At 62.0% G+C, this 57671-nt stretch carries 51 protein-coding genes and 1 pseudogene (1 of these 52 running past the window's edge); 36 read left to right on the top strand and 16 right to left on the bottom strand.

All coding sequences use genetic code 11. From position 1 onward, the window contains the following. From ACREP4_RS15590 to ACREP4_RS15570, 5 genes are all read left to right on the top strand, one after another. Window positions 1–603, top strand: partial view of a GH36-type glycosyl hydrolase domain-containing protein gene (locus tag ACREP4_RS15590; protein ID WP_431597107.1) — the 3' end only. Its footprint begins 8100 nt before the window's first position; only the last 603 of its 8703 coding nucleotides appear in the window; its start codon lies off the left edge, out of view; it ends in the stop codon at window positions 601–603. Continuing rightward, window positions 600–824, top strand: coding sequence for a hypothetical protein (locus ACREP4_RS15585; RefSeq protein WP_431597106.1), 225 nt, complete (start codon window positions 600–602; stop codon window positions 822–824). The genes ACREP4_RS15590 and ACREP4_RS15585 overlap by 4 nt, the downstream gene beginning before the upstream one ends. 326 nt (window positions 825–1150) lie before the next feature. Further along, a complete protein-coding gene (locus ACREP4_RS15580) occupies window positions 1151–2719 on the top strand; it encodes a recombinase family protein (protein ID WP_431597105.1) in 1569 nt (522 codons plus the stop codon). Then, on the top strand, window positions 2716–3612 hold the full coding sequence (locus ACREP4_RS15575) for a plasmid partitioning protein RepB C-terminal domain-containing protein (protein WP_431597104.1): 897 nt from the start codon (window positions 2716–2718) through the stop codon (window positions 3610–3612). Before ACREP4_RS15580 ends, ACREP4_RS15575 begins: the two co-directional genes overlap by 4 nt. Further along, entirely contained in the window at window positions 3609–4514 is a 906-nt protein-coding gene (locus tag ACREP4_RS15570; RefSeq protein ID WP_431597103.1) for a plasmid partitioning protein RepB C-terminal domain-containing protein, read from the top strand. Before ACREP4_RS15575 ends, ACREP4_RS15570 begins: the two co-directional genes overlap by 4 nt. Before the next feature lie 263 nt (window positions 4515–4777). Here the strand turns inward: ACREP4_RS15570 and ACREP4_RS15565 are convergent, their stop codons facing one another. Continuing rightward, entirely contained in the window at window positions 4778–5782 is a 1005-nt protein-coding gene (locus ACREP4_RS15565) for a hypothetical protein (protein WP_431597102.1), read from the bottom strand. 857 nt (window positions 5783–6639) lie between these two features. Between ACREP4_RS15565 and ACREP4_RS15560 the strand changes: the two genes are divergently transcribed. The 4 genes from ACREP4_RS15560 (at window position 6640) to ACREP4_RS15545 (ending at window position 12580) form a co-directional block, all read left to right on the top strand. Continuing rightward, the gene (locus ACREP4_RS15560) at window positions 6640–8412 is read left to right on the top strand and encodes a Mu transposase C-terminal domain-containing protein (protein ID WP_431597101.1); all 1773 of its coding nucleotides are present in this window, start codon (window positions 6640–6642) and stop codon (window positions 8410–8412) included. Between the two features lie 10 nt (window positions 8413–8422). After that, the gene (locus ACREP4_RS15555) at window positions 8423–9337 is read left to right on the top strand and encodes a TniB family NTP-binding protein (RefSeq protein ID WP_431597100.1); all 915 of its coding nucleotides are present in this window, start codon (window positions 8423–8425) and stop codon (window positions 9335–9337) included. Window positions 9338–9378: 41 nt separating this feature from the next. Beyond that, window positions 9379–10203, top strand: a complete 825-nt coding sequence (locus ACREP4_RS15550; RefSeq protein WP_431597155.1) for a TniQ family protein — start codon at window positions 9379–9381, stop codon at window positions 10201–10203. Window positions 10204–11005: 802 nt separating this feature from the next. Then, window positions 11006–12580 carry an SDR family NAD(P)-dependent oxidoreductase gene (locus ACREP4_RS15545; protein ID WP_431597099.1) on the top strand — a complete coding sequence of 525 codons (1575 nt, stop codon included), beginning with the start codon at window positions 11006–11008 and terminating at the stop codon, window positions 12578–12580. A 407-nt stretch (window positions 12581–12987) separates the two neighbouring features. Here the strand turns inward: ACREP4_RS15545 and ACREP4_RS15540 are convergent, their stop codons facing one another. Continuing rightward, a complete protein-coding gene (locus tag ACREP4_RS15540; protein WP_431597098.1) occupies window positions 12988–14088 on the bottom strand; it encodes an oxygenase MpaB family protein in 1101 nt (366 codons plus the stop codon). Between the two features lie 302 nt (window positions 14089–14390). On the opposite strand from ACREP4_RS15540, the gene ACREP4_RS15535 reads away from it, so the two are divergent. Then, window positions 14391–14972, top strand: coding sequence for a hypothetical protein (locus tag ACREP4_RS15535; protein ID WP_431597097.1), 582 nt, complete (start codon window positions 14391–14393; stop codon window positions 14970–14972). Window positions 14973–14985: 13 nt separating this feature from the next. Here the strand turns inward: ACREP4_RS15535 and ACREP4_RS15530 are convergent, their stop codons facing one another. The 7 genes from ACREP4_RS15530 to ACREP4_RS15500 all read right to left on the bottom strand — a co-directional run bounded on the left by ACREP4_RS15530 (window position 14986) and on the right by ACREP4_RS15500 (window position 22890). Then, the gene (locus tag ACREP4_RS15530) at window positions 14986–15723 is read right to left on the bottom strand and encodes a copper homeostasis protein CutC (protein ID WP_431597096.1); all 738 of its coding nucleotides are present in this window, start codon (window positions 15721–15723) and stop codon (window positions 14986–14988) included. Then, window positions 15720–16724 (bottom strand): N(4)-(beta-N-acetylglucosaminyl)-L-asparaginase, encoded by a 1005-nt coding sequence (locus tag ACREP4_RS15525; RefSeq protein ID WP_431597095.1) that lies wholly within the window; start codon window positions 16722–16724, stop codon window positions 15720–15722. The genes ACREP4_RS15530 and ACREP4_RS15525 overlap by 4 nt, the downstream gene beginning before the upstream one ends. Before the next feature lie 3 nt (window positions 16725–16727). Further along, the gene (locus ACREP4_RS15520; RefSeq protein ID WP_431597094.1) at window positions 16728–17774 is read right to left on the bottom strand and encodes a glucokinase; all 1047 of its coding nucleotides are present in this window, start codon (window positions 17772–17774) and stop codon (window positions 16728–16730) included. A gap of 109 nt (window positions 17775–17883) precedes the next feature. Further along, window positions 17884–18270 carry a fluoride efflux transporter CrcB gene (crcB, locus tag ACREP4_RS15515; protein ID WP_431597093.1) on the bottom strand — a complete coding sequence of 129 codons (387 nt, stop codon included), beginning with the start codon at window positions 18268–18270 and terminating at the stop codon, window positions 17884–17886. A 36-nt stretch (window positions 18271–18306) separates the two neighbouring features. Continuing rightward, the gene (locus ACREP4_RS15510; protein WP_431597154.1) at window positions 18307–19611 is read right to left on the bottom strand and encodes a replication-associated recombination protein A; all 1305 of its coding nucleotides are present in this window, start codon (window positions 19609–19611) and stop codon (window positions 18307–18309) included. Window positions 19612–19796: 185 nt separating this feature from the next. Beyond that, entirely contained in the window at window positions 19797–20435 is a 639-nt protein-coding gene (gene lolA / locus ACREP4_RS15505) for an outer membrane lipoprotein chaperone LolA (protein WP_431597092.1), read from the bottom strand. A gap of 94 nt (window positions 20436–20529) precedes the next feature. Further along, a complete protein-coding gene (locus tag ACREP4_RS15500; RefSeq protein ID WP_431597091.1) occupies window positions 20530–22890 on the bottom strand; it encodes a DNA translocase FtsK in 2361 nt (786 codons plus the stop codon). A gap of 289 nt (window positions 22891–23179) precedes the next feature. On the opposite strand from ACREP4_RS15500, the gene trxB reads away from it, so the two are divergent. The 5 genes from trxB to infA all read left to right on the top strand — a co-directional run bounded on the left by trxB (window position 23180) and on the right by infA (window position 26524). Then, window positions 23180–24157 carry a thioredoxin-disulfide reductase gene (gene trxB, locus ACREP4_RS15495; protein ID WP_431597090.1) on the top strand — a complete coding sequence of 326 codons (978 nt, stop codon included), beginning with the start codon at window positions 23180–23182 and terminating at the stop codon, window positions 24155–24157. A 24-nt stretch (window positions 24158–24181) separates the two neighbouring features. After that, window positions 24182–24343, top strand: a complete 162-nt coding sequence (locus tag ACREP4_RS15490; RefSeq protein WP_431597089.1) for a hypothetical protein — start codon at window positions 24182–24184, stop codon at window positions 24341–24343. After that, complete coding sequence (locus ACREP4_RS15485) at window positions 24340–25473, top strand: GNAT family N-acetyltransferase (RefSeq protein WP_431597088.1); 1134 nt, start codon at window positions 24340–24342, stop codon at window positions 25471–25473. Before ACREP4_RS15490 ends, ACREP4_RS15485 begins: the two co-directional genes overlap by 4 nt. Further along, window positions 25470–26219 carry a leucyl/phenylalanyl-tRNA--protein transferase gene (gene aat / locus ACREP4_RS15480; protein WP_431597087.1) on the top strand — a complete coding sequence of 250 codons (750 nt, stop codon included), beginning with the start codon at window positions 25470–25472 and terminating at the stop codon, window positions 26217–26219. Before ACREP4_RS15485 ends, aat begins: the two co-directional genes overlap by 4 nt. A gap of 86 nt (window positions 26220–26305) precedes the next feature. Then, entirely contained in the window at window positions 26306–26524 is a 219-nt protein-coding gene (gene infA / locus ACREP4_RS15475) for a translation initiation factor IF-1 (protein WP_005409596.1), read from the top strand. A gap of 200 nt (window positions 26525–26724) precedes the next feature. Here infA and clpA read toward each other — a convergent pair whose 3' ends face one another. Both clpA and clpS read right to left on the bottom strand, forming a co-directional pair. Continuing rightward, entirely contained in the window at window positions 26725–29004 is a 2280-nt protein-coding gene (gene clpA / locus ACREP4_RS15470; protein WP_431597086.1) for an ATP-dependent Clp protease ATP-binding subunit ClpA, read from the bottom strand. A 319-nt stretch (window positions 29005–29323) separates the two neighbouring features. Further along, window positions 29324–29644, bottom strand: coding sequence for an ATP-dependent Clp protease adapter ClpS (gene clpS, locus ACREP4_RS15465; protein WP_431597085.1), 321 nt, complete (start codon window positions 29642–29644; stop codon window positions 29324–29326). 143 nt (window positions 29645–29787) lie between these two features. Between clpS and ACREP4_RS15460 the strand changes: the two genes are divergently transcribed. The 6 genes from ACREP4_RS15460 (at window position 29788) to ACREP4_RS15435 (ending at window position 34057) form a co-directional block, all read left to right on the top strand. Continuing rightward, the gene (locus tag ACREP4_RS15460) at window positions 29788–30225 is read left to right on the top strand and encodes a YbjN domain-containing protein (protein WP_431597153.1); all 438 of its coding nucleotides are present in this window, start codon (window positions 29788–29790) and stop codon (window positions 30223–30225) included. 2 nt (window positions 30226–30227) lie between these two features. Further along, the gene (locus ACREP4_RS15455; protein WP_431597084.1) at window positions 30228–30689 is read left to right on the top strand and encodes an NUDIX hydrolase; all 462 of its coding nucleotides are present in this window, start codon (window positions 30228–30230) and stop codon (window positions 30687–30689) included. Continuing rightward, entirely contained in the window at window positions 30686–31807 is a 1122-nt protein-coding gene (gene mnmA, locus ACREP4_RS15450) for a tRNA 2-thiouridine(34) synthase MnmA (RefSeq protein ID WP_431597083.1), read from the top strand. Before ACREP4_RS15455 ends, mnmA begins: the two co-directional genes overlap by 4 nt. A 10-nt stretch (window positions 31808–31817) precedes the next feature. Next, on the top strand, window positions 31818–32432 hold the full coding sequence (hflD, locus tag ACREP4_RS15445) for a high frequency lysogenization protein HflD (protein WP_431597082.1): 615 nt from the start codon (window positions 31818–31820) through the stop codon (window positions 32430–32432). Between the two features lie 125 nt (window positions 32433–32557). Beyond that, window positions 32558–33748: a methyl-accepting chemotaxis protein gene (locus ACREP4_RS15440; protein WP_431597081.1), complete on the top strand. Its 1191-nt coding sequence runs from the start codon at window positions 32558–32560 to the stop codon at window positions 33746–33748. Between the two features lie 75 nt (window positions 33749–33823). After that, complete coding sequence (locus ACREP4_RS15435; RefSeq protein WP_431597080.1) at window positions 33824–34057, top strand: hypothetical protein; 234 nt, start codon at window positions 33824–33826, stop codon at window positions 34055–34057. A 712-nt stretch (window positions 34058–34769) separates the two neighbouring features. Here ACREP4_RS15435 and ACREP4_RS15430 read toward each other — a convergent pair. After that, the gene (locus ACREP4_RS15430; RefSeq protein WP_431597152.1) at window positions 34770–37541 is read right to left on the bottom strand and encodes a bifunctional diguanylate cyclase/phosphodiesterase; all 2772 of its coding nucleotides are present in this window, start codon (window positions 37539–37541) and stop codon (window positions 34770–34772) included. Between the two features lie 424 nt (window positions 37542–37965). Between ACREP4_RS15430 and ACREP4_RS15425 the strand changes: the two are divergent. Beyond that, window positions 37966–38925 (top strand): annotated as a pseudogene (locus tag ACREP4_RS15425) (sensor histidine kinase); the annotation flags it as partial. Window positions 38926–38948: 23 nt separating this feature from the next. Next, window positions 38949–40679, top strand: a complete 1731-nt coding sequence (locus ACREP4_RS15420; RefSeq protein ID WP_431597079.1) for an EAL domain-containing protein — start codon at window positions 38949–38951, stop codon at window positions 40677–40679. Window positions 40680–40782: 103 nt separating this feature from the next. Here the strand turns inward: ACREP4_RS15420 and ACREP4_RS15415 are convergent, their stop codons facing one another. The 4 genes from ACREP4_RS15415 to flgA all read right to left on the bottom strand — a co-directional run bounded on the left by ACREP4_RS15415 (window position 40783) and on the right by flgA (window position 43442). After that, a complete protein-coding gene (locus ACREP4_RS15415; RefSeq protein ID WP_431597078.1) occupies window positions 40783–42003 on the bottom strand; it encodes an ATP-binding protein in 1221 nt (406 codons plus the stop codon). A 91-nt stretch (window positions 42004–42094) separates the two neighbouring features. After that, window positions 42095–42433 carry a flagellar protein FlgN gene (locus ACREP4_RS15410; protein ID WP_431597077.1) on the bottom strand — a complete coding sequence of 113 codons (339 nt, stop codon included), beginning with the start codon at window positions 42431–42433 and terminating at the stop codon, window positions 42095–42097. Continuing rightward, complete coding sequence (gene flgM, locus ACREP4_RS15405; RefSeq protein ID WP_269791857.1) at window positions 42430–42732, bottom strand: flagellar biosynthesis anti-sigma factor FlgM; 303 nt, start codon at window positions 42730–42732, stop codon at window positions 42430–42432. Before flgM ends, ACREP4_RS15410 begins: the two co-directional genes overlap by 4 nt. 65 nt (window positions 42733–42797) lie before the next feature. Further along, a complete protein-coding gene (gene flgA, locus ACREP4_RS15400; protein ID WP_431597076.1) occupies window positions 42798–43442 on the bottom strand; it encodes a flagellar basal body P-ring formation chaperone FlgA in 645 nt (214 codons plus the stop codon). Window positions 43443–43554: 112 nt separating this feature from the next. Between flgA and ACREP4_RS15395 the strand changes: the two genes are divergently transcribed. The 13 genes from ACREP4_RS15395 (at window position 43555) to ACREP4_RS15335 (ending at window position 57597) form a co-directional block, all read left to right on the top strand. Then, on the top strand, window positions 43555–44499 hold the full coding sequence (locus tag ACREP4_RS15395; protein ID WP_431597075.1) for a chemotaxis protein: 945 nt from the start codon (window positions 43555–43557) through the stop codon (window positions 44497–44499). Window positions 44500–44826: 327 nt separating this feature from the next. Continuing rightward, a complete protein-coding gene (gene flgB, locus ACREP4_RS15390; RefSeq protein WP_431597074.1) occupies window positions 44827–45225 on the top strand; it encodes a flagellar basal body rod protein FlgB in 399 nt (132 codons plus the stop codon). Window positions 45226–45236: 11 nt separating this feature from the next. Continuing rightward, the gene (flgC, locus tag ACREP4_RS15385; protein ID WP_431597073.1) at window positions 45237–45644 is read left to right on the top strand and encodes a flagellar basal body rod protein FlgC; all 408 of its coding nucleotides are present in this window, start codon (window positions 45237–45239) and stop codon (window positions 45642–45644) included. 26 nt (window positions 45645–45670) lie between these two features. Continuing rightward, the gene (locus ACREP4_RS15380; protein WP_431597072.1) at window positions 45671–46342 is read left to right on the top strand and encodes a flagellar hook capping FlgD N-terminal domain-containing protein; all 672 of its coding nucleotides are present in this window, start codon (window positions 45671–45673) and stop codon (window positions 46340–46342) included. Between the two features lie 31 nt (window positions 46343–46373). Then, window positions 46374–47594: a flagellar hook protein FlgE gene (gene flgE / locus ACREP4_RS15375; protein ID WP_431597071.1), complete on the top strand. Its 1221-nt coding sequence runs from the start codon at window positions 46374–46376 to the stop codon at window positions 47592–47594. 161 nt (window positions 47595–47755) lie between these two features. Beyond that, on the top strand, window positions 47756–48505 hold the full coding sequence (locus ACREP4_RS15370; protein ID WP_431597070.1) for a flagellar basal body rod protein FlgF: 750 nt from the start codon (window positions 47756–47758) through the stop codon (window positions 48503–48505). Window positions 48506–49044: 539 nt separating this feature from the next. Continuing rightward, on the top strand, window positions 49045–49830 hold the full coding sequence (gene flgG / locus ACREP4_RS15365; RefSeq protein WP_431597069.1) for a flagellar basal-body rod protein FlgG: 786 nt from the start codon (window positions 49045–49047) through the stop codon (window positions 49828–49830). A gap of 19 nt (window positions 49831–49849) precedes the next feature. Beyond that, a complete protein-coding gene (gene flgH / locus ACREP4_RS15360; RefSeq protein WP_431597068.1) occupies window positions 49850–50539 on the top strand; it encodes a flagellar basal body L-ring protein FlgH in 690 nt (229 codons plus the stop codon). An 8-nt stretch (window positions 50540–50547) separates the two neighbouring features. Next, window positions 50548–51660, top strand: coding sequence for a flagellar basal body P-ring protein FlgI (locus tag ACREP4_RS15355; RefSeq protein ID WP_431597067.1), 1113 nt, complete (start codon window positions 50548–50550; stop codon window positions 51658–51660). A 1-nt stretch (window position 51661) separates the two neighbouring features. Beyond that, a complete protein-coding gene (gene flgJ, locus ACREP4_RS15350) occupies window positions 51662–52852 on the top strand; it encodes a flagellar assembly peptidoglycan hydrolase FlgJ (RefSeq protein ID WP_431597066.1) in 1191 nt (396 codons plus the stop codon). A gap of 11 nt (window positions 52853–52863) precedes the next feature. Next, the gene (flgK, locus tag ACREP4_RS15345) at window positions 52864–54741 is read left to right on the top strand and encodes a flagellar hook-associated protein FlgK (protein WP_431597065.1); all 1878 of its coding nucleotides are present in this window, start codon (window positions 52864–52866) and stop codon (window positions 54739–54741) included. Continuing rightward, window positions 54741–55943, top strand: a complete 1203-nt coding sequence (gene flgL / locus ACREP4_RS15340) for a flagellar hook-associated protein FlgL (protein ID WP_431597064.1) — start codon at window positions 54741–54743, stop codon at window positions 55941–55943. The genes flgK and flgL overlap by 1 nt, the downstream gene beginning before the upstream one ends. A gap of 67 nt (window positions 55944–56010) precedes the next feature. Then, complete coding sequence (locus ACREP4_RS15335; RefSeq protein ID WP_431597063.1) at window positions 56011–57597, top strand: flagellin; 1587 nt, start codon at window positions 56011–56013, stop codon at window positions 57595–57597. Window positions 57598–57671: the final 74 nt, after the last annotated feature.

Below are 57671 nucleotides of genomic sequence, written 5' to 3'. Positions count from 1 at the left end.
CGGGGAGCTGGGCTGATCCAGCTGCTCGACCCTCCCTTCGACAAAACCTCGAAAGATCCCGGCTACATCCGTGGCTACGTGCCGGGGGTGCGCGAGAACGGTGGACAGTACACACATGCCGCGGTGTGGGCAGCGATGGCGTTCGCGCATCAAGGCGACACTGAACGGGCGTGGGACCTAGCACGCATGATCAACCCGATAAATCACGCGCAGGATCCGGATGCCGCCGCACTCTACAAGGTAGAGCCCTATGTGCTCGCGGCCGATGTCTACAGCGTGGCGCCGCATGTCGGCCGTGGCGGCTGGACCTGGTACACCGGCGCCGCCGGCTGGATGTACCGCCTGCTGACCGAGTCGCTGCTCGGCTTGCAGCGCATCGGGAGCGAGCTGGCAATGCATCCCTGCCTGCCACGCGAATGGCCGGAGTACGAACTGCGCTATCGCTTTGGATCCAGCCTTTATGTCATCTCTGTCACGCAACGGGATGCCGGTGTCGCCACGCTGCAGCTTGACGGCGTCGAGCAGATGGGACTTCGCTTCGCGCTCCTGGACGATGGCAACGTGCACAGGGTAGAAGCGAGCTGGCCACGCGCGTCGATATGAAACTTCGTGCGCAGCTCGAGACAGAACTGGACCAATTGGCGGCCATGCTGCCGACCTGGCTGCAGTATCTCCGACATGAAGCCCAGTTCTGGCCCCAGTTCAATGCGCTGGCGAAAGAGATTCTTGATCAGGCGGCTGATGAAGATATCCAGTACGTGCAGAGGCGCTTGGACGTCATGCTCAAGGCACATGCACGCGGGTTACCAGGAAACGGAGGCTAGGTCAGCAGCCATCTACATTGCTGGCCAGCTACCTTTTGGGGCATCGCTTCCATGTCCGCTTTGGGTGGGAACCTGCCCTTCCCTACCCCCGATAAACATCCCTAATCCTTCCTCATTCTGCCGAGTCTCCCTACCCTAGGTTCCTTCGGATGTTCGCTTTTGGTCGAGGCTGTCGCAATGTACGTCTTGGAAATTACTACTGAAGACGGGTCATTTGAAGACATCACGAACTTGATTGGTTCAGTCAAAGACTCAAAGCGTCATAGGACGGTCAAAGAGTCCGCCTAGGGTCGCTGAATACCCGAAATTAAAGTGGAGCGCTGGCAGTGCCTCCGCATCACATCACGACCAATATCGTGCAGCCGCTCATTGGAGACATCCCCGTCGCCCAATATGTGCGCATGTCGACCGACCATCAGCGCTACTCGACCGAGAACCAGGCGGCGGCCATTGCCGACTATGCGGAAGCGCACGGCATGCGCATCGTCCGAACTTATGAGGACTCCGGTAAGAGTGGCCTCAACCTGAAAGGTCGCAGTGCTTTGCAGGCGCTCCTTCACGACGTGAAGCTCCCATCCCCCGACTTCCAGGCCATCTTGGTTTACGACGTAAGTCGTTGGGGGCGCTTTCCTGACCCAGACGAGGCAGCCGCCTACGTCCACACCTGCAAGAGCAACGGTATCCCGGTCATCTATTGCGCGGAGTCATTCAAAAACGATGGCTCTCTGCCGTCGACGATCATGATTGGCCTCAAACGAAGCATGGCTGCCGAATACAGCCGCGAGCTGTCGGACAAAGTGTTCAAGGGCGCTTGCAACATCGTTCGGCACGGGTTCCGCCAAGGCGGAACTCCCGGGTACGGCCTTCGCAGGCAGCTGGTGGATGAACACCTTCGGCCAAAAGCCCTGCTCGTTCGAGGGGAGCGAAAGAGCATCCAAACCGACCGGGTGATCCTCGTGCCAGGTCCCCCCTGCGAGATTGCCACCGTCGTTCGCATCTATCGACTATTTTTGGAAAACAACATGCCCGAGCGGGTCATTGCCTCCGTCTTGAACCGAGATGGGGTTGCCAGTGAGGTTGGTGGTCATTGGACCCGAGGAACCATCCATCAAATCCTGACCAACGAAAAATACGTCGGCCACAACGTCTACAACCGCACCTCGTTCAAACTCAAGCTTCAGCACGTTCAAAACCCGCCGGAAGCGTGGGTCCGCAAAGAGCATGCGTTTGAGCCCATTGTTCCATTAGAACTATTCGGAAGGGTTCAGGCCATCATTACGAAGCGATCCATTCATCTGGATGATGGGCAAATGCTGGAGTCCTTGAGTCGGATCTTGGATCGGCACGGTGCACTGTCGGGAATGCTGATCGACGAGGAAGAAGGCGTTCCATCCAGCAGCGCCTTTCGTCATCGGTTTGGAAGCCTTCTAAGGGCCTACAGCTTGGTCGGATATTCCCCAAAGCGCGACTACGCCTACTTGGAAATCAATCGGGCACTGCGCCAGCGGCATCCCCAAATGGTCCAGCTCGTCGTTGATGGGATTTCAGATCACGGTGGCTGGGTCGCTCCATGTAAGGAAACCGGCTTGCTTAGAGTCAATGGGGAGCTTCTGACCTCGGTCGTGATCGCCCGTTGCAAACCTACTCACGCAGGATCCAATCGCTGGCGTATCTGCCTGGATTCCAGCCTAAAGCCGCATTTGACGGTTGTGGTCCGAATGGATCCCAACAATCAGCATCCTTACGACTACTACGTTCTGCCTTCCATCGACTTCGCTCCAGAAGGTCCGCCCCTCATGGAGAACAATGGCTTCTCTCTGGACGCCTATCGAACGGAAACCTTGGAAGAATTTTTCATCTTGGCCGGTCGAGCCGCATTGCTGGAGGCTGCATGACGAATGAGCACACCACCGTTCAGATGATTCCCATCACAGACATTCACATCGCGAATCCACGGGTTCGGAACGAACGCATCCACCGTGGCATAACTCGAAGCATCGAAACTATTGGTCTCAAGCGGCCCATCAGTGTCCGCCACACTGAAGTCGCCGAAACATCGCAACCCTATGCGCTGATCTGTGGTCAGGGGCGTTTGGAGGCCTGTATGTTGCTTGGCCACACAGAGATCCCGGCGCTTGTTCTGGACGTGGATGAGCACACTGGCCACGTCATGAGCATCGTAGAAAACGTGGCCCGGCGAACGCCAAGGGCCGCTGAGACCATGGGGCAGATCCAAGTCCTGCGGGAGCGCGGCTACTCCGACCCCGAGATCGCCGCCAAGCTCGGCTGTACCTCGTCTTGGGTGAACAGCGTGGCCAATCTCATGGAACGTGGGGAACGTCGGCTGCTGGCAGCCGCAGAGGCTGGTCACATTTCCTTAGCGCTTGCGGTGAGCATCTCGCGAGCAAGCGACCGTGAGGCCCAGCAATTGCTAATGGATGCCTATGAGGCCGGCGAACTGAAAGGCAAAAAAGTAACCGTGGTTCGCAAGATCTTGGCGCATCGAACACGTAGTGGGAAGAAAAGCACGAGTAGCTACATCCACGGCAGCCAACGCAAAAAGCTTACTCCCGAGGACTTAACCAAGCTCTACAAGCGTGACGCGGAGGTGCACCAGCGCATTCAGAAGAAAGCAGAGTTCACCCAACAGTCATTACTTCTGTCCAGGCAGATATTCAAGGAATTGTTTACGTCAAAGGAGTTTTGCAGCCTTCTCATCGTAGAGGGGCTGACGAGTGTTCCCCAGCCCTTGGCAGATCTTCTGCCCTATGGAGCCCTCAGCCAATGAGCAAAAAGCAACCCACAGAAATGCATTTGGGATTCGAAAAGGACTGCGTTGATATCCCAATGGGGCAACTGCACTACGACATAGCCAAGATGCCCACTCAGATCAGGGCCTCGGTCAAATATCGACAAATTGTCAGTTCGGTTAGGGCGATAGGCTTGGTTGAGCCCATCGTAGTTGCCTTGGACCGATCCGACGTTCGAAGGTTCTTAGTTCTCGATGGGCGAATGCGTCTGGAAGCTTTGAAGGAGCTTGGGGCTGAATTTGCTCTCTGCCTCATATCAACCGACGACGAGGGTTACACCTACAACAAGCAGGTGAATCGACTTTCAGTTATTCAAGAACACCGGATGATCCTGCGCGCAGCCGAGCGTGGTGTCTCTGTGGAACAATTGTCGGTCGTCCTCAACATCTCAGTCAGCTCTATCCGAGACAAGTTCCGGCTCTTGGATGGAATCTGTGGAGAAGCTACGGCGATCTTGGCGGACAAACCTGCAGCCGCCGGTGCCTTTCGAATACTGCGAAAGATGAAACCATTTCGACAGATCGACGCGGCACAGACCATGGTCAACCTCAGCGACTACTCGGTCAAGCTCGTCGCTGCCCTTCTCCAGAACACACCGCCCGAACAGCTGACAGAGTCCGCAGCAGCAAAGTCGATGTCCAGCGCTCCGGTTGAGGCGTTGCAACGGCTTGAGCGAGAACTGTCGGTGCTTCAAGCCGACACTAAACTGTTGGAGGAGAGCTATGGCCCGTCCAGCCTTCAGTTGGAAATCATCAAGACCCACATCGGCACTACCCTACTGAACAACGCTGCGGTCGTTCGGTGGTTGGCCAGAAACAAGCCCGACCACCTCAATCAGTTGCAACGCATCGCAGACATTCAACAACTCAGGGCAGGATAGTCGTCTACTGGATTGCTCACTACATTGAGGACACAACGATTTAATATCTGTGATCGCGTTAGATCGGTTGTGTACACCAATCAATTCGAGCAACTGAGCGGATGGGGCTTGATCAGCAAAGAAACAACCTTATCGGCAGCAGCCGACGGCGAGGAACGGCGTCCAGCTCTAGCCCTGATAATGCGCCCTAATCACCGACTCCATCCGTCATCGTTTCGAGTGGCGAGCGACCAACCGTCAAAAGCGGAGAGCTGCTTGAGCGCTTATGAAGTATGGCTGGGTGGTATGCGCTCGCACTTGCCAGCGCTGAGCACTGACCTTCCCCAATCGCATAACGCGTTGTGCCCTGTGACGTGAGTGCACACGCTGGGCTTAGCCTTCTCTGCTGTCACGATCAACTTCAGGCGTGGGCCCAAGCCGAATAGAAGATCGAATCCGAAATCGAGCTGCAACAGTCGGCGTAGTTGTCCGGTATTGCCATTTAACGTGAACCCTGGGCGGCCAGCAGCATGCATTTGCTCCACTGTCCGCATGAGCCATTTAGCTTGCTTGCACAGCATATCCCGATCCAGATCCATCATGAACTCTTTCTCTGCGGCCATCGGGAAGATGATCCTGATGAAGTACTCGAGCAACTCCAGCGAGATGAACTTCAATGGACTTCCAACTGCCGCCATGAGGAGAGTTCGATGTAGCGATTGACCGATCATAAAGGCCTTCGATCTATCACCGCGTGCATCAGCGTCACGTAGTAACACCACCATGGCTGCCAGAGATTGCAGATCGGCCTGCCCTTCCAGGCACCGCAACGAAAGTCCGATCGAATCACGACGGACATAACAACCCTTCGCCAACTCCCGCTTTTCAAATACCGCACTCTGGATACTGGGCCGAAGGCACCTCAACAGGGTATCTCCGTGTTTTTCCAGCGGCGTGGTGATATCAAGAGCAACCCAAGCGGGGCTCGTGAGCAATTCGTTCGAGCCGGGAATCCTCTGCTCGCACGCGCATCTAGTGTCGGCGCTTGGTAAATGTCTGCCAGCGGCGTACTTGGCCCAGAGATTGTGGTGGTGAAAGCCCTTCTTGTAGGTATGTGGTTGAACTAACAGGCCAAGGCCGTAGGCCGTCGTGCAATCCATCTGTACACGAATTACTTCAAACCAGAGACCCACCCGTAGTACGTCAATCGCCTTGCCTGGTGCGTTGGACCGTACCGCATCAAGATGCAGTACGAGCCGCTTCAGGCGTGCATCACCGTAAAACTTCATGCACTTCATCGACTTAGATGTGTCATCGGGTAAAAAATTAGAGTAACGATATCGCTTTTTGTTCCTTCTGGGCGGGGATCCTGGCAACCGTTACGCTAGCTGCGTGACTTACCGTGACCAACCTACCGATTCACTTACCGAAGCTCTGCAGCAGGATTTGTTGCGGCAGTATGGGCCAGTGATCGGCCAAGATGACTTACGTCAGGCTCTGGGCTTTACCTCTGCCGACGGGTTTCGTCAGGCGCTGTCGCGGGGTGCGATCCCGGTGCCCGTGTTCGCCATCCCACGTCGAAGGGGGAAGTACGCCCTCACCAAGGATGTCGCTTCGTGGCTCGCAGAGCTACGGCACCAAGCCATTCCAGTAACGGCTGCGCGAGGTTCCTAGTGAGCTCAGCGCATGCCACGCGAGGCTTTGGCATGAGCTGTCGAAGACTGGCCTCAGATCGTGGACGAATGCTTGCGCATCATTCCCGATGTGACGAGAGGATCGAACGAAGAAGGAGTCAACGATGAGCGAGTGAGATTCAATCGCTCAGAACGAACTGGGCCCCGCACGCCAATGCGGGGCCCAGTAGCTCAAAACGGATTGCTGCCCGTTGAAGCTATGTTCCGAGCACCCTTAAAGGAAGTCAAGTCCCCCTGCCCTGTCCAGACAGGGCGGGATGTACATGAACGCGCCAGCCTCTCGGTGAGAGGCTTGGCAGGGAGAGCTCGATGTCTATCGATTTCCATCCCCGGCATACGCCGGGACACATGGCTCCACCTGCAAACATGCAGAACTGGGCCCCCCATGGCAGCCATGCTGGGTATCCACGGCTACCGCAGGAAAAGGGTGCAACAAATCAAGGAGGTGCCATATGCGCCTCCTGCTGAATCCGGGAACCATCTGCGTGACGAATGGACGGGTGATCCAGATCGACGGGGTGAGTTCGATCTCACACGTCAATGCACGGGACATGGGAACAGGAAAGATGATCTCCGTTCCCATTTCCCAGATCGAGGAGCTGCCTTCGAGCGGCGGTTGTCAGGAAGCGGTGGCCATCCATGAAACCGAATGGAAGCGGTGCAGCGCACTGGCCAAGGATCTGGTCCCGCTCAAGGAGTGCACCCGTGTCACTCGCGGCGAACTGGAGAAGCTCGCTAAGCGCCATGGCATGAGCGTCAGGCAACTACAGCGTGTTTTGGTCGCATTTAGGAAGAATCCGCGAACCAGCACACTAGCCCGGCAACCAGGAGGGCGCCCCAAGGGTCTAAGCCTGTTGGATCCCAGCGTCGATGCGCTGATCCGTCATGCCATCGCCAAACACTACATGCGTCGGGAGAAGCCCCCGAAGGAATACGTCGTCCTGCGTGCTCAATCGATGGCCAGACGCTTGGGCCTGCCACCGCCCTCCCGAAAAGCCGTCCTGCTGCGCCTCAACCAAGAACTCGGCTGGGCCTCGGACCTGGCACGCGAAGGCAGCCGGGCCGCCAGACAGAAATGGGACGTCCGTACGGGCGGCTTGTCCGCCGCCAAGCCTCTGGACCTGGTCCAAATCGACCACACCCGGGCCGATGTTATGGTCGTGAGCGACGACCGGCTCACCGTACTCGGCCGTCCTTGGATCACGCTTGCGATCGACGTGGCGACCCGCTGCGTCCTTGGCATGTACATCTCGATGGATGCCCCTTCCTCGGTGTCCGTCTCCCTGTGCATCGAGCATGCTGTCCTGCCAAAGCCAGAGAATGCCAAGGATCTTGATATCTGGCCCATGTATGGGAAGCCGCGCAAGTTCTTGGTCGACAACGGCAAAGATTTCCGGGCCCTCGCCTTGCAGCGAGGCTGCGATGAACATGCGATCACCCTGTCATGGAGGCCGGTGAGGACACCGCACTACGGTGCACATATCGAGCGTCTGAACGGCACGCTCATGAAAATCGCGCATCTCCTCCCAGGCACCACTTTCAGCAACATCCGGGAGCGAGGGGACTACGACAGTGCCGCCAACGCACGCCTGACCTTGGACGAGTTCCGGGATTGGATGACCCATAAGGTCTGCAGGTTTTACCACCAGCGCAAGCATCGAGCGATCGGCATCGCGCCCACATTAGCGTGGGAACGGGGTTTCACGGATGAGGCCGGGAAGTTCTCCTGCCCGCCGCTGATCGCACGCCCTGTGGATTTCCGGATGGACTTCCTGCCGTACGAGATCCGCATCGTCCGGCGCACTGGCATCGAACTCAATGCCTCGCGCTACTGGCACGAGGACTTAGCCTCGATGCTGAATACCAATGCCGGTGCGATGGTCCGTTATGACCCACGCGATCCGAGCGCGGTCTGGGTTCGGCGTCCCGATGGCATATTGGTCACCGCACCAGTGATCGCCGGAAGAGCCGCAGGCACGCTTTCCCTCAATTTCTCCATTGACCCTGCTATGCAGGCCCAGATGGATGCTGCGATGGATGTGGGCTTCGATACCACCGACAGCATTGAAGCCAACGCGCAACGGGCCACAAAGCAGGCCAGACGGGCTCAACACGCCCCAAAACTGCCTCTTCCGACTTCGGCATCGGATTCAGCAGTACTCACCCAAATTCCGCCATCGGCACCGCCTAGCCGATCCACCATCCTGCTGGAAGAATGGATCTGAGGAGAGCGTCATGAGCGAATTCAATCACCTGAGTTCTGACGCGAGGGATCTGATCAATCTCTCTGCCGCCGAACGCGCCGGTCGTATGTTGATCGAGCGATTCATTACCCATGAACGTCTGGTTCCGATTCTCAACCAAGTCGAATTTTTGATCCATATGCCACCCCAAACACGAGCAAACGGTTTGGTTGTCTCCGGTAAGCCGGGATCAGGTAAGACAATGCTGTCAATGGCCATTAAGCGACGATATCCGCCGACTCCAGCCGTGGACGGCAAGGTAGCCACTAGGCCCGTCCTCACTATCAGCATGACCAATGCCCGGGAGGCCAAGGTCCTCTACAACAGGATCCTAGCCGGTTTCGGGGTGCCGGAACCTGGCCTGTACTCCGGCGCTGATCGCGAGCGCATGGTGCTCAAGCTCTGCAGCACGGCGAACCTCAAGCTGCTTGTCGTCGACGAGATCCAAGACATCTTGACGACGACTGCACGACAACAGCGGATCGCCTTGGACACGATCAAGTTCCTGATGAATGAGCTGTCGCTCCCCATCCTGACACTGGGCACCTCGCAGGCACCCTCGGCAATGCAGGTGGACGAGCATTTGAACGCACGGTTCAAGTATCAGGAATTGCCCGTATGGAAGCGCGATGAGTACCTGATGACCTTCCTCGACACGTTGGAAAAAGTACTTCCGCTGCGCCGCCCTTCCTGCTTGTCCTCGCCCACGCTGTCAACGGAGCTGATTAGGCTATCCGGCGGTATTCTTCAGACAATCGTTCAACTGGTAACCCATGCTGCGGCCCATGCCGTGGAAACTGGGGACGAGCAGATCACGGTGAAGTTGCTTCAGCGAGCCGTGTTCGAGCCGCCACTTGCCGCAGCCAAACAGGTGGAGCTGCTTGCCTGGAAACGGAGCAGCGCGTGAAAAAGGGCATAAATCCCCAGCGTTGGTGGATCCGGCCCCCCATGCGGGATGAGTCCCTGCGATCGGTATTGAACAGGGCGGCGGCGTTCTACGAGTGCACGTCCTTTCAGGTTTGGGCCTCCCTCAACTCAGATGACCCCAGACCAGTCGGAGACGTTGAATCACCATCCGGTGCAGCCCTGCACAGGATGGCAGCCGCAATCGGGATGCCTGCTTCAGATCTATTGGCCCATAGACTTCCAGACGCTCCTTGGCTGCTGGAACCACACGCAAGGAACATCTATTGTCCCATGTGCTGGGATGAGGATTCGGTCCGGGGCGAGCCCTGCTCCATCCGTAGGGCCTGGACCTGGCTGTTGCGCACCACCTGTCCGCAGCATGGCTGTCCGCTCCGTATTGCGCCGGAGCAATGGGCGAGATTCACTCGCTTCCATTCCCTGCCTGCCCCCCAGTTCTCCGAGCAGGAGCGGCGGATCCTTCACCTCATCGAATCCTTTGGGCAAGCCTTGGAACAGAGCCTTTACTTCGGGAGGCCCTGGCCCGACGACTGGCGAGGCAACCCTCAGGTTGCGCGCCAATTACTTCTGGCCGTCAGTTTCAATGTGAGAAAAATCAGGGACTTTCCCTTGATCAACTACGTTCAGGTAAGCAGCAACTTGACCAGCCTCATCCGAGGCCCGCTACACCAATACGAACCCGTCCGGAAACTCCGATGGGACTCATACCGGGAAATTGCGGATCCTGCGCTTCGCCGCGCAAGCCTCTGGGCGACAGCTTGGACGCTGCTGCCCAACCTATCAACTGATCTCTCCCCTGGCTGGACCAAGCTACCGGGGCACGTTCAGGCACGCATCCGCTGCTTATGACAAGACAGCGCTTGTCGCGTCCGCGTGTCTGCGCGCGTGATCCGTAACCATGTTGCTATCCTGCAATCGCGTCCGTAAACGTGTCACAAACCCTCAGACCGCTACCGGCGAAAACGTGGTGACCCGATGCAATATAAATTAAAATCAATCACTTATTAATTCTTCGGGGCGGCGACATAATTAAGGGGATGCTGACAGCGGCGCCCTGTAGTCCCATTGATACCGGCTCTGAGGCGATCCGGGCGCGGGTGAATCGATGACACTCATCGGAGTGATCGTTTTGATGGCTGAAACGCGGCTTCGATTGCTTGGTGAAGCGCAGAAAGCTCGCGAGAGATACGAGGCCGACCGCAAGCTATGGCGCTGTATCAACCACATTCCATTCCGCAGAATTCCAGGCGGATGGGAGAATGTGCCGGGTGAAAGCTGTTAATTAAGTGACGGATCACTAAATTAATGATGGGTCGACGCTTGTCGAGCGTATCGCCACCTGCTGACGCGCATCACCAACATGGGTCCCATTGCCAAAACTGGCGGTAAAAGACATTCCACGAGCCGGATACCGGCCAGCATCGCTACCGTTTCAGGCTTATGCGTCGCACCCAAAGCCTAGAAATACTCTGCTTGAGAACGGGCTCGTTCCCCCAGCCGGCCGGCACCCGCATTAACGCCAACACCCTGATATCTGGGACAATTGCCGCCGACCAAGCGTCCCCGGTCCGCTACAGCATGGACCCGCATTGAGGCGGTCATCGCTCTGCTGTCCATTCACGGCTTGCCGCCGCTTCTTCCCGGATTTGATTTGAACACCATCGCCACACCCGTTGCCTCCGCCCTGCCCTTGACTGATCGCCTGCGCGAAGCGCTGGATCTGCTGGAGGCGATCGAAGCTGATCGTAGCCTGCTCGATACGTTGCCCGAAGCCGACCGCGTACGCTTGCACCAGGTGGTGGCCAAGGTCTATCACCCTGAGCCTAAGGCGCGGCGGCAGATGCTCAAGCAGCAAGCTCGCGAGCGTCACCAGGAGAAGGTGCGCAAGTCCGAGGCGCTACTGGAACAAACCGGCATCCGTGCACTGCGACGCAAGCCGGTGTTCAGTACGCCGAATTACTTCCCGCCGCACGCTGCGGGTCTGCACGATGCGCACAACGGTGAAGGTCCTGCCGTTGCGGCGGAGCCGGTGCATTCGCCTGAGCTGCGCCATTGCTATGTGTGCAAGCAGAAGTTCACGCAGCTGCATCATTTCTACGACCAGATGTGCCCGGTCTGCGCCGATCTGAATTACATCAAGCGCACGGAAACCGCAGATCTGCGCGGACGTGTGGCGTTGCTGACCGGTGGTCGCGTCAAGATCGGCTATCAGGCCGGATTGAAGCTGCTGCGCGCCGGTGCCGAGTTGATCGTGACCACGCGTTTTCCGCGCGATTCGGCTGCGCGCTATGCCGAAGAACCGGACTTCGCGGTGTGGGGTCATCGCTTGCAGGTGTACGGGCTGGATCTGCGCCACACGCCCAGCGTCGAAGCGTTCTGCAGCGAGCTGTTGGCCACGCGCACACGCTTGGATTTCATCATCAACAACGCCTGCCAAACTGTGCGCCGCCCGCCGCAGTTCTACGCGCACATGATGGCCGGCGAAACGGCTGCGGTGCAGTCGTTGCCCGAGACGATCCGCAAGTTGATCGGCAATTACGAAGGTCTGCGCAGTGCGGATCTGCTTCCTGTTGCGGCGGCCGCTGCGCTGCCGTCGCCGCAAGGTAACGGCGCCGATGGGTTGACCCGCGCGGCCGAGTTGTCGCAGGTGCCGTTGCTGGCAGACGAGCTGCTGGGCCAGCGTCACTTGTTCCCCGACGGACGCCTGGATCAGGATCTGCAGCAGGTGGATCTGCGCGACAGCAATTCCTGGCGCTTGCGCATGGCTGAAGTGCCTTCGGTGGAGCTGCTGGAAACGCAGCTGGTCAACGCAATCGCTCCCTTCATCATCAATGCGCGCTTGAAGCCGCTGATGTTGGCCACACCGGAGCGCGACAAGCACATCGTCAACGTGTCGGCGATGGAGGGGCAGTTCTACCGCAACTTCAAGACCACGCGACATCCGCACACCAACATGGCAAAGGCTGCGTTGAACATGATGACGCGCACCTCGGCGGCGGATTATCAAAACGACGGCATCCATATGAACAGTGTGGATACCGGCTGGGTGACCGACGAAGATCCGGCAGGCCTGGCTGCACGCAAAGTGCAGGAAGAACGCTTCCATCCGCCGTTGGACATCATTGACGGCGCCGCGCGCATCGTTGATCCGATCATCCACGGCTTCAACAGCGGTGAGCATGTCTGGGGCCAGTTCTTGAAGGATTACGCGCCTACTGATTGGTGAGGTGACATTGCACGGTTGAATCAGCAGTTCTGTTTAGCTGGATGGCGCTGAGCTGCTGCAGAATCAATTGTCATTGCGAATTTAGTGACGAATCACTAAATACTTTCTCCAGCATCGGCACGGCCGGCACGAATTTGCGCCGCCCTCCTCCGCTGGGAAGGCATGTTGGAAAGCGTGATGCAGGAGAAGCAGAAGCGCCCTCACCCCAACCCCTCTCCCGCAAGCGGGAGAGGGGCTTAGCTAGAGCCAACACGGTCAATCACGCGCCTTCCACGGCGCTGCCGCGTGTGTGTCAGGCACACGGCAGCGCCAGCAGGTGATGCGATCACCTGACAAGGAAAGGAACGATTCGTACTACCGGGAGCGCATCTGTTGCTCGGCCAACCCGCCGCATTGCGGCGGTCGATCTACGCCTTGCTGTGGGCGGCGGATGCGCTGTGGCGAGCGGCTTGCTGTTTCTCCCGCGCAAGTTGAATCAACTTGACGGCATCCGGGCCCCACATCATTCGCATGAAGTAGCGCTCTACCGGCGGTTGTTGCACAAACCAGATCATCGGCAGCAACAGATAGCGGGCAGTACGCAATGCGGTTCCCTTCCATGGACCGATGCCCATCGAACGGTGGGTTTTGCGCGATACCACACCCAGCACGGGGATGCGCAGCACCACCCGCTGCAGGAACATCTGGACCTTCACCTTGAACTGCGAAGGATGGTGGTTCTTGCGAATGGAGTCCGCCACCACTTGTGGGTAGTTCTGCCCGGTTTCGGGAATGATCTGCATGGACTTGGGCATGCCGAACAAGCGTGCATCGCGCCGGTACAGCGCCTGCAACTCGGCCATGTTGGTAGGCAACGGTTCTTCGCGCGCCGGGAACAACTTGCAGTACTCGGCGACTTCCGCGATGAACTGGTCGCGCTTGGCGGCCGGCAACCGGCGCGGAAACCAACCGCCGCGGAAACTCAGGCCTTCGTACAACCACAGCATCGAATGCAGCTCGGTCAGTGCCGCCCACATCGAATCACGCGGCGAGTTGGCTGCATAACCGCCCAGTGTCGGGTCGCCGCCGTCGATAAGGTCGGCAGCCACCTTTTCGTGGATGCGCGCCAGGTGCAACGCCACCCGTTTGGCGGTATCGGTGTCGCCCAACCACATCGGCGCGTGGATGCCGGAGTTGCGTTGGTTGCGGTCAAACACATCGAAAAGGGTCAGCTGCCCCACCCTGCCCTTGCGTGACATCGGGTCCCAATCACGCAGACCGGCATAAATGGGTTTGTAGGTGAACTGCAGCACGGATTGGGCGGCGGTCTGGAACACGATGGTGGCCGGGTGCAGCAGCACATCCCAGGCCACCGAGCCCGGGCCGAACACGCCGTCATCCACTCCCTCATCGGCGGCCGCTGGTGTCGGCTCGCCATGCCGCCGCCAGCGGTTTTCGTTGCCCAGCAACCGCTCCCGTGTCACCACCTTGTTTGGCTGGGTCACTACCTTGCTTACTTTGGCGCTCATCACATCATCCTCTGGACACATATTCCCGGGAGGGAATATGACTTTTGCGCACGCTATTCCCAAAAATCCAGGTCGTCAAGTTAGCTGGCAAAAAGTCTCAGTTAGACCGCCCTGGGGGTACAGTTGGCGGGGAACGCCCTTGCCCTGACAATGAATGCGTCACCTCGACGCCATCCCCGTGATTCATGCCCAGACTTCGCAAGCCGACCACCGCCACGCAACGCAAACCGGGCAAGCGCGCCGGGCTTGATCTGCAGCAGATTGTCGAAGCGGCGCGCCTGATCGACGCCGACGCGCTGTCCATGCAGACGCTGGCCGACAGCCTCCGCGTGGACCGCAAGGCGCTCAATTATCACGTCAAGGACAAGCAAACCCTGCTTGGCCTGGTGGCGATGGATGCGTTTACCGCCCGCTTTTCCGGGGCGGACGTGCGCAACGCGGCGAGCTGGGAAGACGCTTGCAAAATCTACGGTATGGGGTTTTTCGAGGGCGTCCTCGGCGTGGGCGGGCTGGCCGAATACTTGTGGTTCGGCGGCTCCATCGCGGCGTGGGCATTGGAACCCACCGAAGCATTATTCGAGCGCCTGCAATGCGCGGGCTTTGCAGATGAAACAGCAACACGCTTGGTGTCGCTGCTGATCTCCATGTCATTGAGCCACGCGCGTGACGCTGCGCAGGCGACGGCCGAAGGCGGCCGCCCGCGTATTCGAGCGCTCAAAGGTGCATTGCTGGAGGAAGATCCCGCCGCATATCCGCATTTGCGCCGGGTCGCCGACCTTGGCGTGAATACCTACGGCAGCAAGCAGATGGAAGTGATGTTGGACCTGCTCATCACCGGCGCAAGCGCCCGTCTTGAAAGAAACGAATCGCCGCTTCCGTGCTGAGGAAGTGGCACCGTTACGCTGCGTTTTGCAGCGCCTGACGTAGCTCGGCAACCCGTTGTGCGTCGGTCTGCGACCAATCGTTTTCCAGCCCGATCAATGCGGGATTCTGAAAACGCATTGCCGACGTGCGCACCGCTTTGGCTGAGGCGTGCAGCTGCCGGCAACCACTTTGCTGCGCCACCGTTGCGATGTTCTGCGCGTTCAAACCGGCGCCGGCCATCATCTGAACCCGCGTGCCCGCCTGTGCCACCAAGTGCGACAACATCGCACTGCCGTCCAATGCACTGGCTGCGCCGCCCGAACTGAGAATGCGCTGGCAACCCAACGTCACAACGTCTTCCAATGCGGCGGGCAGATCGCGCGCCGCGTCGAACGCGCGGTGAAAGGTCAGGCCCAACGGCCCGGCTGTTGCCACCAGCTCGCGACACAACGGCAGGTCGATATTGCCGTCGGCATCCAACGCACCGATCACCACCCCGTCGCAGCCCAATCGCCGGCACATTTCGATGTCGCGCAGCATGAGATCGCGTTCAAGTGTGTCGTAGAAAAAGTCACCCGGCCGGGGGCGAATCAGCACGAACAAGGGAAGCTTCACTTTGTCGCGCGTGACTGCCAAGGTGCCGTAGGACGGCGTGGTGCCGCCCTGCTCCAGGTTCTCGAACAACTCCACGCGGTCGGCCCCGCCCTGCGCTGCGGCCAATGCTGATGCAGCTGAATTACAGGCGATTTCCAGCAAAAACGGCGTACTCACGTCTGCGTGCTCGTATAGACCGACGACGATTCCAGCAACGCATCCTGGCGTTTGGCATCGCACACCGCGTAGACAAAACCACGGTGCAGCGCATACGCGCCAACTTCACCATTGCGATTCAATGCAAGGAAGCACACCTGCAAGGTGCGGCTGGCTTCCGGGCGCTTGCGCACGACGCGGCCAATGGCTTCGCGGCAGGCATCGGCTGGCGACAATCCTTGCCGCATCAATTCGACAACCAGGAACGATGCCGCGTTGCGGATCATCTCCTCGCCCACACCGGATGCGGTGGCCGCGCCTACTTCGTTGTCCACATACAGGCCAGCGCCGATGATCGGGCTGTCGCCGACGCGGCCGTGCAGCTTCCACGCCATGCCGCTGGTGGTGCAGGCGCCGGCCATCTGCCCGTTCACATCAATGGCAAGCATGCCGAGCGTGTCGTGGTTGTCCTTGTTGCCCGGCAGACCGCGACGTTCGGCATTGATCTGCGGCGCGTAGTGTTCGGTTTTCAACCATTCGCGCCATGCCTTCTCGGCTTCCGGCGTGAGCAGATGCTGGCGTTCAAAGCCTTGTTGCACGGCGAACTGCTGCGCGCCCTCGCCCACCAGCATCACGTGCGGCGTCTGCTCCATGACCCGTCGCGCAACCGACACCGGATGCAGGATGTCGGTCAATGCCGCGACCGAACCGCAACGGCCGTCGCCGGCCATGATGCTGGCGTCGAGCGACAGCACACCATCGCGGTCCGGATTGCCGCAGCGGCCAACCGTGGGATTGCACAGCTCGCTTTCTGCCCAGCGCGCACCGGCTTCCACGGCATCCAACGCATTGCCGCCGGCAGACAATACTTTCCACGCCGCTTGGTTGGCGCCCACACCGAAATCCCAGGTGGACACCACTCGCGCACCAGATGCGCCGGTCGGCGATGCCAGCAATCCCGGCGCGGCACCTGCGGCGCCCAGCAACATCGAGGTTTGCAGGAACTGTCTGCGCGTACTCATCAATCAAACTCCTGAAGCATTGGTGGACAGCTCATCACTCAGGCGATCGGCATGCCAAGCCAACGCGCCGAGCACGCCCAGCTCGCCGTGATCAACCCGCCACACGGAAACCTGTCGCAAGGCCGGAGATAGCGCGCCCTTGCTCACGAAGCGCTTCTGGAACGCGCCGTCGTGCAGTTCTGCGGCGATATGGCCGGTGACGCCGCCGGTGAGGTACACCGCACGCGCGCCGAAGGTCAGTGCCAAGTCGCCGGCCAGGCTGCCCATCCAACCGCAGAACGCCTGGATGCTTTCCACCGCAAGCAGGTCACCGCCACGGCTGGCGGCAACCAGCTCGGCTGGGTCACGCCAGCGCACCGCCGCGCCGCGCAGTTCGCACAGGCACGCATACAGCGCCATCAGGCCAGGGCCGGACAGCACGCGCTCGTTGTCGATATGTTCGTAGCGCTGCGACAGCAGTTGCAGCACGTCGCGCTCCAGCGCCGTATTCGCCGCCAAGGCGGCGTGTCCAGCCTCGCTCGGCAGCACCGATGGCGTACCGGTGCCCAATCGAACCGCCACGCCCAGACCGGTGCCGGGGCCAAGCACCACGGCGGGGCCGGTGGGAATGTCGTCGCCATGGCCACAGATGCGATGCAGCGTGGTGCGGTCGACATGCGGCATCGCCTGCGCAACCGCCACAAAATCGTTGATCAGCTCCAGCCGTTCCAACCCGGCATCGCGTTGCGTGGCGGCCAGTGATACCGGCCAGGCCAGATTGGTGTTCAGCAGCGTGTCGCCGTCCAGCAAACCTGCAATGGCCACCACGGCATGTCGCACCGGCGGCAGCGCGGCGGGCTGCCGCAGCGATTGCATGTAGTGGCGCAGGATCGCCGCCAGGCTTGGGTAGTCCGCGCAGGCGTATCTACGGAAGTCTCGGATCTGGATGGGCTGGCCAGGCACCAGCTCGGCCCAACCCAGGCGGGCGTAGGTGCCGCCGACATCCGCGCCAATCAGCGCGACGGGCTCAGCCGGCCCCTGTGCTTCAACGGCGGCGTCACTGCTGTTCACGACCACAGGCCAGCCCTTCCCTTTGCTTGCAGCTGCGACATGTTTTTGACGCTCTCCCTCATTGGTGCGCGCATGATGCGGCATCGTCCCAGTGTTTGGAATGCTGCTTTCAGACCAAAGGGCGCAATGCCCGCCACGTCCACCAGCCCAGCGCCGTCATCGACAGGGAGCCGCCCAGATGCAGGCCGATGGTGGTCAGCGCCCAGCCAACATGCTGGCGCTGCAGCATGTCCACCACTTCGGCGGAGAAGGTCGAAAATGTGGTCAATCCGCCCAGCAGCCCGGTCACCAGAAAAAGCCGCCATTCCGGCGCCAGGTCCGGCCGCGCCGCCAGCCACGCCAACACCAGGCCAATCGCATAACCGCCCAGCAGATTGGCAGCGAGCGTGCCGAGCGGCACCGAGCCGGTCATCGGGTTCAGCCACAAACTCAAACCGAAACGCAGCCACGCGCCGATCGCCGCGCCGACACCGATGGCCAGAAAGGAAAGCCACATACCCTCAATCTCCCGCGATGCGTTGAGGGCGGCGCATCACGCCCCGGGTTTGCGCTGGGCGCGTGCCTGCTCGCGCGCGACGCGCAGCCGGTCGAGCTTGTCTTTGAGTTTGATTTCCAGCCCCCGTTCGACCGGCTGGTAATACACACGCTCGCCCATGTCGTCCGGGAACGCGGTCTGGTCCAGTGCGATGCCGCCTTCAACATCGTGATCGTATTGATAGCCCTGGCTGTATCCCAAGGTCTTCATCAAACGGGTGGGCGCGTTGCGCAGGTGCATCGGCACCGGTTGCGTGCCCAGCTCGGCGACATCCTTGCGCGCGGCCTTCAACGCCATGTACGCGGCATTGGATTTGGCGGTGCTGGCCAGGTAGACCACCAGATTGGACAGCGCGATATCACCTTCCGGCGCACCGATGCGGTCATAGGCATTCCACACGTTGATCGCCATTTCCAGCGCACGCGGATCGGCCAAGCCCACATCCTCGACCGCCATGATGGTCAGCCTGCGCAGCAGATAGGACGGATCACAGCCGCCATCGAGCATGCGCGCCAGCCAATAGATGGCACCGTCTGGATTGGAGCTGCGCACGGATTTGTGCAGCGCCGATATCTGGTCGTAGAACTGCTCGCCGTTCTTGTCGAAACGGCGGGTGCGGTCGGCCAGTACCTGCAGCAGGGTTTCCGGCGTGATCTCGCCGCCCTCGCCGGTTGCCAGTTCGGCCGCGATCTCCAGCAGCGTCAACGCACGGCGCACGTCGCCATCGGCGGCGCGGGCGATTTCCAGCAGTGATTCCGGCGAGACGGTGATGTCCTGCCCGCCAAAGCCACGCTCCTCATCCGCCAGCGCACGCTGCAGCGCTTCGACCACATCCTCCGGCGCGACCGACTCCAGCACATGCACGCGGCAGCGCGACAGCAAGGCCGAGTTCAATTCAAAGGAGGGGTTTTCAGTGGTGGCACCGACAAAAATAATGGTGCCGCGCTCGATATGCGGCAGAAACGCATCCTGCTGCGCCTTGTTGAAGCGATGCACTTCGTCCACGAACAGCACCGTGCGACGGCCATCGGCGAACCGCTGCGCGGCCGCAGCCAACACCTGGCGCACGTCCGGCAGGCCGGAAAGCACGGCGGAAATCGCCTTGAATTCGGCATCGGCGTACTGCGCCAACAGCAAGGCAAGCGTGGTTTTTCCGCAGCCCGGCGGGCCCCACAGAATCATCGAATGCACATGACCGGATTCCACCGCGCGTCGCAGCGCGGTGTTGGCGGCAAGCAGGCGTTTCTGCCCCACCATTTCATCCAGCGTGCGCGGGCGCATGCGCTCGGCGAGCGGCCGCATGCTTTCCCGGTCGACACTCAGCAGGTCGGCGGGGGCGTCGTCTATGAAGATGTTTCGGGATCTGGCCACGTTGGCATTCTAACGCGGCAGCCTCCAACCCCGCCCCTCATCCGCCCCTTTGGGGCACCTTCTCCCGCGCGCGGGAGAAGGGATTGCTCAGCAGGCAGCGTTGTCCTGTAAGCGAATCAACGCTCGCCGATGACGTCCACATCCTTGCCCGGCACGAAGCGGAAGGTGTCTGCAGCGAAGCCAGGGTTCTTCTTCCATCCGCTGAAATCGATGACGGTGCGCTGGCCGACGGCGTCCACCACTTCCATGCGGCTCAGGCCGCCAGCGGCAAAGCCCAGCGCGGCGAACTGGAAGCTGGCCTCGGTTTCGCGCTTGGGCGTGAGCGACAGCCACTGCATGCCGTCGCGCGGCGCGGCTTCTTCGCTGAGGTCGTACTGGCGCTCCAGCAGCGCCGGGTTGATCAGCGCGGTCAACGGGCTGTTCTGTTCCTCGGCGCCCTGCTCGCGCACGGTGGCCTGCTCCAGGTCGGGTTCGTAGACCCACACCTTGGCGCCATCAGCGACGATCAGCTGCGGATGCGGGCGGGTGTATTCCCAACGGAACAAACGCGGTGCCGACAGCGCCACGCGGCCGCTGGAGGTTTCCTTCAGCTTGCCGCGCGCATCGAACACCTGCTGTGAGAACTGACCATCCAGGCCGCGCAGGCCGGTGGTGAAGGTCTTCAGGTCGTCACGGGCACTGGCATGGGCGGTCGCGGCAACACCGGTACAGGCCAAGGCAACAGCAATAAACGAATGGCGCAGGAAAGCATTCATGGCGGGTCGTGATCTGGGAGGAATGGTGTGAGGCAGAGTCTGCCGCTTTCAATCTGAATGGGCGGCAATCATTGCGTGAATGCCACCCGGCCGTTTATTTCGGCGGCGGCGGTGCCAGCACCGAGCGGTCGCCATTGTGTTCTGGCGGGCTGACCACACCGGCCGCTTCCATCGCTTCGATCAAGCGTGCGGCGCGGTTGTAGCCGATCTTCAAACGCCGCTGCACGCCGGAAATGGACGCGCGGCGGGTCTCGGTGACGATGCGCAGTGCTTCGTCATACAGCGGGTCGGATTCATCGCCAGCAGCGCTGCTGCTCTCCGGCAAACCGGTCGCACCGACCACAATGCCGTCGCCCATGGTCTGCACTTCATCCAACACGCCCATGATGTAGTCGGCGGGACCGCTGGCCTTGAGGTGCTCGACCACGCGGTGCACTTCCTCATCGGACACGAACGCACCGTGCACACGGTCCGGCAACGCGGTGCCGGGGGGCAGATACAGCATGTCGCCGTTGCCCAGCAGCGCCTCGGCACCGGACTGGTCGAGGATGGTGCGTGAGTCGATTTTGGAGCTGACCTGGAAGGCGACGCGGGTCGGGATGTTGGCCTTGATCAGGCCGGTGATCACGTCCACCGACGGGCGCTGCGTGGCCAGAATCAAATGGATGCCGGCGGCACGTGCCTTCTGCGCCAGACGCGCGATCAGCTCTTCGACCTTCTTGCCGACGATCATCATCATGTCGGCGAATTCGTCGATGAAGATGACGATGAACGGCAGCGGCTCCAGCGGGCGCGGTGCCTCGCCCATTTCCGGGTTCGGCTTGAACAGCGGATCCATCAGCGGCTGGCCGGCGTCGATGGCGTCCTTGATCTTCTTGTTGAAGCCAGCCAGGTTGCGCACGCCCACCGCGCTCATCAACTTGTAGCGGCGTTCCATCTCGGCCACGCACCAGCGCAGGCCGTTGGCGGCCTCCTTCATGTCGGTGACCACCGGCGCCAGCAGATGCGGGATGCCCTGATAGACGCTGAGTTCGAGCATCTTCGGGTCGATCATCAGCATGCGCAGGTCTTTCGGGCTGGCCTTGTAGAGCAGGCTCAACACCATCGCGTTGACCGCCACCGACTTGCCCGAGCCAGTGGTACCGGCGACCAGCAAATGCGGCATGCGCGCCAGATCCGCCACGGTCGGCCGGCCGGCAATGTCCTTGCCCAGCGCCAGGGTTAGCACGCTGGCCGACTTGTCGTATTCCTTCGAGCGCAGCAGCTCGGACAGGAAGATCATCTCGCGGGTGACGTTGGGGATTTCCAGACCGACCACCGACTTGCCCGGAATCACATCAACCACGCGCACCGATTTCACCGACAGGCCACGCGCGATGTCCTTGTCCAGCGAACTGATCTGGCTGACCTTGATGCCCGGCGCAGGCTCGATCTCGAAGCGGGTGATCACCGGGCCCGGATAGGCACCGACCACCACCGCATCGATGCGGAAATCCTTGAGCTTGAATTCGATCTGCCGCGACAGCGTTTCCAGCGTCTGCTCGTCGTAACCCTTGGGCTGCGGCTTCGGGTCGTCCAGCAGCGCCAGCGGCGGAATGTCCGAGCCGTCGCCATTGACGCCTTGGAACATCGGAATCTGCGTCTCGCGCTTGGCGCGGTCGCTCTTCTCGATGACCGGTGCCGGGCGCGGTTCGATCTTCACCGGCTCACGCTTGGCACGCACTTCGGCATCCACCTTGCGCACTTCTTCGCGTTCCTCGCGCAGCACGCGGGTCTGCTGCCACTCGCTGGCCTGCTCCTTCTTCTTGTCGAGCATCGGCCCGAGTGCCAGCACCCACTTGCCGATCTTCTCCATCACGGCAAACCAGGACAGCCCGGTTGCCAGCGTGATCGAGGTCAGCAACAGCACCAGAATGAACAAGTTGCTGCCGACCGGGCCAAACCCACTCTGCAGCGATTTTCCGACCAATGAACCAAGGCCACCACCGGCGCGGGCGACATCTCCCGGCGGCAGGCGCAGATACAAAAAGCCCGTCGCGCCAATCAGGAAACCCACAATGCCGATCAACCGAAGTGCCGGCCCCAGGTCGTCCTGACCGCGCTCTTCGCGGTTGAGGCCGAACATGGCAATCCACACCACCGCCGCCAGCACCAGCGGAATCAAATAGGCCACATAGCCGAACAACTGCCGCATCACGTCGGCAATCCACGCGCCAACCTGGCCGCCAACGTTGTGCACGGGCGCGACCACTGAACCGGCCTGCGACCAGCCCGGATCCGTGGGGGAATAGGTAAAAAGACTCGCCAGCAGATACAGCAGCGCTGGGGCGATGGCGATCAACGCCAGGTCGCGCCACAGCTTGTGCCGGCGCGGATTGTCCATTGCGGCCGCCTGCTTGCGGGCGGCTGCGCCCGCGCTGGAGTTCTTGCCACGTTCCGGGACCTGTTTCGCCACCTTTGACCAGACCTTAGAAATGCACGGTTAGTGCTTGATATTAAACGACAGAACGCGGTGTTTCATCCGCTCGGCAGACACTGTTGTACTGCGCAGATACAGAAAACGCCAAAAAACCGCCGGATGGCAGCAGCAACGTACAACAAAGGGAAAGATTGCCAGCAGACGGGCCGCGCAATTCCATCCACGTGCCTTGATTCACTGTGACTCGACCGCCACTCTATGGGCTTGCCCGGACGGTTGCGCAATGCAGCGATCGTGCCTTCAACCCCGACTTTCGCGAGTATACATGAGCACTTCCAGCGCCCCGACCCTGCCCACCCGCCATCAGAAGCTGATCATTCTGGGCTCCGGCCCTGCCGGCTGGACCGCCGCCGTTTATGCCGCGCGCGCCAACCTCAAGCCGCTGGTCATCACCGGCCTGCAGCAGGGTGGCCAGCTGATGACCACCACCGAAGTGGACAACTGGCCGGGCGACGCGCATGGCTTGATGGGCCCGGACCTGATGGCGCGCATGCAGGCGCACGCCGAGCGTTTCGAGACCGAAGTGGTGTTCGACCACATCCACACCGCCGACGTGTCCAAGCGCCCATTCACCCTGATCGGTGACAACGCCCAATACACCGCCGACGCGGTGATCATCGCCACCGGCGCCACCGCCAAGTACCTCGGCATTCCGTCGGAAGAAGCCTTCAAGGGCCGCGGTGTTTCCGCCTGCGCCACCTGCGACGGCTTCTTCTACAAGGATCAGGACGTAGTCGTGGTCGGCGGCGGCAACACCGCCGTGGAAGAAGCGCTGTATCTGTCCAACATCGCCCGCAAGGTTTACCTGGTGCACCGCCGTGACACGCTCAAGGCGGAAAAGATCATGCAGGACAAGCTGTTCGCCAAGGTCGCGGCCGGCAAGATCGAAACCGTCTGGCACCACGCGGTCGACGAAGTGCTGGGCAATGAAATGGGCGTGACCGGCGTACGCGTGAAGTCCACCCAGGACGGCAGCACTCGTGACATCGAGGCCCACGGTTTCTTCGTCGCCATCGGCCATCACCCGAACACCAGTCTGTTCGACGGCCAGCTGGCAATGAACAACGGCTACCTGGAAATCCGTTCGGGTCTGGGCGGCAACGCCACGCAGACCTCGGTTGAGGGCGTGTTCGCCGCCGGCGACGTCGCCGACCAGCATTACCGCCAGGCAATCACCTCGGCCGGCTTCGGCTGCATGGCCGCACTGGATGCCGAGCGCTTCCTGGACGCACAGAGCGCCTGATTACAAACCGCCACAACCGCCGGCATGGATAAGGTGCTGATCAAACAGCTGCTGTTTCACGGCAGCTGGCGGGTCTTTCCGGCCATCGCCGGGCTGTTGTGGCGTTGGCGCGGCATTGGGGAGATTGGCCTGCCATTGAGGCCGGTCAATCCGCCCACGATCAACGTCTTGCAGCTGCAGCCATGACAACCGGACTCCGCGTCGTTTCATCGCTCGCAGATCTCACGGCATCCGCCTGGAATGCGCTGCACGACGGCAGCAACCCCTTCGTCAGCCACGCCTTTCTGAGCGGGCTGGAACAGCACGGCTGCCTGCGCGAGGAATGGGGCTGGCAGCCGCAGCATCTGACTTTGTGGCGCGGCGACGAATTGATCGCCGCGGCGCCGGGCTATCTCAAGCACAACTCGCACGGTGAATTCGTGTTCGACCACGCCTGGGCCAACGCCTATGCGCGGCACGGTGTGGAGTACTTCCCAAAGTGGCTGGGCGGTGTGCCGTATTCGCCTGTCACCGGACCGCGTCTGTTGGCCCGCGACGATGCGGACCGTCGCGCTCTGCTTGCGGCCATCCTTGCGTATGTGGAGCGTGAGTCGCTGTCGTCGGCGCATATCAATTTTCATATGAGCGAAGAGACGGTTTTGTTCGATGCCGACTGGCTGCAACGCAAGGACGTGCAGTTCCAGTGGCAGCGACAACCACAGTGGCAGAACTTCGATGATTTCCTCGCATCGATGGATCACAAACACCGCAAGAACATCCGCCAGGAGCGCGCCAAGGTCAGTCGCGCCGGGATTCATTTCGTCGTCCGTCATGGCGACGAAGCCAGCGCCGACGAGTTGCGCGCGATGCACGGCTTCTACCTGCAGACCTTCGCCGAATACGGCAATTCACCCGCACTGACGCTGCCATTTCTGCGGCATCTGGCGGCGCAGCTGCCGCGCCAGCTGGTGCTGTTTCTGGCCATGCAGGACGACGAACCGATTGCCGGCGCACTGTGTCTGCGCGGCGCCGATACGCTCTACGGGCGCTATTGGGGCGGCGCCACCCTGCCCGGCCTGCACTTTGAAACCTGTTACTACCAAGGCATCGAATACTGCCTGCGCGAAGGCCTGCAGCGCTTCGAGCCGGGCGCTCAGGGCGAACACAAACTCGCGCGCGGTTTTCTGCCTACCGAAGTGCGCAGCCAACACTGGATCGCGCATCCGGAGTTCCGTCAGGCATTGCGTGACTGGTGCGCACGCGAGCGGAGCGAGGTCGGCCGCTATCACGCAACACTGCAACGTCATTCCCCGTTCAAGCCGCAGGGCACGCCATGAGCAACAAAGGCCCGTACCTGCTGGACGATGCCAGCGACGCCCCATTTCCGCCGGCCGAACTTGCGCTGCGTGAGCCGGATGGTCTGCTCGCCGTCGGCGGCGATCTCAGCCCGGTGCGCTTGCTCAACGCTTACGCGGGCGGTGTATTCCCGTGGTTCTCGGAGGGGCAGCCACTGCTCTGGTGGTCGCCGGATCCGCGCATGGTGTTCCGCACCGACGGCGTGCACCTGTCGTCGCGATTCCGCCGTGAACTGCGCGCATCGCCCTGGAGGATTCGTGCGGACACTGCGTTTTCCGACGTGATGCGGGCCTGCGCGCAGGCGCCCCGCCCCGGCCAGGATGGCACCTGGATCACCGATGACATGCACCGCGCCTATGTAGCGCTGCATCAACTCGGCTATGCGCATTCGGTGGAAGTGTTCGACGGCGAAGCGCTGGTCGGCGGCATCTACGGTGTGGCGATCGGCCGGATGTTCTTCGGCGAAAGCATGTTCAGTGGCCGCAGTGGCGGTTCCAAGGTCGCGTTGGCCGCATTGGCGCACACATTGCACGACTGGGGCTGGCCGCTCATCGACACCCAGGTGGAGAACCCGCACCTGATGCGGATGGGCGCCGAGCACCTGCCCCGGCCCGATTTTTTGCGCAGAATCCGCGAACTGGTACAGCAGCCGGCCGATGTGGGCGCGTGGACAGGCCGATTTGGCGAGCTTTCCGCGGCATTCCTTGCTGAAACCACAACCACTTAACGCAAACTTTGCATGATTGCGCGCGGCGGCGTAAAATCCCCGCCCTTAGGCCCAGCTGGGCCGTCCGCAGAACCGCACAGGACTACATGTCGAAAGACGACTCCATCGAGTTCGAAGGCACCGTCAGCGAGACGCTGCCGAACACCACATTCCGTGTTCGTCTGGAAAATGGGCATGAAATCATCGCCCACATCTCTGGCCGCATGCGTAAGAACTACATCCGCATCTTGACCGGCGACCGCGTCAAGGTCGAGATGACGCCGTACGACCTGACCAAGGGCCGTATTACCTACCGCATGAAGTAATGCGGTAACCAAGGCGTTAGCCAGAAAGCCGGCCCCCAGGGCTGGCTTTTTTGCGTGGCTGCGATATATCCCGCGCTTCGCAGGAGCAGCCGATACCGCGAAGCCGGCAAGACCATTCGCTGATCGGCCCAAAGAAAATGCCCGCCTCACGACTGGCGTGAAACGGGCATGTTGTGTCGGCTTCGCAGCCGAGGCCGCTCCTACACAGTCGCTGGCAGCAGATGCTCCGGCTCGGCCTGCATGTCGACCACGAACTCGCCCTCGCGCACATCGATGCTGACCTTGCCGCCGCCCACGAGCTTGCCGAACAGCAACTCGTCGGCCAATGGACGCTTGATCTTGTCCTGGATCACGCGGCTCATCGGGCGGGCGCCCATCTCCGGGTCGAAGCCGTGCTGGGCCAGCCACTCGCGTGCCGCCGGGGTGGCCGACAGCGAGACGTGCTTGTCCTGCAGCAGCATTTCCAGCTCGATCAGGAACTTGTCCACCACGCGCAGGATGTGCTCGAAGCCCAGCGGCTGGAACTGCACCACCGCATCCAGGCGGTTGCGGAACTCCGGCGTAAAGCTCTTGCGGATGATCTCCATCGCGTCGGTGGCATGGTTCTGTTTGGTGAAGCCAATCGAACGGCGCGCCGCCTGGGTGGCACCGGCATTGGTGGTCATCACCAGGATCACGTTCTTGAAGTTGGCTTCGCGACCGTTGGTGTCGGTGAGAATGCCGCGATCCATGACTTGCAACAGGATGTTGAAGATATCCGGATGCGCTTTTTCCACCTCGTCCAGCAGCAGCACGCAGTGCGGCGTCTTGACGATTTTTTCGGTCAACAAGCCGCCCTGGTCAAAGCCGACATAGCCCGGAGGCGCACCGATCAAACGGCTAACCGAATGCGGCTCCATGTACTCGCTCATGTCAAAGCGCACCAGCTCGATGCCCAGTTGCAGCGCCAACTGACGCGTGACCTCGGTCTTGCCCACACCGGTGGGGCCGGCGAACAGGAAGTTGCCGATCGGCTTTTCCGGATTGCCCAGCCCCGAGCGCGACAACTTGATCGCAGAGGCCAAGCTGTCGATGGCCGGATCCTGGCCGAAGATCACCATCTTCAGGTTGCGCTCCAGGTGGCGGAGCACGTCCTTGTCGGTCGCGGTGACTTGCTTGGCCGGAATGCGCGCCATCTTGGCCACGATGGTTTCAATTTCCTCGATGTCGATATGCGCCTTGCGCTGGCCCTCGGGCAGCAACTGCTGGCGCGCGCCGGCTTCATCGATCACGTCGATGGCCTTGTCCGGCAGCAAACGGTCGCCGATGTGCTTGACCGACAGCTCCACCGCCGCCTGCAGCGCGTCGTCACCGTAGGTGACGCTGTGGTGCGCCTCGTACTTCGGGCGCAGGCCCTTGAGGATTTCGTAGGTCTCGCCGACGGTCGGCTCGACGATGTCGATCTTCTGGAAGCGCCGTGCCAGCGCACGGTCCTTCTCGAAGATGCCGCGGTATTCCTGGAACGTGGTCGAGCCGATGCAACGCAGCTCGCCCGACGCCAGCGCCGGCTTGATCAGGTTGGACGCGTCCATGGTGCCGCCCGAGGCCGAGCCGGCACCAATGATCGTATGGATCTCGTCAATGAACAGCACGGCGTTGGGGATCTTCTTCAGCGCGCCAATCACACCTTTGAGACGTTTCTCAAAATCGCCGCGGTATTTGGTGCCGGCGACCAGCGCACCCAGATCCAGCGAATAGATCACCGCGTCGGCCAGCACCGCCGGCACTTCACCATCGACGATGCGCTTGGCCAGGCCTTCGGCAATGGCGGTCTTGCCGACGCCGGCCTCGCCCACGTACAGCGGGTTGTTCTTGCGGCGGCGGCACAGCACCTGGATGGTGCGTTCGATCTCATCGCGGCGGCCAATCAGCGGGTCGATCCGCCCGGCTTTGGCTTGTTCATTGAGATTGCTGGCGAATTCGGTCAGCGAATCGCCCTTGCCCTCGCCTTCCGCCCCTTCGACGCGACTTTCACCATCCAGCGAGCCCGAGCTGTCGGCATCATCGCCACTCTTGGCCACGCCATGGGACAGGTAATTGACCACGTCCAGACGGGTCACGTCCTGCTGGTTGAGGTAATAGACCGCGTGCGACTCCTTCTCGCCGAAGATCGCCACCAGCACATTGGCGCCGGTGACCTCCTTCTTGCCGGAGGATTGCACGTGGTAAACAGCCCGCTGCAACACCCGCTGGAAGCCCAGCGTGGGTTGGGTATCGCGGCCATCGTCTTCGGCCAGAATCGACACCGAGGCGTTGATCGCCTTCTCCAACTCGGCGCGCAGGCGCTCAAGGTCGGCGCCCGAGGCCTTCAGAACGGCTTGGGCGGATGCGTTTTCAAGCAGGGCCAACAACAGATGTTCAACCGTCATGTACTCGTGACGGGCCTCGCGGGCGCGCTTGTAGCACTGACCAATGGTCTGCTCGAGGTCTTTACTGAACATGGGGCACTCCGGTTCCGGTTGAAGACAATATGCGGCCTTGCTTCACGTTTTCCAGCACCCTAGCGACGGAGATGTACACGCCGCGTCAGAAAAAAACGGCAAACCGACCGTTGGTGAATCCTGCATTCAGCTTTTTGGCCACGAAAAGGCCGTCATTGCGTGGTCACGACAGGACATTGCATGTCCGCGCGGGACGCTGTTTCCCAGCCAGGAATGGATTGCAACCGCGCGTCTTACGCAGCGGTTGGATCGACTTCAGCGCAACGTGGGGCACAGTTCCGGGCAGGCCAGATGGCTGCCTGAGCCCGACTGGCTGGGCTCAGGCCCGCTCCATCGTGCATAGCAGCGGATGCTGGTTCATCCGCGAGAATTCGTTGACCAGGGCGACCTTGGTTTCGGCAACTTCGCGGGTATAAACGCCGCAAATGCCGCGCCCGCGGGTATGGACGTGCAGCATCACCTGGGTGGCCTGGTCCATGTCCATCGAGAAAAAGTTCTGCAGCACCGTCACAACGAAGTCCATCGGTGTGTAGTCGTCGTTGAGCAACATCACCTGGTATTGCGGCGGCGGCGCGATCTCGGGCTTGCTGGGGGCGACCAGCAGGCCATGGTCGTTTTCGTGTTGGGGCGTTGAAGGCATCCGCCGATTATAGCGTTTCCGCTCGCCCTGCCCTCCTGCCAATGGACGCCGCCCCCCTCGGCCCCGCACAATTTGCAGGTCAATCAACCACCAACGGGGATCGCATGAAGAAGTATCTGGCAAGTATCGCAATGGCCGCTGTGATGGCTGGCGCGGCAGGAAGCGCACTTGCTGCCGAGCCGGACGCCGCTACCGGCCGTCTGCTCGATACGCTGGAGTACAAGTACGAGGTGGACGAAGACGGCGACTATCGCCTGGTATTTGAATTGGAAGACGACCGCACCCAGATGGTGTTCGTGCGCTCCAATGTCGAAACCTATGGCACCCACCGCGTTCGCGAAATCTGGTCACCCGGCTACAAGTCGCCCAGCCCGCAGTTCCCGGCCGCTGTCGCCAACCGCCTGCTGGAAGACTCCAACGAAGCCAAGATGGGCAGCTGGGTGAAGCAGGAAGACCTGGCCATGTTTGTGGTCAAGATCGATGCCAATGCCACTGCTGAACAGCTCTCCGATGCCATTGATGCCGCTTCCCGCAGCGCCGATGCCATTGAGCTGGAACTGACCAAGAAGGACGATTACTAAGCGTGAATGCTTTGCAGTCCCAGCGATGGGCGCCACGGGTCACCGTGGCCACCGTGGTGTCCCGCGCCGGGCAGTTGCTGCTGGTGGAAGAGGAAAAGAACGGCCGGCGGGTACTGAACCAGCCGGCCGGCCACCTGGAGCCGGATGAAAGCCTGCTTGAGGCGGCGGTGCGCGAAACCCGTGAGGAAACTGGCTGGGGCGTGCACCTGACCGGTTTCATCGGCACCTATCAATGGACCGCCGCCGACGGCACGCCGTTCCTGCGCTTTGCCTTTGCCGCCGAGCCGCTGCGCCATCATCCGGAGCAGCCGCTGGACGTCGGTATCGTGCAGGCACTGTGGCTGACACCGCAGCAGCTGCAGGCCGACATGGCACGGCTGCGTAGTCCGCTGGTATGGCAAACGGCCTCGGATTGGCTGGCTGGCCAGCGTTATCCGCTGTCCCTTTTGAGGCATGTGTTGTGAGTAGCCCTGGCGTTGTTGTGGGAGTTTCCGGCGGCGTGGATTCGTCCGTTGCCGCGCTTGCCTTGGTCCAGCAGGGCCTGGATGTCGCCGGCCTGTTCATGCAGAACTGGGCCGACGATGGCAGCGGTCATTGCCGCGCCGAAGACGACCGCCGGGATGCCGTGGCGGTGTGCGGTCGGCTGGATATTCCCTTCCATTTCCGCGATTTCTCCAACGAATACTGGCAAGGCGTTTTCGAGCACTTCCTGGCCGAATACGCCGCCGGCCGCACGCCCAACCCGGACGTGCTGTGCAACCGCGAGGTCAAGTTCAAGCACTTCCTCGATGCCGCCCACGAACTGGGCGCTGAGCGTATTGCGACCGGCCATTACGCGCAGGTGGTGAAGTCCGGCGGCCAGTGGCAGCTGCTGCGCGGTGCCGACCGTGGCAAGGATCAAAGTTATTTCCTGCACCAGTTGGGCCAGTCCCAGCTGGCCGCAACGTTGTTCCCGATTGGTCACCTGGAAAAGAGCGAGCTGCGGCGTATCGCCCGCGATGCCGCCCTGCCCACGCACGCCAAGAAGGATTCCACCGGCATCTGTTTCATCGGCGAGCGCGATTTCCGCGAATTCCTCGGCCAGTACCTGCCCGCCCGCGAAGGCGAGATCCACGATCCAGATGGGCAGGTCATCGCGCGTCATCCGGGCGTGTTCTATTTCACGATGGGCCAGCGCGAAGGCCTGAACATCGGCGGCGTGCGCGGCCGTCCTGCCGCACCGTGGTTTGTGATCGGCAAGGATGTGGAGCGCAATATTCTGTACGTTGATCAAGGCCATGACAGCCCGTGGCTGCAGTCCAACTGGTTGCGCAGCGAGACGATGCACTGGATTTCCGGAGCCCCGCCCGCGCGCGAATTTGAATGCACTGCGCAGACCCGCTACCGCCAGCCCGACGAACCGTGCAGCGTGCAGGTCCGCGACGACGGTACGCTGGACGTGCGCTTCAGCCGCCCGCAGCGGGCGGTGACGCCGGGCCAGTCGCTGGTGCTGTACGACGGCGCGCAATGCCTGGGTGGCGCGGTGATCGCCGCCACTGATGCCCCTTTGGAGCGCCGATTGGGCGCCCCCGTTTCCCTTTGAGAGGTAACCCATGAGCTTTTCCATCGATGACCGCGTACTTGCCCTGGCCGGCATTGCCCAGGCATTGCAGCAGGTGCGCCGCATCGCTGAAACCGGCCATTCGGAGAACGCCATCGTGCGTACCGCAATGGACAGCGTGATGCGCATCGACGCCGGCTCGCCGGGGGCGGTTTACGGCAGCCCCACCCAGGTGGAAGCCGGCCTGCGACTGCTGCGCGACTACTTCCGCAACCAGGGCAAGGACGATCTGCTGCCACGCCTGGCACTGTCGGTGATGCAGCTGGAGCGCCGCTTCGTGCGTGAAGACGCCACCGTGGACAAGGTCACCGCCGGCATCGAACGGGCGGCGAAACGCGCCCAGGAACTGGGCGACAGCAGCCATCCGGACGTTTTGTCGGCGCTGGGCAGCCTGTATGCCGACACCATCAGCCAGCTCAAGCCGAAGATCATGGTGCAGGGCAACCCGCATTACCTGGGCCAGGCCGCCGTGGTGTCGGAGATCCGTGCCCTGCTACTGGCAGCGGTCCGTTCGGCGGTGCTCTGGCGCCAGCTGGGCGGCAGCTACATGGACTTCCTGTTCTCACGCAAGAAGATGCTCGAAGCAATCGAAAGCCGCCTGCGCTAAGGCCTTTCGCTACGCAGCCCTGTTCACATACGGGGCTGCGGTACAGGTTCGACGTTTGTGATCGCAGTGCTAAAGAGGCTTGGCCTACGGCCGATACTGCACTCGTGACTCTCCCGAGAACGTCCATGTACTCACGTATTGCAATTCGCCTGGCCGCCCCATTGGCCCTCACTTTTCTGCTGCCGCTTGCTGCTGCACTTGCCTGGCCTACGGCCGCCGTCTGGGCGATCCTGACCACCATGGTGCTGAGCTGGCTGGTGTTTGCCTGGTGGAGTGTGCATTCGCAGACCCAGCGCTCACCGGAGCACGCCAAGGTTCTGCGTGAGCAGGATCAGCTGCTCAACGAACTGCGCAGCTTTGTCAGCAATGAAATCGACGGTTCGCGCAGCGAAATCGAGCGCGCCCGCGAACTCATTCGCCAAGCGGTCGGTGGTTTGGGCGGCAGCTTCGACGCCATGAATCGTCGCTCGCGGCAGCAGAGCCAGGCCTTGGCCCGCATCGTCGACCGTACCGGTGACGAAGGCAGCGCCGGGCTGGATGTCGCCCGCTTCGCCCAGCACGCCAGCCAACAGATGGAACAGCTGGTGGAAGCACTGGAACAGGTCAGCGGCCAAAGCTCCAACACCGTGCAGCACATCGATCAGATGGCGCAGCACCTGGACGGCATCTTCGCGCTGCTGGAAGACGTGAAGTCCATCGCTGACCAGACCAATCTGCTCGCACTGAATGCCGCCATCGAAGCCGCGCGCGCCGGTGAAGCCGGTCGCGGATTTGCGGTGGTCGCCGACGAGGTGCGCAACCTCTCCGAGCGTTCGACCACCTTCAACGAGCAGATCCGCAAGCTGGCGCACAGCTCCAAGGACGCCATCGCCAAGGTCCGCGAGACGGTTTCGCACATGGCCTCGCGCGACATGGATCGCTCGCGTGAAGCGCGCCAGGAAGCCGCATCAATGCTGGACAACGTTGCGGCCATCAACGCCTCACTGGGCGAAGGCATGCGTGAGATCTCCGAATGCGGCCGCGCCATCGATGGCAGCGTTGCCGAAGCGGTGCGCGCACTGCAGTTCGAGGACATTGCGACCCAGGCGCTGGGCGGCGTGCACACGCACCTGGACCGTTTGGGCGCAATCAACCGCGAAGCCGTCGCGCTGCAGGAACTGTTGCACCGTAACGGCGGCGTGTTCGATGGTGAGATGGTTGCCACGCTGCAACGTACCGGCAGCCGCCTGCGTGAAATGCGCAGCGAATGGGAGCGTCCGCCGCACAAGCCGGTGACGCAGCAGAGCATGGGCGCTGGCACGGTGGAACTGTTCTGATTCTGCCCTGCCTCGTTCTTCAGCAAAGCCCCGGTTCATGACCGGGGCTTTGTCATGCGTCCATTCCGCACTGCCATGACGTTATCCAATACGCCCGAGCATGCGGCGGAATCTGGCACGCTCCCGCAGGAATCCGCGACGCTTCCTGTTGCAGCCTCGGCGGCCGTAGCGCCGACACGCAAGCAGCAACTGATCGCGCTTGAGCAAGCCGCTCAACAAGAATTCGCCATGCTACGTGCGCAATGCACGACGCCGGAAGCACCGGATTGGTTGATGAGCAGTATCGACTGGGATTTGTCGGCGCGTTGAGGTGCTGAGACGCTGCAGCCGAGCGAGTCGGCGAATGTCGCATTACTGCTGTCGGGCCTCAGATCGACCCTTGAAGCCCGCGACGAAGCGTCCATTGACCAATGAGCGGTCGGCGAAGCACCCCGGATGCGCTTCGCTTATCCGGGTGATGGTGGCTGACGTAGCGCCGCACAGAGCAATGCCCCAGCATTCGTCGGTTGGAAGCCCCGCCTTCGCGGGAATGACGATATGTCGCATTTCTGATCTCGTCGTGGAGCGTGGTTCCGAATGGGCCCAACGCCCCTGCAGCTCGGGTAAGTGCAGCGCACCCCGGGCTCTCAGCGATCGCCGAACGATAATCGACGGACACAGCATCATGGTCATCAGGCTGCATGTTGACTGATGAATGCCTGGAGTTTTTCGACGTATACCGAACGCAGATCCGTGAGCAACTGATCACAGTCAATTGATTTCAAATCGCACGATGGGACAACCGCGAAGCGCCCTGGGCGCGGTTCGCTTGCCCGGGCTACGGTGTGTTGATACAGCTATGCGCAGAGCGATGACCCGACATTCATCGACTGGAAGCCCCGCCTTCGGGGGAATGACGGCAAGTCGCATTTCCGATCTCGCCCGTAACCCCGCCGTCCGGGATTCGTGTCCTGTGGCGTAGATTTCGATGTGGCGGCATGCGGGGCTGAAAGCAATGCCCCGCGTTATTCGTCGCCCACTGTCAAAGTGTCGCTGAAGCCTGCGCAGCAAAAGCCTCGGCACGCGTGCCCGGCACGCCTTCTTCACTGCTGCGCAGCCACTGCACCATCTCGCGGGGACGCAGTGGCTGTGAGAACAGATAGCCCTGAAGTTCGTCGCAGCCCTGCCGTTGCAGCATCGAGGCCTCCGCAGGCGTTTCCACGCCTTCGGCAACCACACGCATGCCGAGCGCATGGCCAAGGTGCACGATGGCCTGGGTGACTTCCGCGGTGCCGGTGTCGTGCAGCATTCCCTGCACGAAGCTGCGGTCGATCTTCAAACGCTGCACCGGGAAGCGGTTGAGATAGTGCAGATTGGAGAAGCCGGTGCCGAAGTCGTCTACCGCCAACGGCACGCCGTGGCGCTCGAACACATCAAAGCACTGCCGCAATGCGTCGGTATCGCGGATCAACGCAGATTCGGTGAGTTCCAGTTCCAGACGCGTAGGCGACCAGCCGTGTCGATTGCACAGCGCGATGACGCGCTCAGCAAAGCCACGCTCGCGCAGCTGCAGCGCCGAGACGTTGACCGCGACACGGTCAAAACACAACCCTGCCTGTTGCCACACACGCGCCTGCCGGCAGACTTCATCCAGCACCCAATCACCAATGCGAATGATCTCGCCGCATTTCTCGGCAATGGGAATGAATTCAGCCGGGCTGCAGGGGCCAAGCCGCGCGCTTTCCCAACGAAGCAACGCTTCGATTGAGGGCGGCTGGTCGCCGATGGCATGTACCAGCGGCTGATAGACAAGACTGAACTCGTCGCGGTCGATGGCGCCGTTGAGCGCGTGCTCGATATCCAGACGACGCTGCGTGCGCGCCAGCGCGTCCTGGCTGTAGTACTGATACGTATTGCGACCGGCTTCCTTGGCTGCATGCATCGCGGCATCGGCCGCACGCAGCAAGCTGTCGAAATCACAGCGACTGCTGTCCAGCAATGCGATACCGACACTCGCCCCAACTTTGAGGGTGACGTCTTCACGATAGAGCGGCTCGGTCAGTGACGCGATCAACTTGCGTGCCACATGACCGGCATCTTCCGGCTCCACCAGATTGCGCAGCACGACGATGAATTCATCGCCGTTGAAGCGTCCAAACAGATCGGCAGTGCGTAGATTCTGATGCAGCCGCGAGGCGGCGGACTTCAGCAAGATATCGCCGGTCGCGTGACCGTAGCTATCGTTGATGGCCTTGAAGCCATCCAGGTCGACGAACAGCATGGCCAGGGTCGCACCACGATCACGCGCTTCCATAATCGCTTCCGAGGCTTGCTCACGCAGCAACATGCGGTTCGGCAAACCGGTCAGCAGATCATAGTGTGCGAGCAGCTCCATCCGCTCATCGGCTTCGCGCTCGCGGGTAATGTCACGAAACAGCACAACGTGCCGCTCGGGCAAACCGTCGCGTTTGTCGAGTTCGATCAGCACCTGCACCCAGATACGCTGGCCTGACGGCCGGTAAAAGCACAGGTCCAGCTGTTCCGGCAGGCCACCGTCGATAATGCGTTGCAGAGCCGCTTCAAAACTGTCGCGGGAGTCCGGCGTATATAACGCCAGCGCTTCGTCCAGCGTGATCGGCGCTTTGCGCAGTCCGTGAATGCGGTAGCACTCCTCGGTCCACTGCATGCCACGCGTCTCGACTTCGATTTCACAGCCGCCGATGCGGCCCAGCGCCGAGACGCGATTCAATAATTCGGTGCGCCAGCGGATGAGCGCGTCGGTGCGACGCTGACCGCTGATGTTCTGCACCTGACCAATCACGCGGAGCAACTTGCCGTTGGCGTCGCATTCCGGTTCCAGCCATACGCGCAGTTGCTGCTGCAGCAGCGGGTCCAAGCCCCAGGCCAGCTCAAAGCACAACGGCTGCGGATCAACCAGCAGGCGGCGCCAGCTGACGAGGAGATGCTGACGTGCATCCGTCGGCACTTGTCGCAGCCATTGCCGGCCGCTTGGCAACGCGTTGCCATCCCAGCCAACGGCGGCAGCAACCTCGGCCGACCAATGCATGCGGTGCAGCCTGCAATCCCAGGCCCACGTTCCCATGCCAGCGGCTTGTTGGGCGCGCTGCAGCAAGGCCAGTTGGGAGCGGATTTCTTCTTCCAGTGGACGGTGTGTCGGCAGTTCGGTGCGTGTTCCCACCATGCGCAGTGGCTGACCGTCTGCGCCGCGTGTGATCACGCTGCCTTTGTCGATCACCCAGCGCCACTGCCCGTGCGCGTCGCGCAGGCGAAACTGGCACGCGAACGGCGTGCCTGGATCATGCAGATGCGCGGCGATGGCTTGTCTGACCAACGCGTGTTCGTCCGGATGGACGTGTTCCAGCAGCCCGGCCGACGGCAGAGCCTGCTCGGGCGGTGTCGCGCCGATGTGGGTGACGCGGTCGGCGACCACGTCCCAATCCCAAAGTGCATGCCCGGCGGATTGCATCGCCATACGGCACAGCATGTTTGCGGATTCGATGTCGCCGGTTACCGAATACAGGTAGCCCAGCGCAGCGCCCGAAGGCGCCTGCAAGCGGCTCAACCAACCTTGTTGTGACGCTTGGGTGCCGGGCAGCGGGCAGGACAACGGCCCGTGCGCCGCCGCTTGCTGGCGGATGCCCGACAGCTGGCCGGTATAGCGTGACAGGCGCCCGGGCAATCCCAGTTCCTTGGCCGCCGCGTTGGCTGCCAAGGGTTGGCCTTCCGTATCCAGCAGCACCACGGCTGCATCCAATGGATGGCTGAGCAGGCTTGCTATTACGCCGCGATCCACGCGATCTATCTCCATGCCCGACAAACCGGGGACTAAACCGATAACGGCACGCGCCGCTCAGAATTGAGCATTGCGTCGTCCCTATCCGTACAAGTCGTTAAGATGGCACTTTGTTGGCCCCGAACTCTCACGCGCTCATGGATACCGGCTTGGCCATCCTCCTTCCTGTGCCGGCTCCGGCCCTGCCAGGGCGAGGGCTGCGATGTATCGCAGAGCAGGCTTGCGCACCAATTCAGCCAACGCTGGCCGCTGTCACCGTGATGAAACTTTTGGCCAAAGAATGGGGGGCATCGGGATGCACTGGAGTGTGACCGCCATCGGGCTGCTTCTGCTGGCGGCGTTGATTGCGCTGTGGGGCTGGCGATACACCAAGGCACGCATTTCGCCCAAGCATGAAGGCGATGAGGCTTTGCACTTCGTCGAACAACTCGGCGCTGCGCTGCTCGACGGGCTGGTGATTGTCAGTCCACAAACCGTGCATTACGCCAATCCCGCAGCCGCGACGATGCTGCGTGCGGCAGATCTGGCCGACATCGGCCGGATTCTGCTCGCAGCGGTTGCCGGTAACGAAGGCGACAACCTGCTGGCCACGGTGCAGCTGCAACGGCCTGACGGCACGCCATTCAATGCTTCGGTCAGCGCCCGCCCGGTGGTCCATGCGGGACTGCCGTGCAGGCTGTTTGTGATCCATGACCTGAGTGAGCTGGAGCGCGGGCGCAATGCCTTGGCCACCAGCAATGCGGAACTGCAGGCCATGGCCGGCCGCTTGTTCTCGCTGCAGGAAGATGAACGCCGCTCCATCTCGCGCGATCTGCATGACGATATTGGCCAGGCCATCACTGCGATGAAACTGGCCGCCGGTGCCGCACGTGATGAAGAGAACACGGCGCGCCGGCAGGAAGACATCGATCAGATCATCGAGCTGGCCGACAGTACGGTGGTCAAGCTGCGCAATCTTTCGATGCTGCTGCGTCCGCCGCAGTTGGACGCGCTTGGATTGGAGGCCGCGTTGCGGTGGCAGGCCAATATGCTGTTCCGTTCCACACCGGTCGAGCTGCTGCTCAACGTGGACACCCTCGCCCACCGCCCCGGCAACGAAGTTGAACAGGCCTGTTTCCGTATCGCCCAGGAAGGCCTGACCAATGCGCTGCGTCACGCGCGCGCCAGTCAGGTGTCGCTGCTGCTGCGCGATGGTCGCAATGGCGAACTGCTGCTGCAGGTTATCGACGATGGCGAAGGCTTTGATCCATCCGCACCGCGCGGGCTGGGCATGATCGTGATGCGCGAACGCGCACAGAGCGCAGGCGGCAGCCTGCAGATTGAAACCGCACCCGGCGAAGGCACCTGCATCAATCTGCGCCTGCCCTACACCACCGCACCCTGACGAAACACCAGGACAACGTTCATATGTGGAGTCAAAACCCCTCGCCCAGCCCGGAACGCACGGAAGCGCGCACGGTCCGTCTGGGCGCCGGCAACCCCGAACTGCTGGCGATGGTGGAAGCCGCCAATCGTCATGGTCCGTCATTGATGCTGCTGCATCTGGACATCGACCACTTCGCCTCGGTCAACGAGAACATGAGCGCGGAAGTTGGCGACCAAGCGTTGGAAATGATTGCCGAACGCCTGCGCGAATTTCTGGCCGGGCGCGGTCGCTTGTGGCGGCATGGCAGCGACGAGTTCCTGCTGGCCATCGAACGCAACGGCGACAGCGCATCGCCCGAAGCCATTGCCGAGCAGGTACGCCAGCAGATTGAATTGCCGCTGTCGGTGCTGCCGTACACGCTGTTTCTCACCGGCAAGATCGGCGTGAGCCTGTGCCCTGAACACAGCACCACCACCACCAAACTGTTGGACCTTGCCGAAGACGCGTTGCATCAGGCCAGCCGCGAAGGCGGCAATACCGTGCATGTGCATGTGCTGCACAAGCCCAGCAGCGCGCACAGCGAAAGCATCATCTCGCGGCAGTTGGTGGACGCCATCGACAACGGTGAACTGCGCCTGCGTTACCAACCGCTGGTCAGTGCGCGCGACGGTCACGTGGTCGGCATGGAAGCGCTGCTGCGTTGGCAGTCACCGACGCTGGGCATGTTGGTGCCCGAGCGCTTCATGCGCACCGCCGAGCGCCTCGGCATCATCGTGCAGATTGGCGCCTGGGTGCTGGAGATGACGCTACGGCAAGCGCGCATCTGGCGCGACCAGGGCTTTGAAGATTTCAACGTGGCAGTGAATGTGTCCACGCTGCAGTTGCTGCGCCCCAACTTCTTCACCGAAGTGATGGCCGCGCTGCAATCCATCGGTGTACCGGCGCGCATGCTGACGCTGGAGATCAACGAAAGCGCGCTCACCAACAACGTCAATTTTGTCCACGAAACCCTGGCCAACCTGCGCAACGAAGGCATCAGCCTGAGCCTGGACAACTTCGGCACCGGTGACTCCAGCTTGAGCGCACTGGTGCGCTACCCGGTGGACAAACTCAAGATCGACCGCAGCTTCATCAAGAGTGCACCGGCCGCCAACCGCGAGGCCGCCATCAGTCGCGCGATCATCGCCATGGGCCACCAACTGGGCATGACAGTGATCGCCAACGGCGTCGAGTCGCAGGCGCAGCTGGGCTTTCTGCGTCGCAATGACTGCGATGTGTTCCAGGGCTATCTGTTTGGCGAACCGATGTCCGCCGATGCGGCAGGCATGACGCTACGCCGCCGCTATCTGCGTCCGGAAGCCTTTGCGGAGACCCGCCCCGACCGCACGCTACTGCTGTTGGATGACGAGGAAAACGTACTGCGCTCGCTGGTGCGATTGTTCCGCCGCGACGGCTACCGGATTCTTGCCGCCGGCAACGTGCGTGATGCCTTCGATCTGCTGGCGATCAACGACGTGCAGGTGATTCTGTCCGATCAGCGCATGAGCGACATGAGCGGCACCGAGTTCCTGGGCCGGGTGAAGATGCTGTATCCCGACACGATCCGCCTGGTGCTGTCTGGCTACACCGATTTGAATACCGTCACCGACGCCATCAACCGTGGCGCAATCTATCGCTTCCTGACCAAGCCTTGGAATGACGACGAACTGCGCGAGCATATTCGTCAGGCATTCCGCACGCATGATGAGAAACGCGGCGGGGTTCCGGTATAGAAGCAGCCGTTGGCAGGGGCGCAGCAAAGCGCACTCCCAGCCGACGGATGCTTGACGTTGTTCCCTGCCGGAAAGCGCGGTAGCTTTGCGGCTGAAGCCGCTCCTACTTGGGCTGGCGGATCGGCAGGACGATGCGGAAGCGTGAGCCTTCACCTACCGTGCTTTCCAGATCAATGCGGCCGTGGTGCTTGTTGATGATGCCGTAGGAGATCGACAAGCCCAGACCGGTGCCGCTGCCCACCGGCTTGGTGGTGAAGAACGGGTCGAAGATACGCTGGCGCAGGTCCGCCGAAATACCGGCGCCGTCGTCCTGGAACTCCACCCACACTTCGTCGCCATCCACGCCGGTGCTGACAGCAATGTTGCCGCGATCGGCGATGGCATGGCCGGCGTTGAGCAGCAGGTTCATGTAGACCTGGTTCAACTCGGACGGCAGGCACTCGATCATCGGCAATTCGCCGTAACGACGCTCCAGCGTCACCTTGTACTTGAGTTCGTTCCAGATGATGTTGATGGTCGATTCAAGGCCGGCATGCAGGTCCACCAGCTTCCACGACTCGTCGCGGCCGGAATACGAGAAGTCCTTCAGGTCGCGAACGATGCGCGTCACCCGCTCGATGCCCTCGCGCGACTCGGCCATCAACTGCGGCAGATCGCGGCTGATGAAGTCGATATCCAGACGCTTGCGGATGTCATCGATCTCGGCGATCTGCGACTTCGGATCGGGCGCGCGCAGGGCGCGCTCATAGGACTCAATCACCGTGAACAGGCTGCGCAGGTATTCCTGCAAGCTGCCCAGGTTGGAATGCACATAGCCGATGGGGTTGTTGATCTCGTGGGCGACACCAGCAGCCAGTTGACCGATGGAGGCCATTTTTTCCGATTGCAGCAACTTTTCCTGAGTGCCATTCAAACGCAGATACGCCTGGCGCAGCTCAGCATGACGCTGCTGCAACTCGCGCTCGTAGTCTTCCGGCCCCTCCAGTTGCTGGAACATCGCGAGGAAGGCTTCGCTCCCAGCCTCGGAGTGGTGGTGCAGGTGCACGGTGATCACGCGCTCACCGATTGGCAGGCTGCCGGTCCAGGTGCCGGCTTCCCGCGATTGCGACAGTGCGAATGGCGGCAACAGGGCTTCAAGATTGCGCGCCAATCTGGCGCTGCCCTCGTCATCCACGCCGAACAGTTCGCGCACCAACTTGTTGGCGATGCTCACCTCGAACTTGCCATTGAACACGAGAATGCCAAGCCGCACGCGCTCACCCAGCGCGCGCAGGACGGCCTCGGATGGCAGGGAAGCAAACGGGGAGCTGAAAGGCTGAGTCACGGCTACGGGCACGGCGCGGGGATGGGCCGTCACTATAGCTGGATGCGTTACGCGGTTGCCGCCCCGTGCTGGGGCGGGCGAACGGACCTGCTCAGGCCACCGCGAGCGGGCGGCGGGTATGCATCATCTGCGCCTGACCCTTGGCGTCATAGGCCGGCGCGTCTTCGCTGCGGCCCAACTGGCGCAATGCCCAGTTGACCTCGCGACGACGGCGGGACAGCAACACGCCATTGGCATGGTTACGGTCGGCCAGCTCTTTCAGGCGCGCGGCTTCATGCAGCGGCGGATGCCGCTCCAGCTCACGCAGGGCTTCGAGCTTTTTGCCGGTGGCGGCAACCAACGCGGCGACGTCGTGTTCGACCAACGCCTGTTGTTCGCCATCCAGCGCCTCGCTCAGCCGCTGCAGCGGGTCACCTTGGGTGAGGTTCATCCGCGCAGCTGCTGATCCAGGTCCAGCATGCGCGAGGCGATGGCATCCGGATCGATCCGGTAGCTGCCATTTTCCAGTGCCTCACGGACGGCCTGCACGCGGGCCATGTCAACGGCCGGGGCCGTGCTCAGCTCGCGCTGCATGGCCTGCAGCTGGGTGGCCTCGTCGGTCAAGCGCACGCTGTCCACGGACTGCACGGCCTGGGTCTTGGCTTCACCGGCCGGGGCTACCTTGGTGTTGACTGCAACACTGCGCAGTTGCGCTGCGGCAGCGATTCCACCGTCGATTTTCTGGCTCATGTGACGGAAATCCTGATTCGGTTCAAAAACGATAACGGCAGTGGCCGGAGGTTCTTTAGCAAAAATTATCGGGTGACCAGCACATCGCCACCCGGCGCGGCTATACCCTGCATCACGCGCCGTGAAGACAGATTTTCCACCGAAACCCGCTCGCCTGCCCCGGCGTCGCCCAGGGCGCGCCCTGAGACCCGCACTTCAACGCCGCCGCGACGGGCCACCAGGGCCACCGTATCGCCACGGCGCACGATACGCGGGGCCACCAGGTCGGTCGCCGACAGCAGGCTACCGGCCGACAGAGCGCGGCGGGCCACCTGGCCGACCGCCGTTTCCGGGGCTGACAACACCGACCCGGCAAGCCGGGCGGTATCGCGCTTCACGCTACCAATATCGGCAGCAGCGAGGGTTTCTCCAGCGGCCACGCCACGATTGAGCACCAGCACCTGCTGCTCGCGGCGCACCTTTACCGGCACGAACAAGCGCCAGCCACCGGCTTGCGGGCAGGCCACTTCCACCGTGGTGTTGGCGGTTGCGCGGGCCTGCAAGGGCGACGGACAGGCCGGCAGGCGCAGCCCGGCATCCACGCCGGCCTCGCCTTGTTCGCCAACGGCCAGCGTGGACAGCGCGGCCGCGCGGATCGTTTCGACCGGCTGGAATGCAGTCGCCCACGCCGCAACCGGCAACAACAGACATATAGAAAAGAGCAGGCGCATGCGGGCAAAGCCTCCCGGCGATTGAAGTACGGCTGGACACAGGCAAGCGCCGTGCCAGAACCCGATGTCGGCGATACTCAAGTTGCGCGCCCTGCCCGCCGATACAGGCTGCATGTCACAAGACCTGCTCAACCGTATCGACCAGCGCACACGACTGGCTGGCCACAACCGCCTCGCGCTGCTGTTGTTCCGTCTCGGCGGCCGCCAGCTTTTTGGCGTGAACGTCTTCAAGGTGCAGGAAGTGCTTCGCCGGCCCTCGCTGTTCCAGGTGCCCGGCCTGCCCCAGCAGTTTGCGGGCGTGGCCGATGTCCGCGGGCGTTCGGTGCCGGTGCTTGATCTGGGCCTGGCCATTGGCCACCCAGAGCGGGAACCCGAAGCGGATCGGTCGCCGGGCTATCTGGTGGTCACCGAGTTCAACCGCTCGGTGCAGGGTTTTCTGGTCAGCGGCGTGGAGCGCATCGTCAATATCGCGGTGGAAGACATTCAACCGCCGCCGGAGTTGGGCGCTGAATCCACCTATTTGACGGCAGTTACGCGCTTTCAGGGCGAATTGATCCAGGTGATCGACGTGGAAAGCGTGCTGGCCGATATCGCCCAGCTGCGCGGCGAAGCGGTGCTGGATCCGTCAATGGCGCTGCCCGCCGATGCGCCGCCGATGCAGGTGTTGGTGGTGGACGACTCGCGGGTGGCGCGCCAGCAGATTCGCAGCGTGCTCGACCAGTTGGGCGTCACCGCCACCTTGCTGTCCGACGGCAAGCAGGCGCTTGACCATCTGCTGCAGATTCACGCGGCCGGCGAGAACCCTGCCGAGCGCTATGCGATGGTGATCTCCGACATCGAGATGCCGGCGATGGATGGCTACACCCTGACGACGGAAATCCGCCGCCATGCGGGCTTGGCGGGGCTGTATGTGCTGCTGCACACCTCCCTGTCGGGCGTATTCAACAACGCCATGGTCGAACGCGTGGGCGCCAATGCCTTCGTGGCCAAGTACAGCCCGCATGAATTGGCGGACTTTGTGCTGACCCGGCTGCGGCATGTGGCTGAGACGGCTTGAGGTTGCTGGCTGAGGCCTTTAGTTAGAGCGAAGAGCTTGCCCTCATCCGCCCTTCGGGCACCTTCTCCCGTTCTACGGGAGAAGGGATGGGTTTCTGCATGAATGCCGGGGCGCTGCATCCCTTCTCCCGCACGCGGGGTGAAGGCATGCGGCTTACGAGCCACTGGCTCGTGCATGACTGAACGCCTAGCACGCTGTGCGAGGCCGGGGTGCGGAGCGAGGTGCCCGAAGGGCGGATGAGGGCCGCCGTTGCCTTCTACACCCTCTCCCCCAGCCTCTGGCACGCGCCTTGCAACTTCCCCGGCAACGTTCCGTGGGAGGTTCCACATGGCCAACCTGATTTCCGACTACCTGGGCATCCACGCCCAGGCCATGCCGTTGCGCGAGCAGCGCATGAAGCTGATCGCCAGCAACCTGAGCAATGCCGACACCCCCGGCTACAAGGCCCGCGACCTCGATTTCGACGCCGCCCTGCGCCATGCCCAGGGAGCGACCGGCAACGGTCTGATGACCACTACCGCCGAACAGCACTTCGCCATTGGCGGTGATGGGCTCAATCCGTTCCAGATCACCCGCGAGGCCGCGCAGCCCAGCCTGGACGGCAACACCGTCGATCCGGATACCGAACGCGCCGCCTATGGTCGCGCCGCGCTGGAATACCGCGCGTCGCTGAGCTTCGTTGAATCCAAGGTGCGCGGCATGCTCACTGCGATCACCGGCCAGTAAGGGGCGCTGCCATGAGTAATCTGCCGATCTTCGATATCGCCGGCTCCGCGCTGAAGGCGCAGTCGGTGCGCATGAGCACCATCGCTTCCAATCTGTCCAACGCCGACTCCGTTGCCGGCTCGCCGGACGCGGTGTACCGCCCGCTGGAACCCATTTTCCAGGCCGTGACCAGCCGCACCGACCCGAATCTCACCGGCGTGCAGGTCAAGGAAGTGGTGCAGAGCGATGCGCCGCCGATCAAACGCTACGAGCCGAGCCATCCCCTGGCCGATGGTGACGGCTACATCTACGCACCGGACGTGGATCCGGTCGCACAGATGGTCAACCTCATCTCCACCTCACGCAATTACCAGGCCGGCGTGGAAATGCTCAGCACCGCCAAGGAACTTGCCTTGGCCACGCTGACCATGGGCCGCTGAGCCCACTTCTGAAGGAAACCGCCGCCATGAGTACAGGCGTCAACACCGATATCTACAACTCGCTCGGCCTGCAGGCGCCGAATGCAGCCAACACCAAGCGGAAAGACACGCTGGACCAGGCCGATTTCATGCGCCTGATGACCACGCAGCTGCAGCACCAGGATCCGCTCAAGCCGATGGACAACAGCCAGATGGTTGCGCAGATGGCGCAGCTGTCCACCGTGCAGGGCATCAACGATCTCAACAGCACCGTGCAGGGCTTCCAGCAGTCGATGTCCAGCGACCAGATCCTGCGCGGCGCGGCGTTGGTTGGCCACGAAGTGCTGGTGCCTTCGACCAAGCTGTCGCTGGAAGCCGAAGGCGGCGCTACCGGCACCGTGGCCGCACCCGGCGCAGGCTCGGTAACCATCGACATCACCGATGCCAATGGCGTGAAGGTGGACCAGCTGAGCGTGCCGGCCAATGCCGCCGGCGAAGTGTCCTTCGAGTGGGACGGCACCGATGCCGACGGCAAGCGCATGCCGCCGGGCAGTTACACCATCACTGCCACCCACACCGACAGCGACGGTGCGCAGAGCAAGCTCAACACCTATGTGCAGGCTGAGGTGGAAAGCGTGACCGTCGGCGCTGACGGCCTTTACCTGAACCTCAAGGGCCTGGGCACCGCCCCGCTCGACTACGTGCTCCGCATCAGCTGAGCCACCCACGCATTCCGCAGGAGAAAACCTCATGGGCTTCAACGTATCGCTGTCTGGCATCAATGCCGCCAACGCCGACCTGAACGTCACTGCCAACAATATCGCCAACGTCAACACCACCGGTTTCAAGGAGTCGCGTGCCGAGTTCGCCGACCTGTTCAGTTCGACCAGCTACGGCTTGTCGAGCAATGCCGTCGGTGCCGGTGTGCGCCTGACCAACGTGGCCCAGCAGTTCTCGCAGGGCAACATCAACCAGACCGGGCGCAGCCTGGATCTGGCGGTCGAAGGCGAAGGCTTCTTCACCATGAACATGAACGGTGCGCGCGTGTATTCGCGTGCCGGCAATTTCCAGACCGACAACAACGGCTATGTGGTCAACCCGCAGGGCGCACGCCTGCAGGTGTTCACGCCCAATGCCGACGGCACCAAATTCGACGGCAGCCTGACTGACCTGCAGTTGCTGACCACCGACAGCCCGCCCAAGCAGAGCACCTTGGTCAACATGGCCTTCACCCTGCCCGGCAATGCAGCTGAGCCGACGCTGGCCACGTTCGACCCGACCGACTCCAACAGCTACAACCACTCCACCGGCGGCGTCACGGTGTACGACTCGCTGGGCGTGGCGCACACGCAGACGTCCTACTTCGTGAAGACCGGCAATCCGAACGAATGGCAGGTGCACAACTACGTGGATGGCCAGCCCGCAGGCGCGCCGACGACGCTGGAGTTCTCCAACAGCGGTGCGTTGGTCAGCCCCGCCGGCGGTCGCATCACGCTGGATCCGTTCACCCCGACAACCGGCGCTGGTGTGGTCAACCTGACCCTTGATGTCACTGGTTCCACCCAGTACGGCGAGAAATTCGCTATGCGTGACACGCGCCAGGACGGCTACGCCGCCGGCAAGCTCAATGAGATCAGCATCTCCGAAGAAGGCGTGGTGTACGCGCGCTATACCAACGGCGATGACAAGGCATTGGGCCAGGTGGCACTGACAACGTTCAACAACCCGCAAGGCCTGCAGAACCAAGGCAACAACTTGTGGTCGGAAACGTTCACCTCCGGCAGCCCGCGTACCGGCGCGCCGGACACGTCGGATCTGGGCCAGGTGCAGGCCGGTTCGCTGGAAGCATCCACGGTGGATCTCACCGAACAACTGGTGAACATGATCGTTGCCCAGCGCAACTTCCAGGCCAATGCGCAGATGGTGTCCACGCAGGACCAGATCACGCAGACGATCATCAATATTCGCTAAGAGCTGGGAGCGGGGATTGGGGAACGGGGAATGGGAGTTGATTAAGCGCTGTGTGTTTCGCATGACGTGCAGCGCTTTTGATCTTCCGTTCTCGGTTCCCCGTTGTCTTGCCGCCAACCTGATCTGTCATTCCCCACTCCCCATTCCCGGTTCCCCGCCCTATGGACAAAGCCCTCTACGTCGCCATGACCGGCGCCCGCGCCTCACTGCAGGCGCAGGCCACCGTGTCGCACAATCTGGCCAATTCGGATACGCCGGGCTTCAAGGAAGCGCTTGCCAATACCGAGGCGTTTCGCATTCAAGGGCCGGGCTTTCCGTCGCGCGTGGATGCGTTGCATGTGGACGCAGGCTTCAACCGCCGCGTGGGCGCGCAGCAGATCACCGGCAACGCGCTGGACCTCTCGCTGCAGCCGGGCAGCTGGCTGGCAGTGCAGTCCGGCGACGGTAGTGAGGCGTATACGCGTGGCGGTGCACTGTCGCTGACCCCAAACGGGCAGTTGGTCACCGCCGAAGGCAATGCCGTGCTCGATGACAACGGCAACCCGGTCGCGGTGCCACCGCATCAAGCCATAGAGATTGGTCACGACGGTACGTTGTCGATCATCCCGCTGGGCGAAGGTCCGCAGACGATGGCGATGATTGGCCGTCTGCGTGTGGTGGATGCCGGCGACGACCGATTGACGCGCGGCCTTGATGGCCTGATGCGCAACACCGACCCACAACAGCCCTTCGCGCAACGCCAGGGCAAGGCACTGGACAGCGGCATGCTGGAATCCAGCAACGTCGATGCGGCCGGCGCGCTGGTGCAGATGATCCAGCTGCAGCGGCAGTTTGAAATGCAGGTGAAGGTGATCAAGCACGGCGATGAAAATGCGCGTAGTGCGAATTCGTTGTTGCGGTTGAATGGTTAAAGCCTGCGACTAACGCCAGCAGAACCTAAGCTTTCAAAGCCCCTCTCCCCTCACGGGGTGAAACGAGACGCTTGCGAACCACAGGCTCGCGGCTCGCTGAACGCCCTCGCGTCGACGCGAGGCCTGGGGCGAAGGATTGGCAGAGCATCCGCGCAATGGCGCGGCGTTGCCGCTCCCCTCTCCTGCCTTCGGCATCCTCTCCCGCAAGGGGAGAGGAGTAGATCAACAGCAACAGCAGCACTCAGAAGCCTGTGAGCTAGCCGCAGCCACAAAGCCCCTCTCCCCTCGCGGGAGAGGGGTTGGGGAGAGGGGGCGCGGACGCCTGCGAGCCAACCGCAAACGCAAAGCCCCCTCTTCCGCCCTTCGGGCACCTTCCCCCAAGAAGGGGGCTGCAGTCCCGCAAGCGGAGAAGCGAAAGGCCGCCTTCGCTGGGCCCATGACACATCGCGCCAGCATCCCGACACCCTTTTTGGCACGGGCCATGCATTGACTGCAGCAAGGGCCATCGTGGCCGGCATCAGTAGCAGAGGAACCACACCATGAATCAGGCATTGTGGGTCGCCAAGACCGGCTTGGATGCGCAGCAAACGCGCATGGCCGTTGTCTCCAACAATCTGGCCAACACCAATACCACCGGGTTCAAGCGTGACCGCGCCAGCTTTGAAGATCTGTTGTATCAGCAGGTGCGTCAGCCGGGTGGTTCCTCCTCGGCACAAACGCAATTGCCCACGGGCTTGCAGATCGGTACCGGTGTGCGCGTGGTCGCTACGTCCAAGCACTTTGAACAGGGCAGTCAGCAGCAGACCGGTCGCGCGCTCGACGTGATGGTAAATGGCCGCGGCTTCTTCGAAGTGATGATGCCGGATGGCACCTCGGCCTATACGCGCGATGGCAGCTTCCAGATCAATGCGCAGGGTGAAGTCGTCACCAACAGTGGCTATCCGGTGCAGCCCGGCATCCAGGTGCCCGAAGGCGCGCAGTCGATGACCATCGGTACCGACGGCACCATCAGCGTGAAGATGTCCGGTGAAGCGGCGTCGGTGGAAATCGGTTCGTTGACGCTGACCGATTTCATCAACCCGGCAGGTCTGCAGGCCAAGGGTGAAAACCTGTTCCTGGAAACGACTGCGTCCGGCCCCGCACAGAACGGCACACCCGGCCTCAATGGCCTGGGCACCGTTGTGCAAGGTGCGTTGGAAGGCAGCAACGTCAACGTGGTGGAAGAGCTGGTGTCGATGATCGAAACCCAGCGCGCCTACGAGATGAATGCAAAGGCCATTTCCACCACCGATTCGATGCTCGGCTATCTCAACAACAACGTCTGAGTTGCCAAGGAATTTCGCCATGAGCTGTACTACTTTGCTGCGTCATCTTTCCGCCGCCATCGTCGTCGCCCTGCTGGGTGGCTGCGTAGTGGCGGGCGACGTGCGCCCCTATCCGGCGATGGCACCGATGCAACCCATCATCGCGCCGTCGGCCGAACCCACGGCCGGTGCCATCTACGCCGCCGGCCCGGGCTTGAATCTGTATGGCGACCGTCGTGCGCGTGACGTGGGCGATCTGCTGACCATCACGTTGATCGAAAACACCACTGCCACCACCACTGCCAGCACGGCGATCAGCAAAGAGTCGAACCTCGATATCGGTACGCCGACCTTGTTCGGCGCGCCGGTAACACTGGGTGGCAAGGACATCCTCGGCGCATCCGCAGGCGGTGAACGTGACTTCGCCGGCAAGGGCAACAGCGCGCAGAGCAATCGCCTGCAGGGTAGCGTGACGGTCACCGTGATCCAGCGCCTGCCCAACGGCAACCTGGTCGTGCAGGGGCAGAAAAATCTGCGGCTGAATCAAGGCGACGAACTGGTGCAGATCCAGGGCGTCGTACGCGCGGCGGATATCTCGCCGGACAACACCATTCCCTCCAGCAAGGTGGCCGACGCACGCATCGCCTATGGCGGCCGTGGCGCGATGGCGCAGTCCAATTCGATGGGCTGGCTGAGCCGCTTCTTTACCTCGGCGCTGGCGCCGTTCTGAGCATGACCATGCGTACTTTCTCTTTCATTCGCTGCGCCCTCGTTGTACTGGCGGTGGCCGGCGCCCTGCCCGCCCATGCCGAGCGCATCAAGGACCTGGCACAGGTCGGCGGCGTGCGCGGCAACGCATTGGTGGGCTACGGCCTGGTGGTTGGCCTGGATGGCAGCGGCGACCGCACCAGCCAGGCGCCGTTCACGGTGCAGAGCCTGAAGAATCTGCTCGGTGAGCTGGGCGTCAATGTGCCCAGCAACGTCAACCCGCAGCTGAAGAACGTAGCTGCCGTGGCGATTCACGCCGAGCTTCCACCCTTCGCCAAACCCGGCCAGCCGATCGACATCACCGTGTCCTCGATTGGCAACGCGGTGTCGCTGCGCGGCGGTTCGTTGTTGATGGCACCGCTGAAAGGTGCCGATGGCCAGGTGTATGCGATTGCGCAGGGCAATTTGATCGTCGGCGGCTTCGGTGCGCAGGGCAAGGATGGCTCGCGCATGTCGGTCAATATTCCCAGCGTGGGCCGCATTCCGAATGGCGCCACGGTGGAGCGCGCCCTGCCCGACGTGTTCGGTGCCAGCGGCGAAATCACCTTGAACCTGCACCAGAACGATTTCACCACCGTCTCGCGCATGGTCAATGCCTTGAACGCCACCTTCGGCGAAGGCGCTGCCCGCGCCGTGGATGGGGTCACCGTGGCCGTGCAGGCACCGACCGATTCCGGCGCGCGTATCGGCATGCTGGCGCACATCGAAAATGTGGAACTGTCGCCGGGCACCGCGCCGGCGCGCGTGGTGGTCAATTCGCGTACCGGCACCGTGGTGATTGGCTCGCAGGTGCGGGTCAGCCCGGCCGCCATCGCGCATGGTTCGTTGACGGTGACCGTCAGTGAATCGACGCAGGTGAGTCAGCCCAATGCCTTCGGCGGCGGCCAGACCGTTGCCACGCCGCAATCCACCATCACCGCCAGCAACGAAGGCAGCCGCATGTTCCGCTTCGATGGCGGCGCGACGCTGGATGAAATCGTGCGTGCGGTGAATGAAGTCGGTGCTGCACCGGGCGACCTGATCGCCATCCTGGAAGCACTCAAGCAGGCCGGCGCACTGAGCGCCGAGCTTGAGGTCATCTGACATGCGTATCAGTAGCTCGCCCATCGAACTGACCCCGACCCTCGCCAACGATCCGGCGAAGATCGACAAGGTTGCGCGTCAGCTCGAAGGCCAGTTTGCGCAGATGCTGATCAAAAGCATGCGTGAAGCCAGCTTCGGCGACTCGCTGTTCCCCGGTGAAAACAAGATGTTCCGCGACATGTACGACCAGCGCATGGCCGAGTCGATGACGCGCGGTCGTGGCCTTGGTCTGTCGGCCATGATTGCGCGGCAACTCGGCGGCGGCGATGCGGCCAACACGCCGGCGCTGGACAGCACCATCACGCCAGCCGCCGCCGCGCGTGCCTACCAACTCGGCGCGCCCGCACCGGCGTCGATGCCGCTGCAGAGCGACGCTCCGATGGACGTTGATCCGCTGCAAGTGCTGGGCGCGAGCGAGCGCGCGGCGTACATGACGCCGCAAGCGCAAGCCTTGGATCTGATCGCCGGTCGCGATACCAGTGACTTGCATGCTGCACTCGGCAGCCACAATCCCTACGAACAAACCAATGCCCTTGCCGCGCCCGACTGGGCGATGAGCAATGACCGCTGGACCAAGGTTTCCGCCGCTGAGCGTGGCGAAGCGGTGGATACCACCCACGCCAACTTCGTCGCGAACCAGCTGGGTACGCATACACCAGAAGGTTTCGTCGCCAGCATCTGGCCGCATGCCGAACGCGCCGGACGCGAACTCGGCGTGGACCCGCGTGCGTTGGTCGCACAGGCCGCACTGGAAACCGGTTGGGGCAAGCGCCATATCCGCCGTGACAACGGCGACAGCAGCCACAACCTGTTCGGCATCAAGGCCACCGGATGGAGCGGCGAACGCGCCACCACCGGCACCCACGAATACGTCAATGGCCAGCGTCGCAACGAGACCGCCAGCTTCCGCGCCTACGGTTCAGTCGGCGAAAGTTTTGGCGACTACGTACGCATGCTGAAGAACAGCCCGCGCTACCAGGCCGCACTCAAGGCCGGCACCGATGTGCGCAGCTTTGCCCAAGGGCTGCAGCGCGCCGGCTACGCCACCGACCCGGCTTATGCCGCCAAGATCGCCGCCATTGCTGCCGGCCCCACCATCGAACGCGCCGTCGCTGCCATCAGCGATGCCGGCGTGCGCATGGGGCAAAGCTTTGCCAGCACCGCCGGTTTGACCGGCACCACCCGTCGTTGAGATAGACGTCCATGTCCAATGTTCTTTCCACCGGTACCAGTGCCCTGCTCGCTTTCCAGCGCGCACTGGCGACCGTCAGCCACAACGTGGCCAACATCAAGACCGACGGCTACAGCCGGCAGAAGGTGGATTTCGCCACGCGCAATCCCACCGATGTCGGCTACGGCGACGTAGGCAATGGCACCAAGATCACCGACATCCGTCGCGTCGCCGACCAGTTGGCCATCTCGCGCCTGCTCGACAGCAACGGCGAGCTGGCGCGACTGCAACAGTTGTCCGGCATGGCCGACCGCGTGGATGCGCTGTTCTCCGATTCGGCGACCGGCGTGACGGGGGTTTGGTCCAACTTTTTTGATTCGATCAATAGCCTGTCGTCCAACGCCTCGGCAACGGCTGATCGCCGCAACGTACTCGATAGCGCCTCGACCTTGGTCGGCCGTTTCAAGCAGCTCAACGCCAACCTGGATTCGTTGAACAGCGAGGTCAACAACGGCTTGATCGCCGGCGCCAACGAGGTCAACCGGCTGGCGGCGGAGATCGCCCAGCTCAACGGCGCGATCGGCAGCAATGCCGCCGCGGCTGCGCCGGATCTGCTGGACCGTCGCGACCAACTGATCACTCAGTTGGTCGGCTACACCGGCGGCACCGCGATCATCCAGGATGGCGGCGTGATGAACGTCTATTCCGCAGGCGGTCAGGCGCTGGTGGTCGGCACCAGCGCCTCGCAGATATCCACCGCGACCGACCCGTATCGCCCCGAGCGCCTGCAACTGGCAATCAAGACCCAAGGCATGACCGTCACCCTGGACAGCAAAGCCTTGGGCGGCCAGATCGGTGGTTTGTTGGAGTTCCGCGACACGGTGTTGACGCCTGCGCAGGCTGAACTGGGTCGTATTGCCGTAGGCATGGCCCTGTCGTTCAACCAGGCCCACGCGGAAGGCATGGACATGTACGGCGACATGGGCGTCGACTTCTTCAACCTCGCCCCGCCAAAGATTACCGCGCACAGCGGCAACACCGGCGGCGCCACGCTGACCGCCAGCTATGGCGACACCACCGCGCTGGACGGTCAGAACCTACTGTTGAAGTTCAACGGCACCAACTGGGAGGCCACCCGCGCCGACACCGGCGCCAGCGTGGCGATGACCGGCACCGGCAGTGCTGCTGACCCGTTCGTCGTCAATGGCGTGCAGTTCGTAGTCGATGGCACGCCTTCGGCCAACGACCGTTTCCTGTTGCAGCCGACCGCTGCCGCTACCAGTGGTTTGTCGGTCGCCATCACCGATCCATCGCGCATCGCTGCGGCCAACCCGGTGAAGGCATCGGCAGACGTCAGCAATACCGGGACGGGTGTGCTTGGCAAGGTGGACGTGCTTGACGCCAACAACCCTGCCCTGCTGAACCCGGCAACCATCGAATTCATTGATGCCAACCAGTACACCATCGACGGTGCGGGGCCGTTTGCCTATACGCCCGGCCAGGCCATCAGCGCCAATGGCTGGAGCATGGTGCTGGACGGCAAGCCTGCGGCGGGCGACAGCTTCAGCGTTGGCAAGACCGCGCCGGGTTCCAGCGACAACGGCAACGCATCGCGGTTGGCCAACGTCGAAGACGCCAAGGCGTTCAACAGCGGCACGGTGACACTCAATGGCGCACTGGGCGGATTGACCACACAGGTCGGCTCGGCGGCACGCGCAGCCGATTACTCGCTGAAAGCGCAGCAGGTGATCAATGACAACGCCAAGGCCGGCCGGGACTCGATCTCCGGCGTCAATCTCGACGAAGAAGCCGCGGACATGCTCCGACTGCAACAGGCCTATCAAGCCGCATCGCAGCTGATCTCCACGGCCGACACCATGTTCCAGACAATCCTCAAGGCGGTGGGCTGATGAGCAACCGTATTTCCAGCAACATGATGTACGACCAGTCCGTGGCGCTGATGCTGTCCAAGCAGAGCAAGCTCTCGCACTTGGAGCAGCAGCTTGCCACCGGCAAGAAGATCGTCACCGCCAAGGACGACCCGGTTGCCTCGGGCACTGCCGTCGGCATGGATCGCGTGCTGGCCGAACTGGAGCAACTGGGCAAGAACGCCAGCACCGTGCAGAACCGCTTGGGTCTGCAGGAAAACGTGCTGGCGCAGGCCGGCGAGATGTTGAATCGCGTGTCCGACCTCACCGTCCAAGCCAACAACCCCGCGCTGTCGGTGGAAGACCGCAAAGCGGTGGCCAACGAGCTGAAGTCCATCAAGGAATCAATGCTGGCACTGGCCAATACCACCGATGGCACCGGTCGTTATCTGTTCGGCGGCGCCGCCGATGCGAGTGCGCCGTTCTCATTGACCAACGGCGTGGTCAGCTACAACGGTGATCAGACCCAGCGCCAGGTAGAAGTGGCGCCGGGCACCTTCGTCAAAGATGCATTGCCCGGCAGCGAGATATTCATGCGCATCCGCACCGGCGATGGCACGGTCGATGGGCGCGCTGCCAGCACCAATACCGGCCAGGCCGTGCTGACCGACGTCAGCCGTGACGGCTCCGGTGGCTGGGATGGCTCCAGTTACACGCTGCGTTTCACCGCGCCCGATACCTATGAAGTGGTGGACGCCAACAATGCCGTCGTGGGCACGGGCACCTACACCAGCGGCGAAGACATCGTCTTTGAGGGATTGCGCCTGCGTATCGACGGCACACCTGCCGTAGGTGACGAATTCACCACCGGCACGGCGGCGGCACGTGATGTGTTCAGCACCATCGACAATCTGGTGCAGACCCTGCAGATGGATACGTCCACGCCGGCCGCGCGTGCTGCCCAGCAGAACGCATTGCAGGCCAGCATCCGCGACGTCCGCCAAGCATCCAACACCATGATCGATACACGGGCTGCCGGTGGCGCGCAGCTCATCGCCATCGACAACGCTGCGTCATTACGCGAAGCCAACACCGTCACGCTCAAGAGTTCGCTCTCGCAGATGCGTGACCTCAACTACGCCGAGGCCATTGGGCAATACCAGCTCGAAGGCGCGGCGCTGCAAGCGGCACAGACCATCTTCAGTCAGATGCAGTCGATGTCGCTGTTCAACATGATCCGCTGATCCAAATCAACGGCAGCGCAGCTGCCAATCCACACCGCAAGGCACCGAGCACAACGGAGACGACCCCATGGCACAGATCATCAACACCAACATCATGTCGCTGAACGCTCAGCGCAACTTGAACACCAGCGGTTCCAGCCTGGCTACCTCGATCCAGCGCCTGTCCTCGGGCCTGCGTATCAACAGCGCCAAGGACGACGCCGCTGGCCTGGCAATTTCCGAGCGTTTCACCACCCAGATCCGCGGCATGGATCAGGCTGCACGCAATGCCAATGACGGCATCTCGCTGTCGCAGACCGCTGAAGGCGCGCTGGGCGAAATCGGCAACAACCTGCAGCGCATTCGTGAGCTGGCCGTGCAGTCGCGCAACGCCACGAACTCCGCTTCAGACCGCGAGGCACTGAATGCCGAAGTGCAGCTGCTGAAGGCTGAAATCCAGCGCGTCGCAGAACAGACCAACTTCAACGGCACCCCGCTGCTCAATGGTGATTTCCAGAACCAGGCCTTCCAGGTCGGCGCCGACCAAGGCCAGGTGATCAACATCGCCCAGATCGCCAACGCCAACATCAATGAATTGGGCAACTGGACCCGGGTAAACAACCCCGCATCCCTGCCGTCAGTCAACGCTACCGGCGGCGCCGATGCGGGCACCCCGAACGCCACCGCCGGGACCATCGACACGGCTGATTTCCAAGCCCCGAATGGTGCAACAGCACCGTTCAGTTACGACGGCCTCAATCTGACTGTCAACGGCAAGACGGTATCGGTCGCAGGCGTGACCGACGGCACCAGTGATGCCGATGCACGTACCAAACTGCTAGCCAACATTGCCGCCGCCATCAACAGCGACCCCTCGATCGGCGGCGCCAATGGCATACAGGTGGCCACTTCTGGCGCAATCACAAACAACGGCGCTGCGGTGACCATCGGTGGGTCCGGCGCCTCTGTGCTCGGCGGCGCGGTTGCCGTTGACAGTGCTACTGGTTATGTCGCCGCCAACTTCATCGCTGGCAGCTTCACCTTGGCCGGTGAAAAAGGTTCGGCAACCATCAACTTCCCGGCCGCAGGTGGATCAGCCCAGCGCGCCAGCGATTTGGTGAAAGCCATCAACAACCAGAGCTACAACACCGGTATCACCGCCTCGCTGGATGCGGGCAAGCTGGTGCTGTCCTCCCTTGATGGCAACATCTCTGTCGCCGCAATCGGCAGCGCCGCCACCGCGGACGCAGATCTGCTCGCCGCCACCGGCTTGGCTGTAGGTGCCACCGGCGCGATTGGCACCACTGTCCCGGCACCAACCACTCCAATTGGTTCAGCATGGGCAGCCGGCACCCCTGAGACGGGCTTCGCTGATATGGATATCTCCGACTCGTTGGGCGCTGACAACGCCCTGAAAGCGATGGATGCCGCATTGCAGGCAATCAACTCGGCTCGCGCTGACTTGGGTGCAGTGCAGAACCGCTTCACCTCGACCATCGCCAACCTCAACACTTCGTCGGAGAACCTGTCGGCCGCACGCAGCCGCATCCGCGACACCGACTACGCCAAGGAAACGGCCGAGCTGACCCGCACGCAGATCCTGCAGCAGGCCGGCACCGCGATGCTCGCGCAGGCCAATCAGTCGCCGCAGAACGTACTGAGCTTGTTGAAGTAAAAGGAAGAAGTGCGGGTGGAGCGGAGTCAGACTCCACCGCGGTCTTCTCAGTAAAGCCCCGTGCCGAGCATGGC

Origin of the sequence: Stenotrophomonas sp. (genome assembly GCF_050737575.1) — a bacterium.
In the GTDB taxonomy this organism is placed as follows: Bacteria; Pseudomonadota; Gammaproteobacteria; order Xanthomonadales; family Xanthomonadaceae; genus Stenotrophomonas.
The sequence above is the reverse complement of the archived record's forward strand: the minus strand, read 5'-3'. Positions and strand labels throughout refer to the sequence as shown.

Bases quoted from the DNA above. Each gene is read 5' to 3' on its own strand.
- ACREP4_RS15585 (WP_431597106.1), top strand. From the start codon at position 600: ATGAAACTTCGTGCGCAGCTCGAGACAGAACTGGACCAATTGGCGGCC.
- ACREP4_RS15575 (WP_431597104.1), top strand. From the start codon at position 2,716: ATGACGAATGAGCACACCACCGTTCAGATGATTCCCATCACAGACATT.
- ACREP4_RS15570 (WP_431597103.1), top strand. From the start codon at position 3,609: ATGAGCAAAAAGCAACCCACAGAAATGCATTTGGGATTCGAAAAGGAC.
- ACREP4_RS15565 (WP_431597102.1), bottom strand. From the start codon at position 5,782: ATGAAGTTTTACGGTGATGCACGCCTGAAGCGGCTCGTACTGCATCTT.
- ACREP4_RS15560 (WP_431597101.1), top strand. From the start codon at position 6,640: ATGCGCCTCCTGCTGAATCCGGGAACCATCTGCGTGACGAATGGACGG.
- ACREP4_RS15555 (WP_431597100.1), top strand. From the start codon at position 8,423: ATGAGCGAATTCAATCACCTGAGTTCTGACGCGAGGGATCTGATCAAT.
- ACREP4_RS15550 (WP_431597155.1), top strand. From the start codon at position 9,379: ATGCGGGATGAGTCCCTGCGATCGGTATTGAACAGGGCGGCGGCGTTC.
- ACREP4_RS15540 (WP_431597098.1), bottom strand. From the start codon at position 14,088: ATGAGCGCCAAAGTAAGCAAGGTAGTGACCCAGCCAAACAAGGTGGTG.
- ACREP4_RS15535 (WP_431597097.1), top strand. From the start codon at position 14,391: ATGCAGACGCTGGCCGACAGCCTCCGCGTGGACCGCAAGGCGCTCAAT.
- ACREP4_RS15525 (WP_431597095.1), bottom strand. From the start codon at position 16,724: ATGAGTACGCGCAGACAGTTCCTGCAAACCTCGATGTTGCTGGGCGCC.
- crcB (WP_431597093.1), bottom strand. From the start codon at position 18,270: ATGTGGCTTTCCTTTCTGGCCATCGGTGTCGGCGCGGCGATCGGCGCG.
- ACREP4_RS15510 (WP_431597154.1), bottom strand. From the start codon at position 19,611: ATGCGGCCGCTCGCCGAGCGCATGCGCCCGCGCACGCTGGATGAAATG.
- lolA (WP_431597092.1), bottom strand. From the start codon at position 20,435: ATGAATGCTTTCCTGCGCCATTCGTTTATTGCTGTTGCCTTGGCCTGT.
- trxB (WP_431597090.1), top strand. From the start codon at position 23,180: ATGAGCACTTCCAGCGCCCCGACCCTGCCCACCCGCCATCAGAAGCTG.
- ACREP4_RS15490 (WP_431597089.1), top strand. From the start codon at position 24,182: ATGGATAAGGTGCTGATCAAACAGCTGCTGTTTCACGGCAGCTGGCGG.
- ACREP4_RS15485 (WP_431597088.1), top strand. From the start codon at position 24,340: ATGACAACCGGACTCCGCGTCGTTTCATCGCTCGCAGATCTCACGGCA.
- aat (WP_431597087.1), top strand. From the start codon at position 25,470: ATGAGCAACAAAGGCCCGTACCTGCTGGACGATGCCAGCGACGCCCCA.
- infA (WP_005409596.1), top strand. From the start codon at position 26,306: ATGTCGAAAGACGACTCCATCGAGTTCGAAGGCACCGTCAGCGAGACG.
- clpA (WP_431597086.1), bottom strand. From the start codon at position 29,004: ATGTTCAGTAAAGACCTCGAGCAGACCATTGGTCAGTGCTACAAGCGC.
- clpS (WP_431597085.1), bottom strand. From the start codon at position 29,644: ATGCCTTCAACGCCCCAACACGAAAACGACCATGGCCTGCTGGTCGCC.
- ACREP4_RS15460 (WP_431597153.1), top strand. From the start codon at position 29,788: ATGGCTGGCGCGGCAGGAAGCGCACTTGCTGCCGAGCCGGACGCCGCT.
- hflD (WP_431597082.1), top strand. From the start codon at position 31,818: ATGAGCTTTTCCATCGATGACCGCGTACTTGCCCTGGCCGGCATTGCC.
- ACREP4_RS15440 (WP_431597081.1), top strand. From the start codon at position 32,558: ATGTACTCACGTATTGCAATTCGCCTGGCCGCCCCATTGGCCCTCACT.
- ACREP4_RS15435 (WP_431597080.1), top strand. From the start codon at position 33,824: ATGACGTTATCCAATACGCCCGAGCATGCGGCGGAATCTGGCACGCTC.
- ACREP4_RS15420 (WP_431597079.1), top strand. From the start codon at position 38,949: ATGTGGAGTCAAAACCCCTCGCCCAGCCCGGAACGCACGGAAGCGCGC.
- ACREP4_RS15410 (WP_431597077.1), bottom strand. From the start codon at position 42,433: ATGAACCTCACCCAAGGTGACCCGCTGCAGCGGCTGAGCGAGGCGCTG.
- flgM (WP_269791857.1), bottom strand. From the start codon at position 42,732: ATGAGCCAGAAAATCGACGGTGGAATCGCTGCCGCAGCGCAACTGCGC.
- flgA (WP_431597076.1), bottom strand. From the start codon at position 43,442: ATGCGCCTGCTCTTTTCTATATGTCTGTTGTTGCCGGTTGCGGCGTGG.
- ACREP4_RS15395 (WP_431597075.1), top strand. From the start codon at position 43,555: ATGTCACAAGACCTGCTCAACCGTATCGACCAGCGCACACGACTGGCT.
- flgB (WP_431597074.1), top strand. From the start codon at position 44,827: ATGGCCAACCTGATTTCCGACTACCTGGGCATCCACGCCCAGGCCATG.
- flgC (WP_431597073.1), top strand. From the start codon at position 45,237: ATGAGTAATCTGCCGATCTTCGATATCGCCGGCTCCGCGCTGAAGGCG.
- ACREP4_RS15380 (WP_431597072.1), top strand. From the start codon at position 45,671: ATGAGTACAGGCGTCAACACCGATATCTACAACTCGCTCGGCCTGCAG.
- flgE (WP_431597071.1), top strand. From the start codon at position 46,374: ATGGGCTTCAACGTATCGCTGTCTGGCATCAATGCCGCCAACGCCGAC.
- ACREP4_RS15370 (WP_431597070.1), top strand. From the start codon at position 47,756: ATGGACAAAGCCCTCTACGTCGCCATGACCGGCGCCCGCGCCTCACTG.
- flgG (WP_431597069.1), top strand. From the start codon at position 49,045: ATGAATCAGGCATTGTGGGTCGCCAAGACCGGCTTGGATGCGCAGCAA.
- flgH (WP_431597068.1), top strand. From the start codon at position 49,850: ATGAGCTGTACTACTTTGCTGCGTCATCTTTCCGCCGCCATCGTCGTC.
- ACREP4_RS15355 (WP_431597067.1), top strand. From the start codon at position 50,548: ATGCGTACTTTCTCTTTCATTCGCTGCGCCCTCGTTGTACTGGCGGTG.
- flgJ (WP_431597066.1), top strand. From the start codon at position 51,662: ATGCGTATCAGTAGCTCGCCCATCGAACTGACCCCGACCCTCGCCAAC.
- flgK (WP_431597065.1), top strand. From the start codon at position 52,864: ATGTCCAATGTTCTTTCCACCGGTACCAGTGCCCTGCTCGCTTTCCAG.
- flgL (WP_431597064.1), top strand. From the start codon at position 54,741: ATGAGCAACCGTATTTCCAGCAACATGATGTACGACCAGTCCGTGGCG.
- ACREP4_RS15335 (WP_431597063.1), top strand. From the start codon at position 56,011: ATGGCACAGATCATCAACACCAACATCATGTCGCTGAACGCTCAGCGC.